Source organism: Phenylobacterium sp. P4_E10, assembly GCF_056401675.1.
This window is the reverse complement of record NZ_JBFUIW010000003.1, coordinates 224,432-278,098: the sequence shown is the minus strand read 5'-3', so window position 1 is coordinate 278,098 and position 53,667 is coordinate 224,432. Positions and strand designations below refer to the sequence as shown.

Sequence of the window (53,667 nt, the reverse complement as noted above, 5' to 3'; positions counted from 1 at the left end):
TGTCGCGGTCCTCCGTGGGCTTCGCCGCCGCAGCCCGGCTGCTTGAGCGCAGCGGCGCGGTGGTGGTGCGCAGCCGGGGCAAGCTGACGCCCGCCGCTGACGATGGCCTGTTGGTGCTGACGCCCTCGGCTATGGTCAGCGGCAAACGCGTCGGCGCGATCGCCCATTCCGGCCCGACCCTGCTGGTCCTTCCCAAGTGGCAGGCGGTTCCAGATCCGTTCCGGCGCGGCTGGGTGCGGACCAATGGCCAGCATAGCCCGGAGGCGGTTCTGCACGTCGTGCCGGCGGGGCTTCAGGGGGACATGCGTCTCGATCGGGACAAGGGGACGAGAGTGGCGGCGCTGTCGCGCCCGAATGGCTCGGTTCTCGGTTCGACGGCGCCGATCACTGATCTTCAGACAATCTCCGGCCGCGGATGGCGGCCGGTGCTGGTCGACCGGGCGGGCCGTATGGTGATGGCGCACAACGGCCGAGGCTTCTACGTGCTGGCCGACCCCGACCTGCTCAACACGCCGGGCCTAAGGCCGCTGGCCGGCGCGCGCACCGCCGTGGCGATGCTGGCGCTGATCCGCGCGCCCGATACGCCCATCGTCTTCGATCTCACCCTGCATGGCTTCGAGCGAACCCTGAATCCGCTGCGGCTGATGTTGGAGCCGCCCTTGCTGGGCGCCACCCTCTGCCTGGTGTTTGCGCTGGTGCTGGTCGGCTTGCAGGCCGCGGTGCGGTTTGGTCCAGCGGCCGCGTCCGGGCGGGCGCTGGCGCGGGGCAAACGCGCCCTGGCGGACAACTCGGCTGGGCTCGTCAGGCTGGCCCGGCGCGAGCATAGGATGGCGACGCCCTATGCCGAGCTGGTGCGCCACGAGGTGGTGCGCGCGGCCGGCATTTCCCGCGACCTCGACGATGCGGAGACGAACGCCGTGCTCGACCGGCTGGCCGCGTCGGTGGGCGCCCGCCACAGCTATTCCGAACTGGCCGAACGCGCCCGAGCGGCGCGAACCCCCGGCGACCTAATCGATGTCGCCCGCGAACTCTTCGAGTGGAGACTGGAGATGACACGTGGACATCGCTGAGGTGAACCAGGTCGCGCGGCGGATCCGCGCCGAGATCGCCAAGGCGGTAATCGGGCAGGACGAAGCCGTGGACCTGCTGCTGGTGGCGCTGCTGTCCGGCGGTCACGTGTTGCTGGAGGGGCCGCCAGGCACCGCCAAGACGCTGCTGGCGCAGTCGTTCGCGCGGACGCTCGATCTGGACTACGGGCGCATCCAGTTCACGCCCGACCTGATGCCCGGCGACATCATCGGCGCCAACCTGTTCAACTTCCAGACCAGCACCTTCAGCCTGACCCGCGGTCCGGTGTTCTGCGAACTGCTGCTGGCCGACGAGATCAACCGCACGCCGCCCAAGACCCAGGCCGCCCTGCTGGAAGCCATGCAGGAGCGGCGGATCACCATCGACGGCCAGTCGCACCCGCTCAGCGACCGCTTCACCGTCATCGCCACTCAGAACCCGATCGAACAGCAGGGCACCTATCCGCTGCCGGAGGCGCAGCTCGACCGGTTCCTCTTCAAGCACGTGATCGCCTATCCGGCTCGCGCGGACGAACTGGCGATTGTCGCCGGGCATGGCGCGCGCAGCGGCATGCCCGATCCCGGAGAGCTCGGTGTGGAGACGGTGACCTCGGGCGCAGCGCTGGGCGAAGCAGTGGTGGCGGTGGCGCGCACGCGGCTGACCGACGAGGTCGCCGGCTATATCGTCGACCTGGTGCGGGCGACGCGGGAGTCCGGCGACGTGGAGACCGGCGCCTCGCCGCGCGCCGGGGCCATGCTGGCCCTAGCCTCGCGGGCGCGAGCGACGCTGGAGGGGCGCGAATATGTGATCCCCGACGACGTGAAGGCGCTGGCGATTCCGGCCCTGCGCCATCGCCTGGTGCTGTCCCCCTCGGCCGAGATCGAGGGCCGCAAGGTCGATCAGGTGCTGGCCAATCTCATCGACCAGGTGGCGGCGCCCCGGTGATCTATCCGACGCGGCGTGCAGTGCTGATCGCTGCGGCGGGCGCGCCGGTGGCGTTGCTCGTCGGCGTGATGGCGCAGGCGCTGTGGCTGGTTGGCCTGGCCTGGGTGGGCGCGGTCGGACTGGCGCTGGTTATGGACGCGATGCTCGGCGGCGCGCGGGACGGGCTGACACTCGACCCCGCCGGGCCGACCACGGCTGCAGTGGCGCGGCCAGGAGAACTGGACTTCACCATTCGCTTCGCCGGGGCGGCCCCGCGGACGGTCGAGGCGGCGCTGGGAGCGGCTCAGCGTCTTGGCCTGGCGCGGGGACGTTCGGCGACGAGCGTCGACAGCGGAGCGGCGACGCTGCGCTTTCCCTTCACGCCTGAGCGGCGAGGACTGGCGCGGCTGGAGGCCTTGTGGGTGCGCTGGACCGGGCCGCTGGGCCTGGTGTGGAAGCAGACAGCCTTCGACCTCGACAGCGACGCGCTGGTGACCACCGACCTGCAGCGGGTCCAGGAGGAGGCCGTCCGGCTGTTCGCGCGCAATGCGATGTTCGGGACCAAGACCCAGATCGAGGTCGGCGAAGGCTCGGAATTCCATGCCCTGCGCGACTTCCAACCGGGCATGGATCGGCGGGCAGTCGACTGGAAGCAGTCGGCTCGGCACGCGGCGCTGCTGGCCAAGGAGTTCCGCACCGAGCGCAACCACCACGTCATCATGGCCCTCGACTGCGGACGGGCGATGAGCGAGCCGGTCGGGGACGCGCCGCGCATCGACCTGGCCATCAACGGGGCGCTGCTGCTGTCCTATGCCTGCCTGCGTTCGGGCGACCGGGCCGGGCTGTTCGCCTTCGATTCCCGGCCACGGCTGTCGACCGGGGCGGTGGGCGGACCGGACGCCTTCCGAGTGCTGCAACAGATGGCCGGGCGGATCGACTACTCGACCGAGGAGACCAACTACACGCTGGCCCTGACCGAGCTGTCCGGTGAGTTGCAGCGGCGCTCTCTGGTCGTGGTGTTCACGGACTTCACCGATGCGACCAGCGCCGAACTGATGATCGAGACGGTCGGGCGGTTGGTCCGCCGCCACCTGATCCTGTTCGTGGTCATGCGTGACGAGGAGCTGGATGAGATGATCGCCGCCGAGCCGCAATTGCCCGAGGACGTCTCGCGCGCCGTGGTCGCCGCCGGCCTGCGGCGTGAGAAGGACCTGGTGGTGACGCGCCTGCGCCGGCTCGGCGTGCAGATCGTCGAGGCGCCCGCCGACCGGTTAGGCCCGGCCGCGATCAACGCCTATCTGGACATGAAGCGGAGGGACCTGCTGTGAGCAGCGCGCCTGACCTACGCCTCAAGAGCCAGCGTTTCCGACAGGAGCGCGAGGCGGACTGGACGCGGCTTGAACGGCTGATGGACCGGGTCGAGAAGAGGGCGCTGTCCAGCCTCACGGACGAGGAACTCCTGGCGATCCCGACCCTCTACCGCTCGACCCTTTCGGCGCTGTCGGTGGCGCGCGAAACCTCCCTCGACCGCAGCCTGATCGACTATCTGGAGGTGCTGGCCGCACGCGCCTACTTCTTCGTCTACGGGTCGCGCTCGACGGTCCTGGAGCGGCTGCGGGGCTTCTTCCGGCACGACTGGCCGTCGGCGGTCAGAGACCTTTCGAAGGAACTGCTGGCGGCGGTGCTGCTCACCTTGGTGGGTGCGGCGGCCGCGGCGATCCTGATCGCTCGCGACCCGCAGTGGTTCAACGTCTTCGTGCCCCAGGACCTGGCCGGAATGCGCGATCCGGCGGCTCCGACTGCGGCCCTGCGCGACACGCTCTACCACGAGGGCGAGACGGACAGCCTGGGGGTGTTCGCGACCTTCCTGTTCACCCACAACGCCCAGGTCGCGGTGGCCGCCTTCGCTCTCGGCTTCGCGTTCTGTGCGCCGACAGTGCTGCTGCTGCTCTACAACGGCGCCACGCTGGGCGCGTTCGTCAGTCTGTTCGTCGGCCGCGGGCTAGGCTTCGAGCTCGGCGGATGGCTCCTGATCCACGGGGTCACGGAGTTGTTCGCCATCTTCCTGGCCGGGGCGGCGGGCCTGCGCATCGGGTGGGCCGCAGCGTTCCCTGGCGAGCTGTCGCGGCTGGCGGCGATTTCGAGGGCGGGACGCACCGCCGGGGTGGCGATGGGCGGGGTGGTGGTGATGCTGTTCCTGGCCGGCCTGCTGGAGGGCTTCGGGCGCCAGCTGATCACCAACGACTTCGCGCGCTATGCGGTCGCCGGCTCTACAGCCGTGATGTGGCTGGTCTACTTCTTCGCGCCGCGACGGGAGGGCGCAGCGTGAGCGACGAGCGCGCATTCGTCACCCCCGAGGGCGTGGACCTGCGGCTGCGCATCGCCGACGCCGGGCAGCGGGCGGCGGCCTTCTTCATCGACTCGGCGATCATCGTCGGCGTGCTGATCGGCATGACCGTCCTGGCCATCGCCGCGGGCCTGTTCTCAGGCGACCAGCGGGGCCTGGAGGTGGCGGCGATCATCTGGCTGCTGGGCGCGTTCCTGCTACGGAACTTCTACTTCACCGGTTTCGAGCTGACGGCCGCAGCGGCGACGCCGGGCAAGCGGATGCTGGGCCTGCGGGTCGCCTCTCGCGACGGCGGCCGGCTACGGGCGGAGTCGGTGCTGGTGCGCAACGCCCTGCGCGAGTTGGAGCTGTTCCTGCCCGCCGCGATCGTGCTGGCGCGGGCCCAGGAGGGCGGGGCGGCGGCCTGGATGTACCTGCTGGCCTTCTGCTGGGCGGTGATTTTCGGGCTGTTTCCGCTGTTCAACCGTGACCGGCTGCGTCTGGGCGATCTGGTCGGCGGCTCCTGGATCGTGCGCGCGCCGCGGCAGGCGCTGGCCCGCGACATGGCCGATGAGGGGACCGAGCGGCTGGCCCGCTACGCCTTCACCCCGCAACAGCTCGACGCCTATGGCGAGAAGGAGTTGCAGGTCCTGGAGGACGTCATCCGCCGCCGCGACCGAAAGACCGTGCGCGCAGTGGCCGAACGGATCACCGCCAAGACCGGCTGGCAGGCGGGACCAGAGCAGGACGACTACGACTTTCTCAGCGCCTACTACGCGGCGCTGCGCGGGCGGCTGGAGGGTCGGATGCTGATGGGCCGGCGGCGGCGCGACAAGCACGCCGCCTAGAGCGCTGTCAGTCGAACACCGCGGCCAGCTGGTCGGCGCCGACGCCTTCTTTAGCGGTGCGCAGCTCGTAGTAGATCGCCGCGATCCCGGCCAGGCCGAGCATGCTGCCAGCGATGCTGGTGACGACCGAGGCGACGACCGTGCCGACAACGACCGCGCCGCTGCCGCCGGCCAGCATGGCCGCGCCCGCAACGCCGCCGAGCGTCGTGCTCACGGCGAGGTAGGCGAGGAAGTAGACCGCGAAGAGCCCGAAGATCGGCCAGCGGAAGCCGCGCGTGAGGTTGCGGCTGCGCGAAAGGCTCGTGAATACGCCAGAGCGTTCGACGACGCAGACCGGCAGTGCGACGCTCCAGAGCACAGCCAGGATCAGGCCAGGCACAATCAGGAACACCATCGCGAACACCACCCCAAGCGTGGCCACGAAGCTCAGGCCGATCAAGGGCAGGATGCTGGCGGTCGACTTGCGCGCCTGTTCGAGCGGGGAGACGCGGTCGCCGTTCAGGTCGGCCACCGCCACCCGGGTCACGGTCGCCTGCAGCAGCGCCGACCCAATGACGGTCAGGATGTATCCGACGAGGCCGACCAGAAGCGCCGTGCCGACCGACGCCGTGCTGGGGGCGCCGCTCAGCGCGGTCATCCTGAACTGGACCCAGCCAAGCAGCGCCGCGGGAACGCCCACCAGCACGGTCGCGAGCACCAGGAATTCCCTGAGGTTCCGCCCGATGACGCCGAACGTGTTCTTCACCACTCGACCGAAGTCGAAAGTCCCAACTGTCGCCTGCGTCGCCACCATCGATCCCCCACCTCAGATGAGGTGAGTGAAACCGGTGGTCGCGCCGGGATCAAGCTGCAATCTCCGGGAGCTCAGCCGCAAAAGAAAAGCGGCGCGGCCCCAGGGGACCGCGCCGCTTCAAACGCTTGCAGAACGCGCGCGGCGATTAGTGTTCGCCGTAGTCGCCTTCGTGCTGGCCAGCGCCGCCTTCCAGCATGTCCTGGGCGGCTTGCTCGTCGGCGATACGATCTTCCTCGAATTGCGAGGCGATCACGTTTTCACCGCGGGCTTGGCGCTCGGCCTCGTCCTGGCTGCGGGCGATGTTGATGTTGACGGTGACCGTCACTTCCGCGTGCAGGCGAACCTTCACGGGATGGACGCCCAGGGTCTTGATCGGCTTGTCGAGAACGACCATCGAGCGGTCGATCTTGCCGCCTTCGGCGTTGACCATGTCGGCCACGTCGCGACCCGAGACCGAACCGTAGAGCTGGCCGGTTTCGCCAGCCTGACGGATCAGGATGTACGACGTGCCGTCCAGACCCTCGCCGGCCTTGCCGGCGGCGTCCTTGGCCTTCTGGTTGCGAACTTCGATCTCAGCGCGCTGAGCGTCGAAGACCTTCAGGTTGGCGGCGGTGGCGCGCAGGGCCTTCTGACGGGGCAGAAGGTAGTTGCGGGCGTAGCCATCCTTGACGGTGACCACATCGCCCAGGCCGCCACGGCCTTCGACGCGTTCGAGCAGAACAACTTTCATCTGTCGGTCCCCCTTACTTCACGACATAGGGCAGGAGGGCGAGGAAGCGGGCGCGCTTGATGGCCTTGGCCAGTTCGCGTTGCTTCTTGGCCGACACCGCGGTGATGCGCGAGGGCACGATCTTGCCGCGCTCGGAAACGTAGCGCTGCAGGAGCTTGACGTCCTTGTAGTCGATCTTCGGAGCGTTGGCGCCGGAGAACGGGCACACCTTGCGGCGGCGGAAGAACGGACGGCGGGCGCCGCCGGCGGCGGGGGCCGCGGGGGCCGAAGCGGTTTCGTCAGACATTAGAAGCCACCTTCCTTCGGAGCAAAGCCACCACCTTCTTTGGCGCCGAAGTCGTCGCGGCGCGGCTCGCGCTCACGATCGCGACGGGCCAGAACTGGCGAGAGTTCCAGGTCGAGTTCCTCGACGCGGACAGTCAGGGTGCGCAGAACGTCTTCGTTCAGGCCCAGCTGACGTTCCATTTCCTTCACGGCCGCCGGCGGAGCGTCGATCGCGAGCAGGGAGTAATGGCCCTTGCGGTTCTTCTTGATGCGGTAGGTGAGGTTGCGAAGACCCCAGTACTCGATCTTAGCGACGGAGCCGCCGCCTTCTTCGATCAGAGCCTTGATTTGGTCGTTGAGGGCTTCGGCCTGTTGCGGCGAAATATCTTGCCGCGAGATAACAACGTGCTCGTAGAGCGCCATGGTTCCTTTTCCCATTTGGAAGGCGGCGCTTTCGGCGTCGGGTAGAGCGCCGGAAACGATGGCTCTTGAGGCGCGGCGATCGGGAGTTTCCCGATCCTTTCGCGTTCCGGCCCAAGACCGCCTTCCGTGAAGAGGCGGGCTAGTACGGGAAAACCGGTTGCAGGGCAAGGCTTTTCAAGCGGCGCTAGTTGGCGCGAGCCGGTGCGTCGTCAGCCCTAAGAGGGCGCCGGGCGGCGCCCTCAGTGAGCCAAGCCTACTTCGGGTGGTTGGCGCGCCAGGCCTTCACCGCGGTGAGGGTCTCGTTGACGTGCTCGTTGGCCTTCATGTCGGAATAGGCGTGGATCACCTCGCCGGACGGCGAGATCACGTAGGAGGTGCGGCTCGACCAACCCGGCTTCACCGCCAGGGTCGCGTCGTAGGTGGCGGCGATCTTGGCGCCCGGATCGGCGGCCACCGGGAACTTGCCCGAGCACTTTTCGGTGTCGGCTGAGAACGAGGCCAGCTTGTCGAGATTGCCGCCGGTCACGCCGATCACCGTCGCGCCCTGCGCCTTGAACTGATCGATGGATTCCGCGAACAGGCGGGCTTCCAGGTTGCAGCCCGAGGTCTCGGCGGCGGGGAAGAAGTACAGCACGACCGGACCCTTCTTGCGGGCCTGCGCCATGGAGAAGGAGATCGGCTTGCCGGCCTGATAGCCATCGGCGTTGAAGTCCGGGGCCTTGGCGCCTTCCTTCAGGGCCGCAGAGGCGGGGCTGGCGATGAGGGCCGCGGCGGCGGCGGCGAGGGCGAAACGGCGCATCTGAGTCCTCCGGAATGCTTTGACTATAGAAGCCCTGCGGCGGTTTGTCTGCGTACTGCGCCATCGCTTGTCTCGCTTGAGAAAGCGGAGCGCGCTCAGCACTATGGTTGACGGCCTGTTGACCTCGTTTGTTGTGGTTATCGCAAGAGGGCGCCTGCTAACCCACTGATGTTGCATAGCATCCATGGGTGGGCGATGCGGGTTGGTACGATTGTGAGCTTGGGTGCCTCGGCTGCGTTGGGGCTGGGCGCCTTGTTCGTGGCCAAAGTCGCCCTTCCAGCTCGCAGCAACGTCGCCGCCGCCGCCGTCCCCGCGCCGGTCGTCAACGGCGTCTCGATGGTCGTCGCCTCGCAGGACATCAAGTACGGCGAGCGGCTGGACGCCAACCATCTGAAGGTCATCAAGGTCCCGCGTGAGGCTGCTCCGACCGGCGTGTTCGCCACCGTCGAGCAGGTGCTGGCCCAGGACAATGGCGGCGCGCCCGTGGCGCTGCTGCCGATCCTGGCGCGCGAGCCGCTGCTGCCGACCAAACTGAGCGGGCCGGGCGCCCGGCCGTCCGTCGCGGCCGAGATCGGCCACGGCATGCGGGCCTACACCATCGGCGTCTCCGACATCTCCGGCGTCGGCGGCCACGCCTTGCCGGGCGACCGGGTCGACGTGGTGCTGATGCGAAATCTGTCGAATGACGACGCCAACAAGGTCCTCCAGGCCGAGGTGGTGATCCAGAACGTCCGCCTGCTGGGCGTCGATCTCAACGCTGACCCGACCTCAAACAAGCCTGAAGCGCCGAGCACCGCGACCCTCGAGGTCAGCGTTCGCGACGCACAGAAGCTGGCGGTTGCGGCCAATCTCGGCTCCCTGTCGCTCGCCCTGCGGGCGCTGGGCCAGGCCGAGGTCGAGGCGGCCCCGCCGCTCGGCGTGCGCGACGTCGTCGGCGGCGCGGTCGCCCGGGCGCCGTCCACCGCTCCCCGTGCCCGCAATCCGGCCCCGGCGGCATCGCTACGACGGTCGATTATCACCGTGGTCGAAGGGGAGGGCGGAGCCAGGGCTCCGGGTGCATGAGTTGGTCGTGAGAACCGCAAACATGCTTCGAGTGATCGCCGTCCTGGCCGGCTGCCTCCTGAGCGCGGCGGTGTCGGTCGCGCCCGCCGCTGCCGAGAGCTTCGTGAGCGAGGCCGTGCGCAGCCGCACGATCAACGTTCCCAGGAACAAGTCACTGTCGTTCAGGCTGGACAGTCCGGCCTCAAAGATCGTGGTCGCCCAACCCGAAACCGCGCAGATCGTCGCCACGACGGACCGCAGCTTCTATGTGCGCGGCAAGGCGTTGGGCGCCACGAACCTCCTGATCTACGGGCATGGCGGCGCCCTGCAGGAAGTCGTGGACGTGCGGGTCGGCTATGACGCCGAAGCGCTCCAGTCGGACCTCGCCGCGGCCATTCCGGGTGAGGGAATCCGGGTTCGCAATCTCGGTGAAGGCCTGCTGCTGACCGGCGAGGTCTCAACCACCGCCGTCGCCTCGAAAGCCAAGACCCTGGCCGACAAGTTCGCTCCGGAGAGCGTGACCAGCGCCCTGACCGTGCGAGCCTCACAGCAGGTGATCTTGGAGGTGCGGGTGCTGGAGGCCAGCCGATCCGACCTCAAGGACATCGGCTTCAACATCAATGCGACCGACGGCGTGAATTTCGCCCTGGCCACCGGCTCGGGCCTGCTAGGTCCATCCACGCCGCAAGGCACGCTGGAGGTCCGGGGCACGATCGGCACCGTCGATATCGACGTGGTGCTGCGCGCGCTGGAGGAGAAGGGCGTGATCCGCACGCTGGCGCGGCCGAACCTGGTGGCCCTGTCGGGCCAGAAGGCCAGCTTCCTGGCCGGCGGTGAATTCCCGTATCCGATCCCGCAGGACCGGGACACGGTCGCCATCGAGTTCCGTCCGTTCGGCGTGAAGCTCGATTTCGAGCCGGCGGTGCAGGACAACGGCCTGATCCGCCTAATGGTCGCCCCGGAGGTCAGCCAGCTCGACCCACGAAACAGCCTGCGCCTGAACGGGATGGATATTCCCAGCCTGACCGTCCGCCGCACTTCGACCACCATCGAACTCAAGTCGGGCGAGAGCTTCGCTGTCGCCGGCCTGTTCCAGCAGGATTACTCGAATGCGGTGCGCCAGTTGCCCGGCATCGGCAACGTGCCGGTGATCGGGACGCTGTTCCGCTCCGCGCGCTGGCGGCGCCAGGAGAGCGAGCTGGTGATCATCGTCACTCCGCGCCTGGCGACGGCTGAGGACTTCACCGGCGAGAGCCGCGTCATGGCCGGCCGTGAACCCAGCCCCATCGACCTGATCCTCAGCGGCCTGGCGTTGGACAAGCCCATGTCCGCGCCGGTCGGGACGGGGCCTGCGGGCCAGTAACCGATGAGTACGAGGTCGCAGTCATGACCCACTGGAGCCTTCTGGGACGCCGCGTCCTGGCGGTTGGTCCAAGCCTGGCGCCGCTGGCGCGCGGGCCGCTGTTCGGCGCCGCCCTGGAAATGGCCGGCGTCGAACGTCTGGCCGAGGCCAAGGCCGCCAACCTGGATCTGGCGCTGGTCGACGTCGACAGCGTCGATCCGGTCGCGCTCGCCGCCGTACTAGAGAGTCTGGCGGCCGGTGGCTCGCCGCCGCCGATCCTGTTGGTCGGCGCGCGGTTGCCTGCCGCCCTGGTGCGGGCGTTGATGCGGCTGCCGGTTTCCGATGTTCTCGAGCCGCCCTACAGCGACGAGCAGGTGCAGGCGGCCGTCTACGGCCTGCTGGATGCCGCGGGCGCCCGAACTCCGGCCCCGCAGAGCAGCGACTCCCGCTGTTGGGCGGTCATAGGCGCCGTGGGTGGGGCGGGCGCCACCACCTTGGCCATCGAGTTTGCGACTGCCTTGGCCGCACGCGCCAACCGCGACCGGGCCGTCTGCCTGATCGACCTGCACCTCGCCGACGGCGCGGCCCCGGCCTATCTCGGCGCCACTGCGGCGATGGGCCTGGCCGAGTTCGGTCCGGCCGCAGAGCGCATGGATGCGGCCCTGCTCGCCGCCTTCACGACCCCGGTCTCCAAGGGGCTGGACCTGCTGGCCTGCCCGCGCGATCCGCTGGCGTTCGACCTGATCTCGAAGGACGCGGTGCTACGGATCCTGGAGATCGCCTGCGAGGCCTACGAGTTCGTAGTGATCGACATGCCTCGCCAGCGGCGCGCCTGGTCGATGGAGGTGCTGGCTGGCTCGGACGAGGTGTTCATCGTCTCCGAGCTGACCGTACCGGCGCTGCTGTCGGCGCGCGCCCTGGCCTCGGAAGTCGAGGCGGCCATGCCGATCGGCGTACGCTCGAAGATCATTCTCAATCGTCTGGCCAGCCGGATGTTCGGCCCGGCGCCTTCGGTGGCGGAGGCCGAGCGGGCGCTGGAACGTAAGGCCGAGGCCGCGATCAGCTCCGACTGGGAGGCCGCGGCCGCCTCGGTCAACCTAGGCGGCCCGATCAGCCAGCATCGGCCGAAGTCGAAGATCGTGCGCGACGTCGCCTACCTAGTGGACCGCCTGATCGGCGTGCAGACCCCGGTCGAGCGCCGCAGCATCTGGTCGAGAAAGGCCGCCTGATGGCTCGTTTCACCCTCGCTGCCAAGGCTGCGCCCGAGCTCGTTGTCGAGAACGCGCCACCGCCGGCGCCGGTCGCCCAGCCGCCAGCCCCGACCGATCAGTTGCTCGACATCAAGCTCAAGCTGCACGCCCAGCTGATCGAGGAACTCGACCTCTCGAAGCTGGAGTCCCTGGCCGAAGGGGAACTGCGCCGCCAGGTCATGTCGCTGGTCGGCGACTTCGCGCGCGCCGAGCGGTTAGTGCTCAACACCTCTGAATTGGAGGAGTTGGGCTCGTCGGTTCACGACGAGATGGTCGGGCTTGGCCCGATCGAGCCGCTGCTCAAGGACGACAGCGTTAACGACATCCTGATCAACGGCCCGTTCCAGGTCTATGTGGAGCGGCGAGGGGAACTGGAGCCCACGCCGGTCCGCTTCCGCGACAACGATCACCTGCTGCGGATCGTCAACCGCATCGTCGCCGGGGTCGGGCGGCGGATCGACGAGAGCCAGCCGATGGTCGACGCCCGTCTGCCGGACGGAAGCCGCGTGAACGCAGCCATCGCGCCCATCGCTATCGACGGCGCCTGCGTCTCGATCCGGAAGTTCTCCAAGAAGCCCTACACCCTGGAGAAGCTGGTCGAGGTCGGGGCCATGCCGGCCTGCGTCGCCGAGTTCCTACACGGCGCGGTAAAGGCGCGGGTCTCCACTGTGATTTCGGGCGGCACCGGTTCGGGCAAGACCACCCTGCTCAACGCGCTGTCCTCGGCGATCAGCATCAAGGAGCGTCTGATCACCATCGAGGACGCCGCCGAGCTGCAGCTGCAGCAGCCGCATGTCGTCCGCATGGAGACCCGGCCGCCGAACATCGAGGGCAAGGGCGAGATCCGCCAGCGCGAGTTGGTGAAGAACGCCCTGCGGATGCGTCCGGATCGTGTGATCCTGGGGGAAGTCCGGGGCGAGGAAGCCTTCGACATGCTCCAGGCCATGAACACCGGCCACGAGGGCTCGATGGCCACCATCCACGCCAACACCCCGCGCGACGCGATCACCCGCCTTGAGCAGATGGTGGCGATGTCCGGGATGAAGCTGTCGCCGGAAGCGGTGCGGGGTCAGATCGCTTCGGCCGTCGGCATGATCGTCCAGATCATGCGTATGTCTGACGGCAAGCGGAAGATGATGAGCGTCTGTGAGATCGTCGGCATGGAGGGCCAGGTGGTCCAGATGCAGGAGATCTTCGCCTATCATCGCACCCACACGACCGCGGACGGCGTGGTCCATGGGGAATTCCGGGCCAGCGGCCTGCGCCCGCGCTGCCTCGACGAGATGACCCGCCGGGGCATCCCCTACGACACCGCCAACTTTGACCCTAACCGCGTGCTGGGCTGATGCAGTTCGACGCCTCCACCGCCTATCTGATCCTGGTCTTCGCGGCCGTGTTCTCGGCGGTCCAGGCCGGCGTCGGCCTCTTCCGCACCGCTAAGGTCAAGCACAAGGTCAACCGCCGCCTGCTGCTGGCCGAACGGACCGGCGGCACGATCGCAGAACTGGTCGTCGAGCTGCGCAAGCAGCGCGGCCTGAATGCGGCGGGCTACGCCAAGGGCGGCTGGGCCTGGCTCAGCCAACTAATCGTGCGTTCGGGCGTGCCGTATGACGGCCGTCGCTGGCTGGGCGGGCTGATCGCGGCGGCTATCGTCGGAGCGGTGGCGGCCGCGGTGGTCACGCGCCAGCTGATCGCGGCGCCGGTCGGGGCGCTGTTGCTCGGCGCAGGCGGCCCGGTGTTCTTCCTAAACTTCATGGCCAATCGTCGCGCCATGGCCCTGGGCAAGCAGCTGCCGCAGGCCCTGGAGATCATTGTCCGCAGCCTGGAGGCAGGGCACCCGGTGCCGACCGCCGTGGCCCTGGTCGGTCGGGAGATGTCCGATCCGATCGGCTCGGAGTTCGGCATGGTCGCCGACGAGATCGCCTATGGGGCGACGCTCGAGCAGGCGGTCAACCGCATGTCGCTGCGCTGCCAACACCAGGACCTCGACCTGTTCGCCGCGACCGTCAGGTTGCAGGAGCGTTCGGGCGGAAATCTGACGGGGCTGCTGAAGCTGAACGCCTCCACCGTGCGCGACCGGCTGCGCATGCGGTTGAAGATCAAGGCCGCCACCTCCGAAGGGCGCGCCTCGGCGATGATCCTCAGCGCCGCGCCGTTCGTGGCCGCGGGCGCGATCCTTGTGATGTCGCCGAGCTTCTACATCGACGTGATCAACGAGCCGCTGATGCAGGTCGGGCTGGGTGTCATCGGGACCTGGATGCTCATCGGCAATCTGGTGATGCGCAAAATGATCGACATGCGGATCTAGGCCATGGATGCGATCCAGCTACAGAATCTGATCACGATGGCCGCCTTCGCACTGCTGGCGGTGGCGGGGCTCGGCGGCGCAGCGGTGCTGGCGGGCGAAATGCGGCTGCGTTCACAGCGCCGCGCGCGCTTCCAGTCGCCCGCCAACGCTGGGCCTCATGCGCCGTTTGGCGAAGTGCGGATCTTCGGCCAGGCGGTCGATGGCCTGCGCCGCCTGGGCCAGCAGGCAGCGGTTCGCGACCCCTCTAAGATCTCCGACCTGCGCATGCGCCTGATGCAGGCCGGCTTCTTCAATCGCGAGGCGCCGATCTACTATCTGGGCGCGCGGGCCGTGGCGCTCAGCATCGCGACCCTGGGCGTGGTGGTCGTGCTGCCGTTCGCCCTGAAGGGGGGCGGGTCGTCGGCGATCGCGGTGGCCGCCGTGTTTGCGATGGCCGCGCTGATGGGCCCCGACCAAGTGCTGAAGGCCCGCCAGAAGAGCCGCGAGCAGGAGTACAGCGACGGCTTTCCCGACCTGCTGGACCTGCTGGTCGCCTCGGTCGAGGCCGGGCTCAGCCTTGATGCAGCGGTATCGCGCGTCTCCGACGAGCTGGTTCGCCGCTATCCGCGTCTGACTGTCCACCTGCGCATCCTCACCCTGGAGCTTCGCGCCGGTAAATCGCGCAAGGACTCCTGGTTGACCTTCGCCGATCGGCTCGGGATCGAGGACGCCCGGGCGCTGGCCACCATGCTGCGCCAAGCCGAGGAAATGGGCACCAGCCTGGGGGAGACGCTGACTGTGTTTTCCACGGACATGCGCGCCAAGCGGATGCTGCGCGCCGAAGAGAAGGCCCTGGCCCTGCCGGTCAAGCTGACCGTGCCGCTGATCCTGTTCATCTTTCCCTGCCTCATCGGGGTGCTGATCCTGCCGGCGGTGGTGCGGGTGGTGCAGATGATGGGCGCGAACTGAGGCGTTCCGGGCTGGCCTGACGCGTGGAATAGGCTAGAGAGCCGGCATGGATAAGACGGCCCTGGCTCGCAACGCCCACCGCGTCCTGCGCGACGCGATCATCCCGGAACTGCCGAACCCTTACTACGGCAAGGTGCGGGACAACTACGATCTGCCCGACGGACGCCGGATCATCATCGCCAGCGACCGGATCAGCGCCTTCGACCGCATCCTCGCGGCCATTCCGTTCAAGGGCCAGGTGCTGACCCAGACCGCGCGGTTCTGGTTCCAACAGACCGCCGACATCTGCCCCAATCACGTCCTGGCCTATCCCGATCCGAACGTGGTGATCGGTCGCCGGCTCAACATCCTGCCGGTCGAGATCGTCGTGCGCGACTACCTAGCTGGCACCACCGGCACCTCGATTTTGACCCTTTATAAGAAGGGTCAGAGGACAATGTACGGCCACACGCTGCCCGATGGCCTGGCCGACAATCAGAAGCTTCCGCATCCGATCATCACCCCCACCTCCAAGGCGTTCGACGGCGGCCACGACGAGCCGCTGACGCCTGACGAGATCGTGGAGCAGGGGCTGCTGACGCAGGTGCAATGGGACACGCTCTCGGCCTATGCCCTGGCGCTGTTCGCCCGCGGGCAGGAGATCGCGGCGCAGCGAGGCCTGATCCTGGTCGACACCAAGTATGAGTTCGGGGTGGACGGCGAGGGGACCATCATCCTGGCTGACGAGATCCACACGCCGGATTCCAGCCGCTACTGGTTCGCGCAGAGCTATCCCGAGCGCTTCGCCGCCGGCCAGCGGCCCGAGAGCTTCGACAAGGATTTCGTGCGGTCGTGGGTGGCCGAGCGCTGCGATCCCTACAAGGATCCGATCCCTGAGATCCCGGCCCAGATGCTGGTCGAAACGGCGGCAGTCTACATTCAGGCCTTCGAGGCCATTACCGGCCAGACGTTCGAGATCCAGGATGACGGCGAACCCGTCCTGGAACGGGTCCGCCGCAACCTGGCGCAGTTCTTCTAGAACGACTTGCGGATAGTCAGGCCGATCGTTCGCGGCTGGTTGGTCTGATAGCCGTAGCGGGCGCGCAGGCCCCGCTCGCGGTCGACCGACAGCCAGGCTCGCTCGTCGGTCAGGTTCTGGACGAAGATGGCGGCCTCGAAGTCGCCATAGCGGATGCCGCCGCGCAGGTTGACGACTTGGTAGTCTGGCAGCTCCAGCGGGAACGACAGGCTCGAAACCGTCGGGTCGCCTATGTCAAAGAGGCTCACGCGGCGGGGATTGTCTTCCTGATCGGCGACCTGGGTGAAGCGGTCGCCGACATACTGCCAGGTGAGGTTGGCGAACGGCGTCCAGTTGCCCTCGATCTCGTGCACGTAGTTCAGGCTGAACGCGGCCTGGAACTCCGGCACCGTCGGCAGGCGGTTCCCATCGCGCAGGCCCTGGATGGGCGCGCCTAGCGAGTCGACGACGCTCGAGGTCAGCTCTGCGTTGTTGTACGAGGCCGAGGCGGCGATATCGAAGGCCTCGTTGAAGCGATACGAGAACTCGGCCTCGACGCCGGCCGACTGAGCGTCCGGCACGTTGACGATCACCCGCGACGAGCAGCTGCCGGCGTCGAGGGTAGCCTGCAGGTTCTCGATGTCGGCGTAGAACGCGGCCACGGTCAGGACGCCTGAGCCGCCGAACTCGGCCTTCACGCCCGCCTCGTAGTTCCAGACGGTTTCGTTGTCGAAGCTCGGCTTGGAGAGGGCGTTGAAGGTGGCGAAGTCGCCCGCGGTGCAGAGCGGGCGGTTCAGCGGGTCGTTGATCCCGCCCAGTCGGAAGCCCTTCGACGCCTGGGCGTTCAAGGTGACGTCGTCGTTGATCTTGTAGGCGACGATTACCCGCGGTGCGAAGTCATCGGCCTCGGTGCTGCCGGGCACGCCGATCGTCCGCTCGGCGAAGATGCCGTCGAAGGTCAGGGTGCGTTCCTCTTCGTAGCTCGCCCAACGCAGGCCGCCGGTGATGTCCAGTCGGTCGGTCACCGACCAGGTGCCTTCACCGAAGAAGGCGTACTGGGTCTGATCGTAGGGCACGGTCGAATAGTAGAGGGTGTCTCTCGGCGCGGCCGGGCCAGCGGTCGCAATGCCGGTCAGATCCTCGAACCCGATCACGGGCAGGGCCTGGGAATAGTCGCGCTGGACGTCGCTGTAGAAGGCGCCGATCACCCATGAGATCGGGCCCTCGCCGGTCGAGGCGAGGCGGATTTCCTGCGTGAACGACTTCACGTCGGTGATGTCGATCAGCGGAGCGTCGAGGGTATAGACATCTTCCGGCAAGCCGATGCTGCCCCCGGTGATCGAGCCGGTGAGGGCGGTGGCGTCACGCACGACCTTCACATCGCGATCCTGGAAGGTCGAGATCGAGGTCAGCGCCAGGTCGCCGAAGTCGTACTCGATCGTCAGGTCGCCGAGCAGGAAGTCGTCTTCGAACTTTTCCTGCAGCTGGGTGAACTGCTGCAGGTCGCCGAGCTGATAGGGCGGGCGGGTGGTCGTGTACTGGTTGCCGAGGATGTTGAAGATGTCGATGCGGTTGAAGCCGTCGACATCAATGGTCTGGTACAGGACCCGCGGCGTGATGCTGAGCTCCTCTGTCGCCTGGATCAGCATGGCGGCCCGGAAGCCAAGCCGCGAGCCGCTGTTGACGTCTTCCTTGACACTGCCGTCGGGCTGGACCGCGTCGATGTAGCCGGGGAAGCTGGTCGCATAGCCGACGAGACGCAGGGCGACTTGGTCGGTCACGGGAATGTTCACCGCGCCCTTCAGCTCGCCGCCTGTCTGGCCGCTGTCCACGGCGTTGACGGTGGCTTCGAAGGCCCCGTGATAGCCGTCCGTCGTGGGCTGGTTGGTGATGTAGCGGACCGTGCCCGACAGCGAGCCGGAGCCGAACAGCGTGCCTTGAGGTCCCCGCAGCACTTCCACGCGGTTGAGGTCGAAGAGTTCGATATCCGGCGTGAACAGCGACAGCGAGATCACCGACTCGTCGAGATAGACCCCGACCTGCTCCTTCACGCCCGGCTGGTCGCGGACGATCTGGCCTGCGGAGATCCCGCGGATCGCGACCTGGCTCTGGCCGGGGCCGAGGTTCTGGACGGTGAAGTTGGCGATGTTGCGGGACAGTTCCTCGATGTTGGTCGCGCCGCGCTCGCGCATCTTGGTTTCGCTGATGGCGTTGATCGAGAAGGGGACGTCGATCAGCGCTTCGTCGCGCTTTCGAGCGGTGACGATAAGCTCTTCGACTTCCGGTTGGGCCAATGCCTGGCCGGCGGGCAACGCCATCATAAGCGCAAGCAGACTCACCTGAGCCGCCGCGCGAGTGCGGTGGTACGCCATGGTTTCCTCCCTTTGTCCCCCGACGCTCGGCGATCTCAGGGGAGATGCACGGCATGGGTGTTGTGGGCGGGAGGAAATCCTGCGTCGGGCGAGCCTGTCCAGGGCCTTCCAGATCGCGAGAAATGCTAACTTAACAAGGCGGTAGGTTCATTTTTACGAGCCCGGATCGCGGCGACGCCTTACGCTATAAGCGTTGCTGCAATTATTTCTGATTACCGGCCTCCTCGCGGAGGGTGTGGCGCCGAACGCACAGGCGCCGACCGATCAGCCGGTGAAACCCAGCATGATCACCGTCAGCATGAAGACCAGCAGAGCGATCGAGCAGAACAGCAGCAGAAAGCCGGTTCGCCAGAGGGCTGAGAACGTCGACAGGCCGTAGGCGCCCTTCACCTGGGCGAACATATGCACCGGCACGATGGTCGTGAACGCGAGCGCCGTGGCCGTCGCCATCCCGCCTCCAAAGCGGAACAGGGCGGCGCTGACCATGATCAGCATGGCGATGAAGGTCAGCGAATAGAGAACAAAAACCCCGTGGTCATAGAGGGTGAAGCCCCGCCTCCAGAGGAACAGCAGCGCCACGAATGGGATCGAGATCGGGATCAGCAGGAAGGAGAATTTGTAGAAAGTTTGCTGGATCTTGTAGAGCGCCAGCTCCGGGTTCTGCAGCTTCTTGGTGAGCTTCTTGTCGAGCTCCTTGCTGCCGGTGTTGACCTTGAATTCACCCGACGCGGATTTCGCCTTGAGGGTCTCCGCCCAGCCCTGGCCAATCACCGCCACGTTGGGGACGGTGGGGTTCTCGTTCATCGCCACATCGGCGGCTTTCAGCTGCGCCTCGGCGGCGGCCACCCGCGCCTTCAGCTCCTCGCGCTTGGCGACCGAGGCCGAGTCGGAGCCTTTCGGCGCGTTTTCGAGGGCGACCTCGGCTTGCACCGCTTCGTTTGTAGCCATCATGAACTGCGTGCCGGTCGACTGTGGGCCGCTGGCGGCGGCTTTTACTCCATCGGCGGCGACGTCGACCGCCTGGCCGGTCACCGGCATGAAGCTCAGCAGCATGAACATCACGAAGACGGTGAACAGGTACATGGCCATCGGCGAGACGTAGCGTGTCCGCTTGCCCATCACCCACTCCCGGGTGAGCCGGCCGGGATTGAGGACCAGCAGCGGCAGGGTCCGCCAGATCCGGCTGTCGAAGTGCATGACCCCGTGCAGGATCTCTTCGCCCAGGTGGAAGAGGGTCCGGTGGACATGGGCCGGCTGGCCGCAGTTGGAGCAGAAGCGGCCGGTGACGTCGGACCCGCAGTCGGCGCAGACATCGTGATGCTCGCCCGCCTTGCCGGTCCGCTTCTCGATCGCCGAGGCAATCATCGTGCCCGTGACTGCTCCGCCTGCCGCATCCAGATCCATGAGCGCCCCTCAACGCAAAATCGGTCGCACTGTTACAGCCGTTCGCCGAACGGGCCAACGGAGCTTGAACCCGGCGGGCGAGGCGGACAGGTTGTGCGTCTAGCCGGGGCAGGAGCGACGTCGTCATGTACCATCAGGGTAACCGAGAGCTGCAAGACGCCTTCGGGAGTCGGGCCTTGGCTGATCGTCTAGCGGAAACGCTGCGCCACTCGGCCTTCACCGAGGCCGACGCCAAGTTCGTCGCCGAGCAGAGCTTCTTCTTTCTGGCCACCGCCGACGGCGAGGGGCGGCCCGATTGCTCGTTCAAGGGCGGCCCGCCTGGGTTCGCGCAGGTCACCGCTCCCGATGAGCTGATCTTCCCCGACTACGACGGCAACGGCATGTTCAAGAGCCTGGGCAACATCGCCGCCAATCCGCACGTCGGCCTGTTGTTCATCTCGATGGGAGATCAGCCGCGCCGCCTTCGGGTCAACGGCGACGCTGAGATTCTGCGGGACGACCCGCGGATGGCTGGCATGCCGGGCGCGCAGATGCTGGTTCGCGTGCGTCCCGCCGACATCTTCCCCAACTGCCCGCGCTATATCCCGAGCATGGGGAATGAGACGCCGTCGCCCTATGCCCCGAAGGCGGACGAGTCGCCGCTCGAGCCGACCTGGAAGAGCTTTGAGATCTTCAAGGATGTGGTGCCGGTCCGCAAAGCCTAGGCTCCAGCCAACTCCTCCTCGACCTGACCCAGGCGTTCCTTGCCGAAGAAGATCTCCTCGCCGACGAAGAAGGTCGGGATGCCGAAGGCGCCGCGGGCCGCGGCTTTCTCAGTGTTGGCGAGCAACTCGGCCTTTACCTCTGCGTCCTGCGTCGCCTCCAAGATGGCGCGGGCGTCGAGGCCGGCCTCCGTCAGCACCTGGGCGACCACCTCAGGGTCATCCATCTTCAGGCCGCGCTCCCACATCCCGGCGAATACCGCGCGGGTATAGGCGTTCTCGACCCCCATCCGCCGGGCCGCGATCAGGCCGCGCATGATAAGCAGGGTGTTGATCGGGAAGTGCGGATTGAACTGATACTGGCTCAGGCCGTGCTTGGCGATGAAGCGCTTGGTCTCCAGGGCCTCGTAGGCCAGCTTGCCCTGGATGCCGCCGAAGGCGGTCATCGGGGCTTGATTGCCGGTCAGCTTGAAAATGCCGCCCAGCAGGCAGGGGCTGATGACGATCTGCGCTCCGGTCCGCTCGGCGATGCCTGGCAGGACGCAATGGGCCAGATAGGCGTTGGGGCTGGCGAAATCGAAAATGAACTCAACGGACTTTCCCATGGGCGATCCTCCTCACCAGGCCTCGGTCCAGGGACGCAGGTCGATTTCGTGCGTCCACGCCGAGCGTTGTTGTTTGTGCAGCCAGACATAGTTGGAGGCGATCTCCTCGGGCTTGAGGATGCTGTCGCCGCCCAGCCTGGCCTCGATGTCCGGAATGTTGGTGCGCGAGAACACGCCATCGATCGATCCGTCGACGACGACGTGGGCCACATGAATGCCTTGCGGGCCCAGCTCGCGGGCCGCCGATTGCGCCAGGGCGCGAAGACCATGCTTGGCCGAGGCGAAGGCCGAGAACCCCTGGCGCCCGCGAACCGAGGCTGAGGCGCCGGTGAAGAGGATGGTGCCGCGGCCGCGCGGGATCATCACGCGAGCCGCCTCGCGGCCGGTCAGGAAGCCGGCGAAACAGGCCATCTCCCAAACCTTGTGGAACACCCGCGAGGTGGTGTCGGTCAGGCTGAAGCGGACGTTCGCCCCGATGTTGAAGACCACGACCTCAAGCGGCCCCACCTCGGCTTCGATCTGATCGAACAGGGCGACCATTTCCTCCTCGGACCGAGCGTCGACGCCGTAGGCGCGGGACTTGCCGCCGGCATCGCGGATCGACTGGGCGAGCCCCTCCAGCTGTTCGAGATTGCGGGCCCTGCGGGTGATGCAGACCTCGTAGCCTTCGGCCGCGAAGGCCTTGGCGATTGCTCCGCCCACACCGTCGCCGGCGCCCACCACCAGACATGCGGCCATGGCTCGTCTCCAGTCAGTTTATTTTCTGGACGGACCATGGTATCGATTTCGGACTTGGTCAATGGCGGATGGGTCCGGCGATGAAATGGGATGATCTGGCGAAGGAGCCGTGCTCGGTCGCCCGCTCCGTGGCGGTGATCGGCGATCGCTGGACGCTGCTGATCCTGCGCGACTGTTTCCTGGGGGTGCGTCGGTTCGATGCCTTCCAGACGCGTCTGGGGATCTCACGCACCATCATCGCCGAGCGGCTGAAACTGCTGACCGACGAAGGGGTGCTGGCGCGGGTCGCCTACCAGGAGAACCCGGCCCGTTTCGAATACCGGCTGACCGAGAAGGGGTTGGCCCTCTATCCGGTGGTCATGGCCATCGTGCATTGGGGCGACCGCCATTATGCCGACGACCGCGGCCCACCGATCCTGCACCGGCACAAGGGCTGTGGCTGCGACTTTCAGCCGGTGATGACTTGCTCCGAATGCGGGGAGGAGGTCGAGGCCCGGGCGGTCGAGGCCCGCCCGGGCCCGGCCTTCAGTCCATCAACTGCTGACTAAGATAGGTGTATTCGAGCGCCTGGCGCTTGGCGGTCTCGTTGAGGTTGGCGGCGGCGGCGTGACCACCGTCGATGTTCTCGTAATAGAGGTAGTCGTAGCCCAGTTCCTTGAGGCGCGCGGCGGCCTTGCGGGCGTGGGCCGGATGCACTCGGTCGTCCTTGGTCGAGGTTTCCAGGAACACCCGGGGATAGGGCTGGCCCTTGGCCAGCTTCTGGTAGGGCGAATAGGTGTCGATCACCTTGCGCTCTTCCGGGTTGGCCGGATCGCCGTACTCGCCGACCCAGGACGCGCCGGCCCCGATGTGGGTGTAGCCGATCATGTCGAACAGCGGCACCTGGATCACCACGGCCTTGTAAAGCTCCGGACGCTGGGTCAGGGCCACGCCCATCAGTAGGCCGCCATTGGAGCCGCCCATGATGCCGAGCTTGCCCGGATTGGTGACCTTGCGGGTGATCAGGTCCTCGGACACCGCGAAGAAGTCGTCATGGACCCGCTGACGGTTCAGCTTCAGCCCGGCTTCATGCCAGCGCGGTCCGAACTCGCCGCCGCCGCGGATGTTGGCGATGGCGTAGGCGCCGCCGCGTTCCAGCCACAGCTTGCCGACGGTCGCGGCGTAGGCCGGGGCCTGGGAGACCTGGAAGCCGCCGTAGGCGTAGAGCAGGGTCGGGGTCGCGCCGTCGAACTTCATTTCCTTCGGGCGCACTAGGAAGTACGGCACCTTGGTCCCGTCCTTGGATAGGGCCCAGTGCTGCTCAACCGCCAGCTTGGAGGCGTCGAAACGGGCGGGCAGGGTGCGCAGGGTTTCGCGCGAGCCGCTGGCGGCGTCGGCCAGCAGCTGGGTCGAGGGTGTCAGGAAGCCGGCCACCTGCAGGATCAGCTGGTCGTCGCTGTCCGAAGCCGAGGCGATACCGACCGAGATGTCGGCCGGCAGCTCGAGCTTGGTCGAGGCCCAGCCCTTGGCGTCGTGGCGGAAGCTGAGCACCCCGCCTTTGACGTTGTCGTACAGCGCCACGACCAGCCGGTTGCGGGTGGTCGCCACCTGCTCGACGGACTGGCTGTCGGTCGGACGCAGGACCAGGGTGGCCCTGACCTTGGAGGCGTCCGTCTTCAGGGCGCCGAGGTCCATCGCCAGCAGATCGCCGGACTGGCCCGACTGGGCCGTCCAATCCTCTTCCAAGGTTAGCAGCACCTGGCCGTCGAGCAGGCCCTGGATCGACGAGCGCTTCGGCAGCGGCAGCAGGGTCGCGCCGGCCTCACCGATCAGGTGATGCTCCGCGTTGAAGGTGTCGAGCGGCCGATGGGCGATCAGCGCCTGGAGTTTGCCGTCGGCGTCGCGCAGTGCGATGGGGCTGACGCCATAGCCGCCGTCGTCGGCCTTTCCGCGAAACACTTCGCGGGCCTGGGCCAACGGCTGGCCGCGCTTGAGGATCTTGATCACGTAGGGATAGCCGGAGGTCGTGAGCTCGCCCTTGGTCCATTCAGTGGCGACGGCCAGGGTGTCGGCGTCGAGCCAAGCGTAGCGGTGCTTGCCGGCCGGCAGGAAGAAGCCGTCCTTCACGAACTGGCCGGTCTTGATGTCGAACTCGCGGACCTCGACGGCGTCCTTACCGCCGTCGGAGAGGTCGAGCAGGCAGAGCCTGTCGTCGGGCGCCAGGCAGTGCGCGCCCTTGTAGACCCAGTTCTTGCCTTCGGCTTTGGCCAGAGCGTCGATGTCCAGGATCGTCCGCCACTCCGGCTTGCCGGTGCGATAGCTGCCGAGGGTAGTGGAACGCAGCAGTCCGCGCACGTGCTCGGCGTCCTGCCAGAAGTTGCGCAGCGTCCCGTCGCCGGCGAAGCCGACCGGGGTGATACGGTCCTTGGCTGTCGCGATCGCAAGCGCCTGGTCATAGAGCTTGGCGTAGCGAGGATCGTTCTGGAGTTGCGGGAGCGAGCGCTCGTTCTCGGCCTTGGCGAAGGCCATGGCCCGAGGCCCCTCGATCTCCTCCATGTAGACGTACGGATCGCTGGGATCGGGCAGGGCGGCGGCAGGTAATGCGGTCATGCCGCTCAAGATGGCGCCGACCGCCATTTTTCCAAGTAACGGGAAACGCATCGACGAACTGCCTCACGGTGTGAACTTGCCAAGGTCGAGCTTAGGCTGGGCAAATCGGGCCGGGCAAACGTCGTGCGACGAAACAAACGGCGGTGTAAACGGTCCCTGCGCGCAATGACTGGTCAAGCGCGCGTGCAACCTAGGCTGCGCCTGGGGAATCCGTCATGGTCCCGCGCCATGTCAAACGAACCCTTTTTCAAACGGGACGGTCAATATTTCGTCCCAACCCCCGCCTGCCGCGGCCCCTGGAACCCCAAGTCGCTCCACGGACGAGTCATTGTCGGTCTTCTCGGCTCGGTGCTCGAACAGAAGCACGGCGATTCGGAATTCATCCCGGCCCGCCTGACGGTCGACATGTACCGGCTACCGGGCTTCGACCCGATCGAGATCACGACCACGGTCGTGCGCGAAGGCGGCCGCATTCGCGTGGTCGACGCCGAGTTCATATCCGGCGGCGTCAGCATGGCGCGCGCCTCCTGCCAGTTCCTCAAGCGCACCGAGAATTCGGAAGGCAATGTCTGGAAGCCGGGGACATGGGACGTGCCATCGCCGGCCGACATCCCGCCGCCTCCAGCGCGAGAAGGTATGGGCGGCATGTGGGCGTCGCGGCCCATCAGCGGCGCCTTCGCTTCAGCCGAGCAGCGGCGGACCTGGATGAGCGAGGTCCGTGAGGTCGTCGAGGGTGAGCCCCTGACGCCGTTCCAGCGGGTGGCCGTGGCCGCCGACTTCGTGAGCCCGCTGACCCATGTGGGCGACCAGGGCCTGGGCTACATCAATTCCGACGTCACCCTTTACCTGCACAAACTGCCGGAGACGGAGTGGGTCGGGTTCGAGAGCACCTATCATGGCGCCGACGACGGCGTGGCGGTGGGCGACGCCCGCATCTACGACGAGACCGGGCCGATCGGGCTGGCTGCCTGCACGGCGCTCGCCCAGCGTCGCCTGCCGCCGCCTCCGGCCGCGAAGTAGGCGCGTCGATGCGTGGGGGGGTGATGGCGGCCGCGCTGCTGGCTGGACTTCTCGGCGGGGCGGCGCAAGCCGCAGAGCCGTGGCCGGCCACAACGTTGAAGGACCTTGAGGCCGCCAAGGCCTTGATTGTCCAGAACCACCCCGCTGCGACGCCGGAGATGGAGGACGCGCTGTTCTGGCGTCGGCTGGACGACGGCTATGCCGTCGCCTGGTCCGCCGCCGCCGCGACCACCGATTTTCCCGCCTATGTGAAGGTCATGCGGGGCTTTGCCCTGAGCTTTCAGGACCCGCATATCGCCTGGCGGCCGTCGCCGGAGATGGCCGACAAGACCCCGCCGATGCCGCCGCTGGCCGTCGGCAAGGCGGGCTTTGGCGTGCGCGCCGTCCCGGGCGGGATGTGGATCTCGATGGAGCGGCTGACCGACGACGTGCTGCCCGTGGTCAAGGAAGCGCAGGAGCGGCGGTCCGAGATCCAGGCCGCCAAGCGGGTGATCATCGACCTGCGTGGCAACACCGGCGGCAACTCAGAGTTCGGCGATCAGGTCGCCGAGGTCATCGTCGGCAAGGCGGCGATGCGCGCCTCCGACCGCATTCCGAGGGGCGGCTGCGGCGTCGTCTGGCGGGCCACGCCCGGCAATATGGAGACCCTGCGCAGCTATGAGACCCGCTTTGCAGTCAGCGCGCCGCAACTGGCCAGGGAGGTCGGGGAGGCTGCCGGCCAAATGCAGCACGCCATGGCCCAGAGGCGCAACTTCACCGCCGACATCCCCAGGGCCTGCCTGGAAGTGGGGGATGACAGGCCGCCGTCGCCCGCTGTTGCTCCTGGCCACCTGATCGTGCTGACCGACGAGGCCTGCTTCAGCTCGTGTTTGATCTTTGTCGACCGGTTGCTGCGGCTGGGCGCGGTGCAGGCCGGCCAGCCGACTCGCGAGGGCAATTGGTACATGGAGGTGCGCGCCGCGCCGCTGCCGTCCGGCCTGGGAATCTTCAGGACGATGCAGAAGGTCTCGCTGGAGTTCCCGCGGAAGATGGGCCCGTACACGCCCTCGCGGCCCTATCCGGGCGACATCGCCGACACCGCCGCGCTGGAGCGCTGGCTGACCGCGCCCTAGAGGCTCGACAGCGCCCGGGGGCTTGCCGCTACTAGGGCCATGACGACGCCGATCCTTGCTCTCCAGTCGCTCACCAAGTCCGTGCCTGGCGGCCGGGTGCTGTTCGAGGGCCTGGACCTGCGCCTAGCTCCCGGGGAGTTCGTGACGATCATGGGCGAGTCCGGGGTCGGCAAGTCGACCTTGCTGAACCTGATCGCCGGCCTTGATCTGGTCGACTCCGGGGGCGTCGCCATCGACGGGGTCGACCTGGGGGGCCTGGATGACGACGCCCGCACCCTGCTGCGGCGCGACCGCATCGGCTTCGTATTCCAGGCCTTCCACATTCTGCCGCACCTGACCTTGGGCCAGAACGTCGCCTTGCCGCTGGCTTTGCAGGGCCACCCGGAGGCGCCCGCCCTCGCGCGGGCGGGCGAAATGCTGGCGAGCGTCGGGCTAGGCGAGCGCGCCCACGACTATCCGCGCCAGCTTTCGGGCGGCGAGCTGCAGCGGGTGGCGATCGCTCGGGCGCTGGTGCACCAGCCTGGCCTGGTGCTCGCTGACGAGCCGACCGGGAACCTGGATCCGGAGACCGCGGCCAAGGTGCTGGAGGTGCTGGCCGGCGCGGTGCGCCACTCTGGAGCTGCGGCTGTTCTGGTCACCCATTCCGAGGTGGCCGCCCGCGCCGCCGACCGGGTTCTGGTGCTGGGTCGTGACGGGCTGGTCGAGCGTCATGTCGTTTAGATCGACCACGCTCGCGGCGCGCTGGATGATCTTCGGCGAGTGGCGGGCGCACCCCGTTCGGGCGGCGACGGCCGCGGCGGCGATCGCCATCGGCGTGGCGCTCGGTCTGGCCGTGCATCTGGTCAACGCCTCGGCGCTCAGCGAATTCTCGCAGGCGGTCAGCGCGGTCAATGGCGACGCCCAACTGCAAATCCGCGCCACCACCCAGTTCGGCTTCGACGAGGCGCTCTATCCGAAGATCGCGCGCGCCAAGGGCGTGGCCGCCGTCAGTCCGGTGGTCGAGCTGGAGGCCGCCAGCGAGCGGCCAGGCGAGACGATCACGGTCCTTGGCCTCGACGCCCTGCGCGCGGCCTCGGTGACCCCCGGCCTGATGGCTCGCCCGCTGGCGGGCGAGGGGGCGCACGGCCCAACGCCCGATGCGATCTTCGCCGAGGACGCCGTCTTCCTTTCGGACGCGGCATTGGCCGAGCGATCCGTCGGCCAAACCATTCAATTGGCCGCCGACGGCCGCCGGGCGAGCTTCCGGATCGCCGGCGTGCTGCCGGGCGTCGGGGAGGGGCGGCGCGTGGCCGTGACTGACATCGCCGTGGCGCAATGGCGCCTGGGCCGGTTGGGCCGCCTCCAGCGGCTCGATCTGCGGCTGGCCCCCGGCGTCGACGAAGCTCAGGTCCGCGCGGCCCTCGGCGCGATGCTGTCTGCCGACGCCCAACTGGTGACCCGCGACAGCGAGGCACGGCGCAGCGACGCCCTGAGCCGCGCCTATCGCGTCAACCTCGACATGCTGGCGTTGATGGCGCTGCTGACGGGCGGGTTCCTCGTCTATTCCGCACAGTCGCTGTCGGTGGCGCGACGTCGGCCGCAATTCGCTCTGCTGCGAGTGCTGGGGGTGCGACGGCGGAGCCTGCTGGCCCAGGTTCTGGCCGAGGGATTGTGCGTCGGGTTGGCCGGCGGACTGCTGGGAATCGCGCTCGGGTTTGGTCTTGCTGACGGCGCCCTGCGTCTCCTCGGCGGCGATCTCGGCGGCGGCTATTTCGGCGACGCCAAGCCGACCCTGGTCCTGGCGCCTGGGGCGGCGCTGGTGTTCTTGGTTCTTGGCCTGGCGACGGCGATGGTCGGCAGCCTTGCGCCGGCACGAGAGGCGGCGCGCGCCCAGCCGGCCGTGGCCCTGAAGAACGCCGGGGACGCCATCGATCCATCGGTGCGTCCAGGCATCTGGCCGGCCGTGGCCTTGCTGGGACTCGGCGCCGCTGCCGCATTCGGGCCGGCGCTCTGGGGCGTTCCCTTGCTCGGCTATGCCTCCATGGCCCTGCTGCTGGCCGGAGGCGTCGCGGCCATGCCCTGGGTTGCGCGGATGCTGCTGACGGCAGGCCGCCGCTCGACGGGTCGCGTGCCGCTAGACCTGGCGATCAAGCGGCTCTGGGGCGCGCCGTCCCAGGCCGCCGTCGCGCTCTGCGGGGTGGTGGCCAGCACCAGCCTGATGGTCGCGATGGCGGTGATGGTCTCCAGCTTCCGCGGCTCGGTCGATGACTGGCTGGGCCAGGTGCTGCCGGCCGACCTCTATCTGCGCGTCGAGGCCGCTGGGACTGGCGGCGGCTTCGGGCCAGACGACCAGGCGCGGCTGGCGGCGGTCTCTGGAGTCGAGCACATCGTCTTCCTCCGAACCACCTCAGTTCGGACCAGCCCCGACACGCCCGCCCTGGCGCTGATCGCACGTCCTGACGGCGGCCTGGGGGTCGGTGCGCCGCCGATGGTCGGCAGAACTCTTGATCCGCCGCTCGGCGCCATGGAAGCCTTCGTCTCCGAACCGGCCGCCTGGCTCTATGGGTGGAAGGTTGGCCAGTTCATCGACCTGCCCGTCGGCGCGGCCGGGACCGCCCGGTTCTTCGTCAGCGGGATCTGGCGCGACTATGCCCGCCAGCACGGAGCGGTGACGATTGACGGGCGCGACTACACACGGCTGACCGGCGACGCCGCCCGCGGCGAAGCCTCGGTGACACTGAGACCTGGCGTTTCGGCCGCGCAGGCCGAGCGCGCTTTGCGAGCCGCCCTGCGCCCCGAACTGGCGGCGCGGCTGACGGTGGCTGAGCCCAGGACGCTGCGGGTGACGGCGTTGCGCATCTTCGACCGCAGCTTTGCGGTCACCTACGGCCTTGAGGGTATCGCCATCGTCGTCGGGCTGGCCGGGGTGGCGGCGACGATCTCGGCCCAGACCCTGGCCCGCACCAAAGAGTTCGGGATGTTGCGGCACCTGGGCGTGACCCGACGCCAGATCATGAGCATGCTGGCGGCCGAGGGCGCGCTGCTCGGTGTTGTCGGGGGCGTTTGCGGTGTCGGTCTCGGGCTGGTGATGAGCCAGGTGCTGATCCACGTGGTCAATCCGCAGTCGTTCCACTGGACCATGGAGACCCGCCTGCCCTGGACGCTGCTGGCCAGCGTGGTGGTCGCCCTGATCGCGTCCGCCGCCGGGACGGCGCTGTTGGCAGGGCGGCGCGCGCTCTCGATCGACGCCGTTCGCGCCGTGCGGGAGGACTGGTGATGCTGCGCCGCTTGATGCTGCTCCTCATCGTGCTGGGCGCTCTTGTCGCGCCGGCCGCCGCCCAGGCGCCGATCTATCCCGCTGTGCGGCCAGGCGTGGCCCTGCGCTTTCCAGCCGACCACGGCGCTCACCCGGCGTTTCGGACCGAGTGGTGGTACGTCACTGGCTGGCTGGAGACGCCCGAAGGCGAGCAACTGGGCTTCCAGGTGACCTTCTTCCGTTCACGCCCTCCGATCGGCCAGGACAATCCCAGCGCCTTTGCGCCCAAGCAGATCCTGTTCGCCCACGCAGCCCTGTCCGATCCGAGGGTGGGTAAGCTGCTGCACGGTCAGCGCATCGCTCGGACGGGTTTCGGGCTGGCAGGGGCCTCGACCACGGACGCTGACGTGGTGATCGACGACTGGAGCTTGCGGCGTCGGCCCGACGGCCGCTTCGCCGCCAAGGCTGCGGGCGAGGGGTTCGACCTCGACTTGGCCTTCCAGCCGACCCAGCCGGTCCTGCTGCAGGGCGAGGCGGGCTTCAGTCGGAAGGGACCATCGCCCACCCAGGCGAGCCACTATTACAGCCTGCCGCAATTGAAGGTCTCAGGCGTGGTGACGCGCCATGGCAAGCCGGTCCGCGTAACCGGCGGCGCCTGGCTGGACCGCGAGTGGTCCTCGACCCTGCTGGATCCCAAGGCGGTCGGCTGGGACTGGGTTGGCCTCAACCTCGACGATGGCGGTGCGCTGATGGCCTTCCAGGTGCGCGACGCCGAGGGCCGCGCGCTCTGGGCCGGCGGCTCGCTGCGAACCCGTGATGGCGGAGTGACGAGGTTCGGCCCGCAGGATGTCACGTTCTCCGCCGGCCGCCACTGGCGCTCGCCACGGACTGGCGCGTCCTATCCGGTCGAGCGATCGGTCTCCGTGAAGACCGGCGCCGGCGTGCGCAGTTGGAGCCTCAAGCCGCTGTTCGACGACCAGGAACTGGACAGCCGCAAGTCCGGCGGTCCGATCTACTGGGAAGGGGCGGTGCGAACTCAGGGTGGGCGCGGCTACCTGGAGCTGACAGGCTACGCCGCGCCGATGAAGCTTTAGGGGCGCACCAGGATCTTCACGTGGGCCTCAGGGTCGCCGAGATCCCTGAAGGCCTGCGCCACCCCGTCGAGGCCGACCGTGCCGGTGACCACGTTGCTCACGTCGATGCGGCCTTCGGCGATGTCATGCAGGGTCGCGGCGAACTCTTCGGGGCTGTAGCCGAAGACGAAGGTCAGCTCGATTTCCTTGGTGATGGCGATCGCCGGCTCGATGCGGTCGGTCTCCATGCATACGCCGGCTACGACGATCTGCGCCCCGGCTGGAGAGGCCTCGATCAGGCTCTGGACCACGCCGGGCGAGCCGACGCACTCGAAGACCACGGGCCGTCCGAAGCTGCCGCCCATCATGCGGATCATGTTCTGGGCCGCACGGGCGGTTGGCACGCCGAAGCCTTCCCAGCGCGTGTGCGGGCTCTCTACGGCGGGATCGATCACAACGTCGGCGCCGAGCATCCCAGCGGCAGCGCGGCGGCGGGGTGAGAAGTCGGCGGCGATGACCGGGCCGTGGCCCTTGGCCTTCAGACCGGCGATGACCGCCAGGCCGACCGGGCCGCAGCCGACCACCAGGGTGACGCTGTTCGGATCGAGCCGGGCCTTGGCGACCGCGTGCGCGCCGACCGCGAAGGGCTCGGTCAGCGCGGCCTTCTCGGTCGGCAGCCCGTTGGGGACCTCCAGCAGCAGGGCCTCGGAAAGGATCATCCGTTCTGAGAAGCCGCCGGGCAGGGCATTGGAGAACCCCAGCATCTCGACCCCGCCGACCGGGGTCAGCGTGGCGGGGATGGAGACTACCCGCGTGCCGGGCTTGAGCGCCCCGATCGTGCCGGGGCCGTGCTCGAGGATCTCAGCGCAGAACTCGTGCCCGAAGACGGTGTCGGCGGTCGGATCGAAGCCGGTCGCCCCACCGCCGGCGCGGCGGGTGAGGTCGATCATGTGCTCCATGTGGTGCAGGGCGTGGAGGTCCGAGCCGCAGATTCCGCAGGCCAGGGTCCGAACCAGGACCTGACCCTGATCGGGCGCCAGATCGGCGATCTCGTCGCAAACCAACTGCTTGTTCCGCCGGATGACCGCGCGCATCGCATTCTCCCGTCCCTTGATCGCCGCCTTGCCGGGGCTTGGCATATCCCCTAACCCTCCCGGCTCTGAATCGTAAGTGCGCGGGAGACGTGCAATGAGCCTCGCCTTCATTTTCCCTGGCCAGGGCAGCCAGGCGGTCGGCATGGGAGCCGACCTCGCAGAAGCTTTCGCGAGCGCGCGTGAGGTGTTCCAGGAGGTCGACGACGCCCTGGGCCAGAAGCTGTTCGCTCTGATGCGCGAAGGGCCGGAAGGCGACCTGACGCTGACCGAAAACGCCCAGCCGGCGCTGATGGCGGTTTCGTTGGCCGTGACCAGGACCCTTGAGAAGGAGTTCGGCGTCGGGATCGAGAAGGCCGCCTTCGTGGCCGGCCACTCGCTTGGCGAATACTCGGCCCTGGCCGCGGCCGGCGCGATCAGCCTGGCCGACACCGCTCGGCTGTTGAAGCTGCGCGGCCAGGCCATGCAGCGCGCGGTGCCGGTGGGAGCCGGCGCCATGGCCTCGCTGATCGGTCCGAAATCGGACGTCGCCCTGGCCGAAGCCGCCGCCGAGGCGGGCTCCGCGGCCGGCGTCTGCGTCGTGGCCAACGACAACAACAACGGCAACGTCGTGATCTCCGGCGACAAGGCCGCGGTCGACTTGGCCATCGAGAAGGCCAAGGAACTGGGCGCGCGGGCCATCCCGCTGAACGTCTCTGCGCCGTTCCACTGTCCGCTGATGCAGCCGGCCGCCGACGAGATGGCCCAGGCCCTGGCTAGCGCGACAATCCTGGCGCCGCGCGCGCCGCTGGTGGCCAACGTCACCGCCCGCCCGACCCTCGACCCGGAGGAGATCCGCCGACTGCTGGTGGAGCAAGTCACCGGCCGCGTGCGTTGGCGCGAGAGCATGATGTGGCTGGCGGGCGAGGGCGGGGTCACTCGCTTCGCCGAGGCCGGGGCCGGCAAGGTGCTCTCGGGCATGGCCAAGCGCATCGCCCCGGACGCCGAGGCGACCCCGCTCAACGCCCCCGCCGACCTCGAAGCCTTCGCGAAGGGACTCTGACATGTTCGACCTGACCGGAAAGACGGCGCTGGTCACCGGCGCGACCGGCGGCATCGGCGGCGAGATCGCAAAAGCCCTCCACGCGGCCGGCGCCCACGTGGTGCTGTCGGGCACGCGGGAAGCGGTGCTGCAGGATCTGGCCCAACAACTGGGCGAGCGGACCTCGGCCGTGCCGGCCAATCTCTCCGACGCGGAATCGGTCGACAGCCTGATCGGCCGCGCCGAGGAAGTCGCCGGCGCGGGCCTCGACATCGTGGTCGCCAATGCGGGAATCACCCGCGACGGCCTGTTGATGCGGATGAAGGACGAGGACTGGGAAGCGGTCCTGAAGGTCAATCTGGAGAGCTATTTCCGCCTCAGCCGCGCGGCCATGCGCGGCATGATGAAGCGCCGCTGGGGACGAATCATCGGCATCACCTCAGTCGTCGGCGTGATGGGAAACCCGGGTCAGGCCAACTATGCGGCCTCGAAGGCGGGCATGATCGGCTTCTCCAAGGCCTTGGCCCAGGAGGTCGCTTCGCGCGGCATCACGGTCAATTGTGTGGCCCCCGGCTTCATCGAGAGCCCGATGACTGACGCCCTGAACGACCAGCAGAAGGCCCAGATCATGGGCACGATCCCTGCTGGGCGCCTGGGTTCGGGCGCTGAAGTCGCCGCCGCCTGCGTCTATCTGGCGAGTCAGGAAGCCGCTTACATGACCGGCCAAACCCTCCATGTGAATGGCGGCATGGCCATGATCTGAGCCCGCTGGCGTGGCCGTGGCGAACATGCTACGTCGCCGCCCGAACCGGCGAGGCGAAGGTCTCTACCCGTATATCCGCAGCGGTTGACATCCAGTCGGCCGTCGCGGATGGATTTAGCGAAACACAAGGGACTTAAGCGAATGTCCGACATCCTCGAGCGCGTGCGTAAGATCGTCATCGAACACCTCGACGCCGATCCGGAGAAGGTCACCGAGAAGGCCAGCTTCATCGACGACCTGGGCGCCGACAGCCTCGATAACGTCGAACTGGTCATGGCCTTCGAAGAAGAGTTCGACATCGAAATCCCGGACGACGCGGCTGAGCACATCCAGACCGTCGGCGATGCGGTGAAGTTCATCGGTGAGCGCCTGGGCGCCTAAGGCGTAACCCACGGAATTCATTGACTATTTGACCGCCGCGAAGCTCTTCGGAGTTCGCGGCGGTCTGCGTTTGGAGGCCGCATATGCGTCGTGTCGTCGTCACCGGCATCGGTTTGCTGACCCCTCTCGGGCAAGGCGCTGAGCTGACCTGGAAGGCCATCCTGGAAGGCAAGTCCGGGGCGGGGCGGATCACTACGTTCGATCCCACCGAGTATGCCTGTCAGGTGGCGTGCGAGGTGCCGCGCGTCGATGGCCGTGGCGGCGGCGGCCCCGACGTCCCAGGTTCATTCAATCCCGACGACACCCTGGCGCCGAAGGATCAGCGCCGGGTCGACGATTTCATCCTCTATGCGATCGCCGCGGCCGACGAGGCTGTGAAGGATTCGGGCTGGGTCCCGGAGAGCGACGAGGACAAGGAACGCACCGGGGTCATCATCGGCTCGGGCATCGGCGGCCTCGCCACCATCGAGAAGACCAGCATCGAGCTGTTCGAGAAGGGGCCGCGCCGCGTCAGCCCGTTCTTCATCCCCTCGGCCCTGATCAACCTCGCTTCGGGCCAGGTTTCGATCCGCCACGGCTTCAAGGGCCCGAACCACTCGGTCGTCACCGCTTGCGCCACCGGCGCCCACGCCATCGGCGACGCGGCGCGTCTCATCAAGTACGGCGACGCCGACGTGATGGTGGCCGGCGGGGCCGAGGCGGCCATCTGCCCGGTGGGCGTCGCCGGCTTCATCGCCTGCCGCGCCATGTCGACCGGCTTCAACGATGATCCAACCAAGGCCAGCCGCCCCTACGACAAGGATCGCGACGGCTTCGTCATGGGCGAAGGCGCCGGCGTGCTGGTGCTGGAAGAATACGAACACGCCAAGGCCCGGGGCGCGAAGATCTACGCCGAAGTGGCCGGCTACGGTCTGGCGGGCGACGCCTATCACATCACCGCTCCGGCCGAGGACGGCGACGGCGGCTTCCGCGCCATGAAGGCTGCGATCAAGGACGCCGGCATCGACCCGGCCGACATCGACTACGTCAACGCCCACGGCACCTCCACGCCGCTTGGCGACGAGATCGAACTGGGCGCCGTCACCCGGCTGCTCGGCAACGCCGCCAAGGGCATGACCATGTCCTCCACCAAGTCGGCCACCGGCCACCTGCTGGGCGCGGCCGGCGCCATCGAGTCGGCCTTCACGGTGCTGGCGATCCGCGACCAGATCGCGCCGCCGACCATCAACCTGGACAACCCGTCCATCGAAACCGAGATCGACCTGGTCCCGAACAAGGCCAAGCCGATGAAGATCGACATCGCGCTGTCCAACAGCTTCGGATTTGGCGGCACCAACGCCTCCGTGGTCTTCAAGAAGGTCTCGTGAGCCGACGGCCCAGAAAGTCCGGCAAGGGTCAGCGCGGCGGCAATGGCGGCCTGACGCCGCTGCGGCGTCTGACCATCATGCTCGGCAGCGCCGCGGCGACCTTGGCCGTCGTGCTGGCGCTGGCCTTCGCCTGGGCGCTGTGGTCCTACCAAGGGCCTGGACCGTCGACGGACGGCGGCGAGGCGCGGGTGGTGATGCTGCGCAAAGGCGCCGGCTTGACCGAGATCGCCGCCACGCTGGAGCGTGAAGGCGCGATCCGCTCAAAATCGATGTTCGCCGCCGCCGCCCAGTTCACCGGCGCGGCCAAGGCGCTGAAGGCGGGCGAGTACGAGTTCAAGAGCCGGGCCTCAATGGCCTCGATCCTGCGCGACATCCGCGAGGGCAAGATCGTCATCCACCAGGTGACGATCCCGGAAGGCATGACCTCGGAAGCCGCCGTGGCGGCGCTGATGGCGCAACGCGACCTGACCGGCGTCGCGGCGGCCCCGCCCGAGGGCTCGATCCTGCCGGAGACCTACCAGTACGAGCGCGGCGAAGACCGCTCGGCCGTGCTCAAGCGCATGATGGAGGCCCAGGATGAGTTGCTGGCCCTGCTCTGGGAGAAGCGCCAGCCGGGACTGCCGCTGAAGACGCCGCAGGAAGCCGTGACGCTGGCCTCGATCGTCGAGAAGGAGACCGGCCTGGCCGAAGAGCGGCCGCAGGTGGCCTCGGTGTTCGTCAATCGGCTGCGCAAGGGCATGCGGCTGGAGAGCGATCCGACCATCATCTACGGGCTGAACGGCGGCAAGCCGCTGGGCCGCGGGCTGCGAGCTTCCGAACTGGCCCGTCCGAACGCCTACAACACCTATCAGATCGATGGTCTGCCGCCGACGCCGATCGCCAATCCGGGCCGTGCCGCCCTGGCCGCCGTGCTCGATCCGCCGCAGAGCGAAAACCTGTTCTTCGTCGCCGATGGCAGCGGCGGCCACGTGTTCGCGACCACCTATGACGAGCACCTGAAGAACGTCGCCAAGTGGCGCCATGTCGAGCGTCAGCGTGCGGCCGAAGCGCTGCAAGAAGAGGCCGCGGCCCTTAAGTCCCGTTAGTTCGTCAATTCTGGAGGACCCTGATTAGGGCCTCCGGTAAATCCCTCCGGCAAATCAGCAAATCGCCCCAGCGCCGCCCCGAGCCCCCCGCCGTATGAAGGGTTGGGGCCGTCGAGTTTGGACGCCGCCAGTGCTCTCCGACTCGATGAGCCATTTTCAATGGGTCGGAGGAAAGCCATGGCGGAAGATTGGTCCATCGACGTCCGGAAGTATGCGCCAAGCGCCTCCTCCAACGTCGTCGACGCGATCGTGCGATATTGCGGGATCGCGCTACAGAACCGAGATTCATCACTAGTTTCATTCAACGACGAAGCCGAAGTCGGCCGCGTCCGTGAGAACTATCTGAAGAAGAAACTCGGGCTCGCCAGTCCCGACACCGAGCTCAATGCGGCGATCGCCGCGGTGGGCGAGCGGATGAAGGGCGACCGGACCAAGAACCGGGTGACGGTCTACTACCTGCTGGCCGAGCATTTCCGGAAGCTGTCGATCTTCGGCGGCGAGGACAAGATACGCGCGGCGCCGAGGGCGTTCGCCGCTGAGGAGGCGGGCGTCGCCGCCGCCGCGACCGCCGGAGTGGTCGGGCTCGGCGATCGGATCGCCGAGCGAGAACGTCCGGCGACGCCACCGCCGGCCTATGCGGCGCGATCAAGCGCAGCGGCCGCGCCGGCCAGGTCGGGCGGCCTGATGCGCTGGCTGCCTTGGCTCGCGCTGGCCGCGCTTCTGCTGCTGGGCTGGTTCCTTCTGCAGCAACGGCAAGCGTCCCGGGTGGCGAGCACCAGAACGGTCGCCCCGGCGGTCGCACCCGCGCCCGCCGTCGCGGCGCCAGCGCCGGTCGTGCCCGCGCCCGCGCCCGTGGCGATCGCGGCCCTGCCGAACGCCCATTTCGCCCTCGGCTCGGCGGCGCTCAGCGCGTCCGACCGCTCGGCGATCAACGGGGCGGCGGAAGCGATCCGAAGCGATGGCGCGAGGGTGGCGGTCACCGGGTTCACCGATCGCACGGGCAACCTGCCGGCCAATGAGGCGCTGGCCCAACGTCGCGCCGAATCCGTTCGCGACGCGCTGGTCTCGGCGGGCGTCCCCGCGGCGAATATCGAGATGCGCCCGCCCGCAGCCGTCGAGAACGGCGCCGTCGGCGCGCCTGACGCCGAGGCCCGCCGGGTGGAGATCGCCCGGCTGTAATCGCGGGTCCCAGAACGGACTCATCGACCCCGGCGTCGCTCGGCGCCGGGGTCGTTTTCTGCTTGCCCAAGTCGGTTGAGTTGCGGGCGATCCGGCCGAATACTCGGCTTGGCGCGGTGAGACGGTCGTGGCTCTGCCGCGGGAGACACCTCGCCGCTGGAGGACTGGCCCGCGGGGCGCCCGTCACTGCGAAGCTTGGCAAGTCCGCCATGGGTGTGCGACCCCTCGTTGGCCCTGCGTTGCGGGGGGAGGAGCGACGGATGCCACTATCGGGAATGACGGGGTTTGGCCGGGCCGAGGGATCGGCGGGCGACTGGAGCTGGGCCGTCGAGGCGCGGTCGGTGAACGGTCGAAACCTGGAGATCCGTTTTCGTGGGCCGCCGGGCTTCGACGGCCTGGACCGCATCGCCCGCGAGGGCGCGCAGAGCCGTTTCGCGCGCGGGCAGCTGAATATCGGCGTGCAGGCCAAGCGCTCGGACAGCGGCGCTGAGGTGCGGATCAACGAGGAGGTCCTGGCGCGCTACCTGGCGCTCGGCGCGCCGTTGGTCGCCGCCGGCAAGGCGGGCCCGCCGAGCCTGGACGGGCTGCTCGCCCTGCGCGGCGTGATCGAGGCGGCGGAGGCGGATGACGATCCGCAGGCGCAGGCGACGCTGGAGGCGGCCGTCGCGCTGGCGATCGGGGCGGCGCTGGAGGCGCTGGCGACCTCGCGCCGGGAGGAGGGCCTGGCCCTGACCGCGGTGCTGATCGGACTGGTGGACAAGATCGAGAGGCTGGTGGGCGAGGCCCAGGGCCTGGCCGATGGTCAGCCGCTGGCGATCAAGGAGCGCTTCGAGCGCCGGATGACCGAACTGGCCGGAGAGGCCGTCAGCGCCGACAAGATCGTCACCGAGGCCGCCGCCATGGCCGTCAAGGCCGACGTCCGCGAAGAGCTGGATCGCCTTCGCGCTCATGTGGACGCCGCCCGAAGCCACATCGCCGCCGACGGTCCGCAAGGGCGGCGGCTGGACTTCCTGACCCAGGAGTTCATGCGCGAAGCCAACACGCTGTGTTCGAAATCTGCACTGGGGGCTTTGACCACGGTGGGCCTGGAGCTTAAGGCCACCATCGAGCAGTTCCGCGAACAGGTTCAGAACGTGGAATGAGTGCTTCCTCCCTTCCGCGGGGAGGGAAGAGGAAAGACGAATGACTGACGGCCAAGACCATCCGAGACCCTGGGAAACCATCCGCCGGGGACTGCTGCTGCTGGTGTCCAGCCCGGCGGGCGCGGGCAAGACCTCGCTGTCGCGGCGGTTGGTGGCCGACCATGCCGACCTGACCCTGTCGATCTCCTGGACGACCCGCGCCGCGCGGCCGGGCGAGGAGGAGGGGCGCGAGTACTTCTTCGTCGATCGGCCCGCCTTCGAGGCGATGATCGCCAAGGGCGGCTTCCTGGAATGGGCCGAGGTCAACGGCAACCTCTACGGGACCCCGGCCGAGGCGGTGGAAGCGGCTCTGTCGGCCGGCAAGGACGTGCTGTTCGACATCGACTGGCAGGGCGCCAAGCAGATCACCGAGAAGACGCCGGACGACAGCGTCGGGGTGTTCATCCTGCCGCCGTCCTGGGAGGACCTGGCGCGCCGGCTGCACGCCCGCGCCCAGGACAGCGAAGAGGTGATCAACCAGCGCCTGGCCCTGGGCAAGGAAGAGATCGCCCACTGGGGGCTCTACGACTACGTCATCGTGAACAAGAATTTCGACCGCGCCTATGCGGACCTCGGCCACATCTATCGGGCCGAGCGGATGAAGCCGGGCCGCAACACCTGGCTCCCGGAATTCGTCGACGGGCTGTTGGCGGAGTAGCCGGCCTGTCCGCGCGCCAGGGCGGACGGATCGCTCACAGAAAAACGCCGCAGGACGCACGCGCCCAGTTGGGAGAAGCGGCGACTCTTTCAATGCTGGGGACAACTCGCCGCCACAACCCAGACGGAGTCGCGTATGCCCAGAAGTTCTGCTTTTGTTCCGTTCCTGGAGGTGGTCATGGGCGAAGCTGGGACTGGACAGAAGCCGCTGCTGGCGTGCGTCGGCTTGGACAAGCATCTGGTGGCGCGATGCGCCTCGCCGGGCTGCGAACGCGCTGCGCCGTGCGATCCGACGCACTGGGTGGCGCAGGGCCTTGGGGGCCTGCCGCTACGAGCGTTCTCCGAGCGGATGCGATGCGTCTGCGGCGGGCGGCGTGCGGAGCTGACCATCGCGTCGGGGCCGCTTCCCGAACGGGCGGGCGGCGACGTGTACGTCTTCAGATAAGGGCGGGGCGGTGACCCGCCTGGTCCTGGTTCCCAGCCCCTTCGTTGGGGCGGTGTCTTGGCGCGGCGTGGCGCAGGCGCTGCCAGACGCCGTGGCGGTCGATTATGGCGTGGTGGCCGGGCCTGACTGGTATGGCGCGGTCGCTGAAATCACCGCTCGCCAGGCGGGGCCGGGGCCATGGATCGCCGTCATGCACAGCGGCGCGGGAGGCTTCGCGCCGGCGATCGCGGCGGCGGGCGAGGGGCAGGTCGGCCTGATCTATGTGGATGCGATCCTGCCTCATCCGGGGCGCAGTTGCCTCTCGACCGCGCCTGATGACCTGGTCAGCCATTTGCGCAGCCTGACCACCGACGGCCTGTTGGCCCCGTGGAACCAGTGGTTCGGCCCAGACCCCACGCAGCGGATGATCCCAGATGAGGCGGTGCGGGCCGCGTTTGTCGATGGCCTGCCGCGGACGCCGTTCGCCTTCCTGGAGGCGGTGGCGCCCGATCAGGGCGAATGGGAGCAGGTCCCCAGCGCCTATCTGCAGATCAGCAAGAACTACGAAGAGACCGCCACCAAAGCCGAACAACGCGGCTGGCTCGTGCGTCGGGCGCGGATGCACCATCTGGCGATAGCGAGCGAGCCGGGCGCCGTGGCGGCGTTGCTGTCCGGGCTGGCGGCGGAGATCGCCGGTTAGGCAGGAGTTCTCTAAATGTTCTGGATTTTGGCGGCGTTTCTGCTAAGCTCCATGGTCTGCTGAGGCCTTGGCGGCCTCGCCGAGGATTCCCGACATGAATGAGACTGAAGCGCCCGGTGGGCGTGGGCGGCCGCGCGTCTACTCGATCGCGCGCCGAGCGGAGATCACTGCCCATGTGGCGGCGCGGGTGGCGCGGGGCGAGCGGTTGCGCAGCGTGCTGACCGGGCGGGACGGAATGCCCGGCCCTACCCAATTCCTAGCCTGGATGAAGGCCGATCCGGAACTGGGTCAGGCCTATCGCGCCGCTCGCCGGCGTGGCGGTCGCGAGCGCTGGGCCGCGTTGGGCCGGCCGGTCGGCTATACGCCGCTGATCGGCGAGGCGATCTGCCAAAGGATCTGCGAAGGGGGCGGACTGGAGAGGATCTGTGCGGAGCCGGGCATGCCCAGCCAGGCGACCGTGTACCGCTGGCTGACGCAGCACGACGACTTCGCCAGCGCCTTCGGCCAGGCGCGCCAGATGCAGGCCGACCGGCTGTTCGATCAGGCGCGCGCGATCGCCGAGAGCGCGAGCGAGAAGACTTGGCGGCGGGACAAGCTGCGGATCGACACCATCCGCTGGCAGGTCGGCAAACTGGCGCCGCTGAAATACGGGCCGCGGCCGAATCCCGAGCGGGCCGAGGGCCTGACCGTCATCCTGCGCAACTTCAGCATGACCACCGGGGAGGGGGACCCGCGCTCGGACCGGCTGATCTGCCGCGACGGGGTCTATCTGGAGCAGCCGATCCCGCTTGGGGAATAGGGCAAAGAAAACGCGCCCGGCCTGGAGCCCGGGCGCGTCGGCAGTTCGAGACGTGCTCTCTTATTTCTTGAGCATCGCCTTCAGTTCGGACTGGGTGGCGTTGATCGTCGCCGAACCGTCGGCGATGGCCAGCTTGTCGGTTTCGACCGCGAAGCTGTCGGCGCCCATCTTGATGGTGGCGACCTGCTTGCCGCTGGCGTCCGGCTTCACTTCAGTGACGGCGCCGATGGTGGCGCCGGTCTTGTCCTTCACGGATGCGCCCACGGCCAGGGTGGCGGCGGTGGCGCTTGCATCAGAGCCCTTGGCGCTGGTGGCCGGGGGCGGAGCGGCGGCTTCGGTGTCCTGAGCGAAGGCCGGCGCGGCGAGGGAAAGAGCCAGGGCCGCAGCCCCGAAAGTAAGGATGGAACGCATGAAGTCTCCCGTACAGCTGTGAGGCCTCCCCCGAGGCCATGCCACGGTGGCGGGGGTTTCTGTCCGTGGCGGGACCGTGATGGGGCGAAAATCGGGCATTGTGGTGCGTGGTATGCGTGAAAGCCCTGATATAGCACAAAATTATATGCACAGGTATGCACCTGCGCTGGCGCTTGCCACCATCAGCTTAGGGGGTGTTGCTTCGAACGCGGCGACTGCAGCCTGGGGAGCGTTCGGATCCGGAATCACCCGGAGGCGTGGAGTGAAGCGCCCGGAGTTCGGTTTGGTTGCCGCCGTCGGGTGGGGCGGAATGGCGCAGGCGAGCTCGCTGACGAGCTCTCGCTAGACGCTGACCGGCGCAGCGCCGCCTCGCGGCTAGCGAGAAGGTCGCGTCGTGCGCCGGACAACTTGGCCGACTGAGTGCGTCGTTAAGAAGTATTAAGAGCATTATGAAAAATGAAGGGAGTTTCCGTAAGCTATACAATAAGTATCTATGTGGGCGAGATTTAGGATAAATAGCAACGTGCGGGCGAATATTCCCATCATAGTGAAGCTCTACTATTCGCAACGTCTCATATTTGCGCTTTTGTGAATGCTCTTAGAGTTAATTAACTTGCGACAATATGTCTCGCAGTGTTGAACATCCTTAATCGGGAGGCCGAGGCCGCCCAACGCAGAGCCCAGGGCTGGGGCTTGCGACCCAGCCAGAAACCATGGGGTTGAGGGATGAGGAAGCTACTAGCGTCTGCGGTCATCGCGACCGCCTGCCTGACCGGCTTGCCGGCGATGGCGACTACTTGGACTAGCGCACAGACTGGCGCCGCCTTTCTGCAGAGCGTGAGTTTCAACGGCATAATCGACGGCACCGAACAGGACGGTCTGACCGCGACGATCGACTACACGCTCAATTCAGTGGTCGGGAACGTCTGGACCTTCGCCTACACACTGACCAACACTTCCAGCGCGCCCGTTACGGCCTCTCGGATTTCGCTCTTCGGCTTCGACGTCGACCCCGACGCTTTGAGCTCAGCGGCGCTTTCGGGGATCTTCGACGTGGTCGGCAGCGGACAGGTTCCGCAGCCAAATCTGCACCCCGACGGCGCTCTTGAGTTCTGCTACCTGACCGATGGCCAAGGCAACAATTGCACGGGCGGCGGCGGCGGCGGCGTGCTCATCGGCAACAACACCAGCGGAACCTTCAGCCTGTTGTTCGGCGGACCGCCATCGAGTGTTACGTTCTCGAACCACTTGGTTCGCTATCAGTCGATCAACGCGCCAGGCGTGGAAGGCGGCTCGGCCATCGGCCTGCCGACGACGCCTCCGGTGCCCGAACCGGCTACCTGGGCGATGATGATCACTGGCTTCAGCCTAGCTGGGGTCATGATCCGCCGGGCTCGTCGGCACGGCGCGCTGTTGGCCTGACGTACGGCGCCTATCGAAATGAAAGCGCCGCCGGCGACCCCGGCGGCGTTTTCGCGTCGCCATCAGAACGGCGGGGCGGTGAAGGAGGCGAAGAGCCAGGCCAGGGCCGCCGCCAACAGCAATCCGAGCATCACCACAAGCCCTATGTGGGCGCGGACGCCGCCTGGCCTGGTGAGCCTGGCCCGATGCATTCAGGTTTCCTCCCGCGTGAGGCTGAACAGACGTCCAGTCTCACCGCCCACACTATAGCCCCCTGGGAATGCGTCCGTCGGCTGGTCGACGCTCATCACGCAACTGTTTGCGTGGTCACGCTGCAACGTCCGCGGCCGGAGGTCGTTCTGGACCCGGCTAGGCGAAGGCGGGACCGTGATGGCGAAGTATGGCGTGTTCTCGCTCGGGCAGCTTTGGTCGCTGCATTCGAGCGCCGGGTGGGTTCGCGGATATTCCAGTCGGCTGGGTGCGCTGCAGGCGGCGTGGGAAGCCCTGGCCGTGGACGAGGACCTCGACACCGAACTCCTGCTGCAGGACGAGACCGGCTTTGTCGCCATGGCGCCGATCACGACGTTTCGCGGCGAGGGCGGTTAGCGCGCCGCGATCGCCCGTCGCGAGAAGCGCTGCGGTTTCAACGTGTTTGAGTTCACGTTCGTCGCCATCGTGTTGCGACGGTCAAACCGGCGTCCAGACCGGAGGGGAGGGAGCGCGTCAGGCGCTCCGCCCAACAGTCTGGAGCTCACATGAAAACGCTTTTTGTCGCGGCGGCGCTGGCAGCTGCGGCCTTCGTCTCTAACTCGGCCCAGGCGGCTACGGTCGTCAATTTCAACGAGCTGACGCACAATAGCGCGGCCAAGATCCACGGGACGACGCTGGCGTCCGGCGGACTTTCATTCAGCAGCAACGACAGCCAAGGGCTTGCGTCCTGGGGGCGGAGCGTCACCACCAACGCCAATGTGGGCGGCGCCACCCTGATGAACTGGGGCGGCCTGTCGACCATCACGGTCAGCAGGGCCGGCGGCGGTCGGTTCAACCTCGGCTCCATCGATCTTGCCGACCTCAGCAACAACGGCGCGCTGTCGTCGCTCGAATTCACGTTCTTTGACAGCGGGCGAAGCGTCTCGGAACTGTTCAGTCTGGACCGGTTCCGGGGCCTGCAGACGGTCAAGTTCAATCGCGACGTCGAGTGGTTCAGCATTCGGTACCTCAGCCCTACCGGCGCGCAGATCGACAACATCGCCTGGAGCGACGCGGTCACCAGCGCAGTGCCTGAGCCGGCGACCTGGGCGATGATGATCACTGGTTTCGCGGGGGTGGGCGGGATGGTCCGTCGCTCGCGCCGTCAGAGGCACGCGGCCTTCGCCTGACGCGGGAATTCTGGGCCGTTCAACGCCCGGCCATCGCCCTTTGTCGCAGGGCGATGGCGACCCGCGGGGACGCAGCTCAACTGCCATCGAACCAGCGGTGTCGTGAGCCGCTCCACGAACCCCTCTCGAGGAGAGCCCGCCATGCGCATGCTTGGTATCTGGGCGGCCGGTTGTGCGGCCGCCGTTCTATCCGCTTCGACGGCGCAGGCCGCCGTCACCACCTTCAGTGAGCGGAGCGCGTTCAACGCGGCCAGCTCGATCCGCGTCAGTGACGGCTTCGAGCACACCGCGACTGGCAAGATCACGGACTACAGCCGGGGCTATCGCGGCGACGGTTTCACGGCGAAAGGCAGCGGGCTCTATCTGAACGGCGTCGATCCTGACAACTACCCCGCGTACTACAACTGGGGGTCGGGCGACGTGATGCTGTACAGGTCCGGCGGGACCACCACCTTCACCTTCGACGCCCCGGTGCATTCGGTGGGCCTCGACCTCATGACTGTCGTCGGGTTCGGCCGCGATGTGGAGGTGGAGATCGGCGGCTTCAAACAGGTGGTCTCCACGGCGAACTTCGGGACTCGGACGTTCTTTGGCCTGACCTCGGACGCCGGCTTCAGCACGTTCAAGATCACTTCGCGCAGCGCGCTCGGCCTGTTCGACAATCTCAGCTTCGGCGGCCTGAGCTCGGCGGTTCCCGAACCCTCGACCTGGGCCATGCTGATCACCGGCTTTGGCGGCGTCGGCGCGATGATGCGCCGTTCGCGTCGCCGGCTGGCGGTCGCCTAGCAGACCAGCCCGCCGACCCGGCGCGTCGGCGGGGCTCTCCAGCAGGACGTCGCCACGTGCGGCTTCGGGCTTGATGATCTCCCTGCGACCTAGGCTATGGTCGGGGGCATGCATCAAATCCGCACCGAAGCCGTCATTCCCGCAAGCCCTGACCGGGTCTGGGCGGTGCTGGCCGACTTCTCCCGATACGGCGAATGGAACCCGCTGAACCTGGAGGCCAGGGGAGCGGCGCGGGTGGGCGCGAGGGTGCCCATGGTGTTCCGAAACCTGGCCGCGGGCGGCGACTCCGTGGTGCGCCAGACCGTGCGGATCGTGGCCGCCGAGCCGGGCCGTGAACTGGCCTGGTCCGGCCACGTGCCGCTGATCTTCGCCGGCCGCCACGGCTTCCTGCTGACCCCGCAGGCGAGCGGCACCCACGTACTGCACACCGAATTGCTGGGCGGGTTGTTGCCGGCCACCTGGAGCAAGGCGAAGATCGCCCGCGATTTCACCCCCGCCTACGAGGCGGTGAACGCGGCGCTGGCCGCGCGCGTAGCTTCGCTCGCTTAGATGCCCACTATCGCCGCGCGGCGATATGAGAGAGACTCTCAACTGGCATGACGCGCGTTGTTTTTCTGCTTTTGGGTCTCGGGTTCACCGCGCTGGGCGTCGCGGGCGCGTTTCTGCCACTGCTGCCGACCACCGTCTTCCTGATCCTGGCGGCGGCGTGCTTCGCCAAGTCCTCGCCGCGGATGGAAGCCTGGATCCTCGATCACAAGCGTTTCGGGCCCCTGGTGCGGGCCTGGCGGGAGAACGGGGCGATCCCGCGCAAGGCCAAGATCCTGGCCTGCTTCGGCATGGCGTTCGGGTTCGCGGTGTTCTTTCTCTCGGTGCATCCGGGCCTGTGGCTGGCCCTGGTGGTGGCGGGCGCCCTGGCTGCCTGCGCGGTGTTCGTGGTCTCGCGCCCGGGTGCGCCGCAATAGCAGGCGCTGGCGGCTGAATCGGCGTAGGCCTGCAGGCGCAAGCTTGGTAGGTCAGGCGGCGAATTGGAGCAGGCCATGGCCGAACCGAAGGGCAAGCGCGACTTTCGCGACAATCCGCGACTGGACATCCGTGAGCGCCACGAGGTGGCGTTCTGGGCCAAGCGCTGGGGCGTGAGCGCCGACCAGATCATCGCCGCGCACCGCAAGGTCGGGCACAACGTCAAGGACATCGCGGCCGAACTCGGCAAGCGGAAGTGATCGCGCGCTGCTGACCGACCCCTTCTTCTACGCGGTCGCGATCCCGGCGGTGATCCTGCTTGGCCTGGCCAAGGGCGGGTTCTCGGGCCTGGGCGTGATCGCCGTGCCGCTGATGGCGCTGGCCGTCTCGCCGGTCCTGGCCGCCTCGATCACCCTGCCGATCCTGATCGTGCAGGACGTGGTCAGCGTCTGGGCGTTCCGGAAGACATGGGACAAGGCCGTTCTGGCGGTGATGCTGCCCAGCGCGGCGTGCGGCATCGGCCTGGGCTATTCGCTGGCGGCTTTCGTCAAGCCGGGCGCCGTCGAACTGGCGGTCGGGGCGATCTCCGTGGTCTTCGCATTGATGCGGCTGTGGGCCGAGCGGGGCGCCGCCGTCCCGCGGCAGGCCCGCCCTGAGAAGCTGCCCTGGCGCGGCGTGCTGGCGGGCGTTGCGGCCGGCTTCACCAGCCAGATCGCCCATGCCGGCGGCCCGCCGTTCCAGATCTATGTGATGCCCAAGAACCTGCCGCGCGACGTGTTCATCGGCACCAGCGCGATCTTCTTCGCCGTCGTGAACTGGATGAAGGTCCCCGCCTACTGGGCGCTTGGCCAATTCACCCGCGAAGCGGTGGCCACCGCCGCGGCTCTGCTGCCGCTGGCGGTCGCCTCGACCTATGCCGGGGTCTGGCTGGTGCGGCGGGTGCCGGCGGCGAACTTCTACCGGCTGGTCTATGCCCTGCTCATCGTGGTCGGCGGCAAGCTGGCCTGGGACGGCGCGGCCGCGCTGATCGGCTGACGCCTTACAGGCGCCCCTTTCAATCGCTAAGGTCGCGGCTTCTGTGGAGTAGAGCTCATGCGTATCCTGGCCTTCCTGGCGATGACCATCCTGCTGGCGGCCGGCGCGGCCCAGGCCCAGGAAGCGATGAGCACCGCCGGGGCTTCCGGGGCGCCGCCCGCCAACGAAACCTCCCGCCAGATCAGCGACTGGATCGCCGCGTCGCCGACCGCGCGTGAGCAGGAACAGGGCGTGCTCAGCGGGCTGACCGGCCCCGATCGCCAGATCCACGGCGAGATCGGCCTGGCCGTGGGCACCAACGGCTACCGCAGCGGCTATGTCACCAGCGTCATGCCGCTGGGCGACAGCGGGTCGCTGATGCTCAGCCTGGGGCAGGAAAAGAACGGCTACTACCGCTACGGCTACGATGGCTTGGTCCAGGGCGAGCCGATGCTGAGCCCGCCGCCGCCCGTCTGGTGAGGCGGGACTAGAGCCCGCGCCGCCAGGCGTCGGCCAAGCTAAGGAAACCTTCGACGTCGATGGTCTCGGCTCGAGCCTGGGGATCGAGGCCGGCCGCCTCGCACAGCGCCTCGCCCCCGAGCGCCTTGAGGCTGGAGCGCAGCATCTTGCGGCGCTGTCCGAACGCGGCGCCGGTCACCGTCTGCAGGGCGTCCAGCCTGGCCTGCTCTGGCCGGTCGGTGCGAGGCGTCAGCCTTACGACGGCCGAGGCCACCTTGGGCGGCGGCGTGAAGGCGCGCGCGGGGACATCCATCACCACCGCCGCGTGGCTGGTCGCCTGGGAGATGACGGAGAGCCGGCCATAGGCGTCGGAGCCCGGCGCTGCGGCGACCCGGTCGGCGACTTCCTTCTGGAACATCAAGGTCATGGAGGCAGGAATGAATGTTCCGGTCATCCACTTGATCAGGAGCGGGGTGCCGACGTTGTAGGGCAGGTTGGAGACCATGTGCGCCGGAACGCCGGCCGCCACCTCGGCCTCGTTGGTGGTCAGAGCGTCTTCCAGCCGCAAGGTCAGGGCGCCGCCCGACGCGGCGGCCAGCTCCTCCAGCAGCGGCGCGAAGCGTGGATCGGCCTCGACGGCCGTCACCCGCGCGCCGGTTTCGAGCAGGGCGCGCGTCAGCCCGCCAGGCCCTGGGCCGACCTCGATCACATGGTCGCCTTCGCCGACCTGGGCCAGCCGGGCGATCTTACGAGTGATGTTGAGGTCGAGCAGGAAGTGCTGGCCGAAGCTCTTCTTGGCGAGCAGGCCATGCTCGGCGAGGGTGTCGCGCAGGGGCGGGAGCTGATCGAGGGTCATTCTGGGCGGGAATAGCGCGCCAGAGGCCCTTAAGTCTCGCTTCATTCCCACCCGGTAAGATGTCGGCAACTTTTGGCAGGTGGGCGCCCGTGTCGATCACGCCGATCCAAGGTCCGCTGACGCCCCAGGTGGCGATACCGGTCACGCCGGTGCGGCCGGTGATTCCGGTGACGCCGCCGGCTGCGCCCTCCATCGACATCGACCCCGGCCAGGTGCAGGCGCAATTGCTGGCCCAGACTGTCCAGGAGGCCGCCGGTCGTCAGGGCGGGCTGGCCCCGCTGATGGCGGACCTTGCGCAGGCCGCGCGCAATCCGGCGCTCCCCGGCCAGGTGCGTTCGGCCGCCGCGCAGCTGCTGTCGCAGTCGACTCCGGCTGACGCCCGCTTGACCGGGGCGAACATGGCCAAGGCGCTGGTGAGCTCGGGCCTGTTCCTGGAGGCCAGGCTCGCCGCCGCGCCCGATGTCTCGCCGATGGGGCAGGATATGAAGGCGGGCCTGCTGGTCTTGCGTCAGGCGCTGGCCGCCTGGCTGGCCGGCGCGCCGCGGGCCCGGGATGCGCGCAATCCGGCCCGGACCCCGCCGCCGCCCTATCGCGGGGGCGGCGCGCGGGCCCAGCCCTCGGCAACGCCCAGCCTGCCGGCCGACGCTGCGCCCAGCGCCGTGGGCCAGCGGCTGCTCGCCGAAGCCGAACAGGCCCTGGCTCGCCAGGAACTGCTGCAGATCGCCTCCCTGCCGGCCGGCGCGGACGATCCAGCCGAAGCGCAGGTGTCTCGCTGGATGTTCGAGATGCCGTTCACCACCCCGCAGGGCGCGGCGGTGGCGCAGTTCGAGATCAGCCGCGATGGCCGCGGACGTGGCGGGGAGGCCCAGCCGGTCTGGCGCGCGGCCTTCTCGCTCGACATCGAACCGTTGGGCCCGATCCACGCCAGGGTCTCGCTGGTCGGACAGCAGGCGAGCGTCGGCCTTTGGGCCGAGCGCGAGGCGGGCCTGGCGCGCCTGCAGGAAGACTCCGAGCTTCTCGGCGCGGCGCTGGCGCGGGCCAGCTTGAAGGCGGAAATCGCCGTGTATCCTGGGGCGCCGCAAGTGGCCCGCCCCGAGGCCGGGCAGCTGGTGGACCAGATGTCGTGATGCAGGATCGGCGCAAGAACCTGGCCGTGGCGCTAACCTACGACGCGCCCAACGCGCCGCGCGTGGTGGCCAGCGGCAGCGGGCTGGTCGGTGAGAAGATCATCGCAGCGGCGCGCGCCCACGGCGTTCCGATCCAGGAAAACGCGCCGCTGGCCGAGGCGCTGTCGAAGATCGAGCTGGAGGCGGAGATCCCCGAGCGGCTGTACACCGCCGTGGCCGAGATCCTGGCCTTCGTGCTGCGCGCGGCCGAGGACGGGCGGCGCGGCTGACGCCGTGCTATGCGCGAGACATGTTCGCGATCCTCTGCGCTACCCCCGATGAGATCAGCGCCTTGCGGGGCGTCCTGCATTCCGATCCCGAGCCTGAGATCCACGGGCCGACCAGGGTCTGGCGCGGCAGCTTCGGCGGCGAGCCCATCGTCGTGGCCCAGGCGGGCATCGGCAAGGTCAACGCCGCGGCGGCTGCGACCTTGCTGCTGTCGGCGTTCGGCGCGCGGGGGCTGATCTTTTCCGGCGTGGCCGGCGGGCTGAACCCCGCCTTCGAAGTCGGATCGGTGCTGCTGGGCGCACGGCTGGCGATCCACGACTACGGTCTGGTCTCGGGGCAGCAGTTCACACCCACCGCCTATGGCGTGATCCCGGTGGGCGCGCCCGAGCTCGCAGCGTTGACCCCGGTCGAGCCCTCGGTCCGGGCGGTGCTGGAGCAGCTGGCGCAGGCGATGGCGCCGATGCTGCCCGCCACGCCGCACCTGGGCGGGGTGATCACCGCCGACTACTTCCTGAATTGCGCTTCGACTCGCGATGAGCTGCACGCCAGGCTGGGGGCCGACGCCATCGACATGGAATCCGGAGCGGTGGCGGTTGTGGCGAGCGCCTGGAACGTGCCGCTCTACGTGATCCGCACGCTCTCGGACCTGGCTGGGGAAGACAGTCATCTCACCTACGGGGAGATGGTGGCGATGGCGGCGGCCAATTCGGCGCTCTGCGTCGAGGCGCTGTTGGGCATCCTGGCCGAGCGCTAGGCGATCTCGACGACCTCGACCTCGGCGCCGTTGACGCTGGTCAGGTCGCCGACGCTCTTGCCGAGCAGGGCGCGGGCCAGCGGCGAGATGTAGGACACCGAGCCCTTGGCCGGGTCGGCCTCGTCCTCGCCGACGATGGCGAAGGTCTGGCGGCGGCCGTCCTCGCGCTCGAAGGTCACCTTGCGGCCGAACTGCACGGTCTCAAGAGACGGATCGGCCTCGACCAGCTGAGCGTTGGCCCGGCGAGCGGAGTAGTAGCGCAGGTCGCGAGTGGCCCGGGCCATGGCGGTGCGGTCGGCGCTGACGTCGCCGCTGGCCTGGGCCGCCGCATAGGCTGCGCGGGCCTTGGCCAGTTCATCCTCGATAGCGGCCAGGCCCTTGGCGGTGACCAGGTTCGGGTGCGGGGAGATCGGACGATCAGGCAGGTCGGCAGCAGCCGACTCGCTGTCCTCCTCCTTGGTGAAGGCGACGCTCATGAGCCGATTATCTCAGCTCGAAAGCGTCATGAATACGTCGTAGCGCAGGGTCTTGCCGACGATCTGGTGCGAGGGGGCCTTCAGGCCCGGCATCGGCGGCGCCTTGCGCGGCCACTTCAGCACCACGCGCTTGCGGGCGCAGGCCAGCGCCGCCTGCATCAGTTCGAGTTGGTCGGGGTCGGTCCCGACCAGATCGCGCAGCAGCCGCATGTCCTTTTTCACCAGGGCGGTGGAGGTGCGCTCCGGGTGCATCGGATCGACGATCACCACGTCGGGCGACAGCCCCTTCAGCAGCGCGCGCGCATCGCCCTGCAGCAGGGTCATGCGGGCGACCACCTCAGCGGCCTCCGGGTCGGCGGCGGCGGCCTCAAGCCCGGCCGCGAGCCGGGAATGGACGTGGGGCGAGCGTTCGATCAGCGTCACCTCCGCGCCGAGCGACGCCAGCAGGAAGGCGTCGCGGCCGAGTCCGGCGGTGGCGTCGACGACGGTCGGCGTGAAGCCTTTGGCGAAGCCCGCCGCACGCGGCAGGTCCTGGCCGCGGCCGCCGCCGAACCGGAAGCGATGGCCGACCGCGCCGCCGACGAAGTCGATGGTCAGTTCGCTGGCGAGATCGGCGAGGGGCTGGGTCAGGCGCGGGCTCCGGGCGGGAAGCCCTATCTCGCCGATACGCCCGGGGCCGGCAAGGCTATCCGGGCAGCGATTCCACCCACCGCGCGACGTTCATCCAGGCCGATGTCGAGCTGATCGGGACGAGCAGCAGCTGGTAGGCGAGGAGGATGGCCAGGCCGATCAGGTAGACCGGATGCGGCCGGCCACGCGTGCGCCAGTCATAGACGAAGGCCGGGATCAGCAGCAGGTCGGCGACGATGCCAGGCGGCACGGCCATCAACACCGGCGGCGGGCCGACGGCGCCGGGCGGGGCGAACAAGGTCATGAAGATCCGCGCAATGGCCGGGTGCATGAACGCGACCATCGTCAGGATCATCAGCCGCTTGTGCAGCTCGGTGTTACGGCTCTGGGCGATCGCGGTGGCGAAGAAGCCGGTCCAGATCAGCAGCGACAGCAGCGAGACCGCCATGAAGCGGCGCGCCTGGTCGGCCATGCCGATCGCCTCGGCCGCCCTGACCGAGTTGATCGCCGCCAGCACGACGGTGAAGGCCATGGCGGTGGCCAGCGAGATCCCGGCCATGCCCCAGGCGCGATGGTCCATGACCCGGCCGCTGGCGACCAGAGTGGTCTGGAACAGGAAGAACAGGGTCCAGCTGAAGAACAGCGCGCCGTGCAGGTGCAGGATCGGCGGGCCGGAGAAGGTTCCAGTCGCCACCTTGGCCCAGTAGGTCGGAACGAAGCCGCCAAAGGCGATGGCCGCAAAGATCGCCGCCATGCCGACATAGAACCATCGCGTCTGGGCGCGAACCGCTTCAGCGCTTGCCGCAACCATTTGATTCCCCTCCGAAAGCTCAGGAGGAAGAGTGTCACAGGGCGCGGCCCATGAGAACGGCGTTATTTTTGGGTGAGAATCCACTCGTCGACGACGCGCTCGAGCACCGCCAGCGGTAGCGAGCCGCCGAGCAGAACCGCGTCGTGGAAGCCCTTGATGTCGAATTTCGACCCCAGCGCGGCCTGGGCCTTGCTGCGTAAGCGGTGGATCTCGGTGTGCCCGATCTTGTAGCCACAGGCCTGGCCCGGCCAGACCACATAGCGGTCGATCTCGTTCTCGGCCGCGCCCCGGGGCAGACCGACCGTGCCGATCATGTAGGCGATGGCCTGTTCGCGGCTCCAGCCTTTGCCGTGGATGCCGGTGTCCAGGACGATGCGGGCCGCGCGATAGAGGAAGGACTGCAGCCAGCCGATGCGGCCGGCCGGATAGGCGTCGTACATGCCGAGCTCGTCGCCGAGCTGTTCGGCATAGAGCCCCCAGCCTTCGCCGAAGGCCGTGAAGCCGATGTTCTTGAACAGCATCGGCGAGGCGCCGGCTTCCTGGACGAGCGCGCCGTGGAACAGGTGGCCGGGGACGGCCTCATGGTAGGTGAGCGTCGGCAGCGCCCACTTGGCCCATTCCGTCGTGTCGCGCAGGTTGATGTAGTAGGTCCCCGGCCGCGTCCCATCCAGCGAGCCGCTCTCCGCATAGCCGCGCGGGGCGCCGATCTCGATGGCCGGCGGCACCCGCCGGATCTCCATGCCGCCCTTGGGGATGGTGTTGAACACCCTGGGCGTGG

Annotated in this window: 60 protein-coding genes (2 of these 60 only partly in view); 42 read left to right on the top strand and 18 right to left on the bottom strand. The window is 68.0% G+C overall.

The annotated features are described in order from the left end of the window. The 5 genes in view from AC1DQJ_RS05250 to AC1DQJ_RS05230 are tightly spaced (each overlapping or abutting the next) and all read left to right on the top strand, a layout consistent with a single transcriptional unit that may run on beyond the window. Positions 1 to 1,070, top strand: partial view of a DUF4350 domain-containing protein gene (locus AC1DQJ_RS05250; protein WP_477600952.1) — the 3' portion only. Its footprint begins 148 nt before the window's first position; only the last 1,070 of its 1,218 coding nucleotides appear in the window; its start codon lies beyond the left edge, outside the window; it ends in the stop codon at positions 1,068 to 1,070. Continuing rightward, complete coding sequence (locus AC1DQJ_RS05245) at positions 1,057 to 2,013, top strand: AAA family ATPase (RefSeq protein WP_477600950.1); 957 nt, start codon at positions 1,057 to 1,059, stop codon at positions 2,011 to 2,013. Before AC1DQJ_RS05250 ends, AC1DQJ_RS05245 begins: the two co-directional genes overlap by 14 nt. Continuing rightward, entirely contained in the window at positions 2,010 to 3,320 is a 1,311-nt protein-coding gene (locus AC1DQJ_RS05240; protein ID WP_477600948.1) for a DUF58 domain-containing protein, read from the top strand. Before AC1DQJ_RS05245 ends, AC1DQJ_RS05240 begins: the two co-directional genes overlap by 4 nt. Then, positions 3,317 to 4,321: a stage II sporulation protein M gene (locus AC1DQJ_RS05235; protein ID WP_477600946.1), complete on the top strand. Its 1,005-nt coding sequence runs from the start codon at positions 3,317 to 3,319 to the stop codon at positions 4,319 to 4,321. The genes AC1DQJ_RS05240 and AC1DQJ_RS05235 overlap by 4 nt, the downstream gene beginning before the upstream one ends. Continuing rightward, positions 4,318 to 5,166, top strand: coding sequence for an RDD family protein (locus tag AC1DQJ_RS05230; protein WP_477600944.1), 849 nt, complete (start codon positions 4,318 to 4,320; stop codon positions 5,164 to 5,166). The genes AC1DQJ_RS05235 and AC1DQJ_RS05230 overlap by 4 nt, the downstream gene beginning before the upstream one ends. A gap of 7 nt (positions 5,167 to 5,173) precedes the next feature. Here AC1DQJ_RS05230 and AC1DQJ_RS05225 read toward each other — a convergent pair whose 3' ends face one another. The 5 genes from AC1DQJ_RS05225 to AC1DQJ_RS05205 all read right to left on the bottom strand — a co-directional run bounded on the left by AC1DQJ_RS05225 (position 5,174) and on the right by AC1DQJ_RS05205 (position 8,175). Next, positions 5,174 to 5,911: a hypothetical protein gene (locus tag AC1DQJ_RS05225; protein ID WP_477600942.1), complete on the bottom strand. Its 738-nt coding sequence runs from the start codon at positions 5,909 to 5,911 to the stop codon at positions 5,174 to 5,176. 193 nt (positions 5,912 to 6,104) lie between these two features. Further along, complete coding sequence (rplI, locus tag AC1DQJ_RS05220; protein WP_477600940.1) at positions 6,105 to 6,689, bottom strand: 50S ribosomal protein L9; 585 nt, start codon at positions 6,687 to 6,689, stop codon at positions 6,105 to 6,107. Positions 6,690 to 6,702: 13 nt separating this feature from the next. After that, entirely contained in the window at positions 6,703 to 6,975 is a 273-nt protein-coding gene (gene rpsR, locus AC1DQJ_RS05215; protein ID WP_477600938.1) for a 30S ribosomal protein S18, read from the bottom strand. Then, positions 6,975 to 7,376 carry a 30S ribosomal protein S6 gene (gene rpsF / locus AC1DQJ_RS05210; protein ID WP_477600936.1) on the bottom strand — a complete coding sequence of 134 codons (402 nt, stop codon included), beginning with the start codon at positions 7,374 to 7,376 and terminating at the stop codon, positions 6,975 to 6,977. The genes rpsR and rpsF overlap by 1 nt, the downstream gene beginning before the upstream one ends. Before the next feature lie 253 nt (positions 7,377 to 7,629). Further along, positions 7,630 to 8,175 (bottom strand): peroxiredoxin, encoded by a 546-nt coding sequence (locus AC1DQJ_RS05205; protein WP_477600934.1) that lies wholly within the window; start codon positions 8,173 to 8,175, stop codon positions 7,630 to 7,632. Between the two features lie 168 nt (positions 8,176 to 8,343). Here AC1DQJ_RS05205 and cpaB point away from each other — a divergent pair, with 168 nt between their 5' ends. From cpaB to AC1DQJ_RS05170, 7 genes are read left to right on the top strand one after another with little or no spacing between them, the layout of a single operon-like run. Then, on the top strand, positions 8,344 to 9,237 hold the full coding sequence (cpaB, locus tag AC1DQJ_RS05200; RefSeq protein ID WP_477600932.1) for a Flp pilus assembly protein CpaB: 894 nt from the start codon (positions 8,344 to 8,346) through the stop codon (positions 9,235 to 9,237). Between the two features lie 22 nt (positions 9,238 to 9,259). Further along, positions 9,260 to 10,579, top strand: coding sequence for a type II and III secretion system protein family protein (locus AC1DQJ_RS05195; protein WP_477600930.1), 1,320 nt, complete (start codon positions 9,260 to 9,262; stop codon positions 10,577 to 10,579). Positions 10,580 to 10,602: 23 nt separating this feature from the next. Further along, positions 10,603 to 11,787 carry a CpaE/TadZ family protein gene (locus AC1DQJ_RS05190; protein WP_477600928.1) on the top strand — a complete coding sequence of 395 codons (1,185 nt, stop codon included), beginning with the start codon at positions 10,603 to 10,605 and terminating at the stop codon, positions 11,785 to 11,787. After that, positions 11,787 to 13,154 (top strand): CpaF family protein, encoded by a 1,368-nt coding sequence (locus AC1DQJ_RS05185; RefSeq protein ID WP_477600926.1) that lies wholly within the window; start codon positions 11,787 to 11,789, stop codon positions 13,152 to 13,154. The genes AC1DQJ_RS05190 and AC1DQJ_RS05185 overlap by 1 nt, the downstream gene beginning before the upstream one ends. Beyond that, on the top strand, positions 13,154 to 14,116 hold the full coding sequence (locus tag AC1DQJ_RS05180) for a type II secretion system F family protein (protein ID WP_477600924.1): 963 nt from the start codon (positions 13,154 to 13,156) through the stop codon (positions 14,114 to 14,116). The genes AC1DQJ_RS05185 and AC1DQJ_RS05180 overlap by 1 nt, the downstream gene beginning before the upstream one ends. Before the next feature lie 3 nt (positions 14,117 to 14,119). Continuing rightward, positions 14,120 to 15,064 (top strand): type II secretion system F family protein, encoded by a 945-nt coding sequence (locus tag AC1DQJ_RS05175; RefSeq protein WP_477600922.1) that lies wholly within the window; start codon positions 14,120 to 14,122, stop codon positions 15,062 to 15,064. A gap of 46 nt (positions 15,065 to 15,110) precedes the next feature. After that, the gene (locus AC1DQJ_RS05170) at positions 15,111 to 16,082 is read left to right on the top strand and encodes a phosphoribosylaminoimidazolesuccinocarboxamide synthase (RefSeq protein ID WP_477600920.1); all 972 of its coding nucleotides are present in this window, start codon (positions 15,111 to 15,113) and stop codon (positions 16,080 to 16,082) included. Here the strand turns inward: AC1DQJ_RS05170 and AC1DQJ_RS05165 are convergent. Together AC1DQJ_RS05165 and AC1DQJ_RS05160 are read right to left on the bottom strand one after the other, a co-directional pair. Continuing rightward, positions 16,079 to 18,433, bottom strand: a complete 2,355-nt coding sequence (locus tag AC1DQJ_RS05165) for a TonB-dependent receptor (protein ID WP_477600918.1) — start codon at positions 18,431 to 18,433, stop codon at positions 16,079 to 16,081. The two genes, AC1DQJ_RS05170 and AC1DQJ_RS05165, sit on opposite strands and share 4 nt — an antisense overlap. Before the next feature lie 264 nt (positions 18,434 to 18,697). Next, positions 18,698 to 19,837, bottom strand: a complete 1,140-nt coding sequence (locus AC1DQJ_RS05160; RefSeq protein ID WP_477600916.1) for a DUF3667 domain-containing protein — start codon at positions 19,835 to 19,837, stop codon at positions 18,698 to 18,700. Between the two features lie 176 nt (positions 19,838 to 20,013). Here AC1DQJ_RS05160 and AC1DQJ_RS05155 point away from each other — a divergent pair, with 176 nt between their 5' ends. Beyond that, complete coding sequence (locus AC1DQJ_RS05155; protein WP_477600914.1) at positions 20,014 to 20,541, top strand: pyridoxamine 5'-phosphate oxidase family protein; 528 nt, start codon at positions 20,014 to 20,016, stop codon at positions 20,539 to 20,541. On the opposite strand, the gene AC1DQJ_RS05150 is transcribed toward AC1DQJ_RS05155, so the two are convergent. Then, entirely contained in the window at positions 20,538 to 21,143 is a 606-nt protein-coding gene (locus tag AC1DQJ_RS05150) for a DsbA family protein (protein ID WP_477600913.1), read from the bottom strand. The two genes, AC1DQJ_RS05155 and AC1DQJ_RS05150, sit on opposite strands and share 4 nt — an antisense overlap. Before the next feature lie 12 nt (positions 21,144 to 21,155). Continuing rightward, a complete protein-coding gene (locus AC1DQJ_RS05145; RefSeq protein WP_477600911.1) occupies positions 21,156 to 21,881 on the bottom strand; it encodes an SDR family NAD(P)-dependent oxidoreductase in 726 nt (241 codons plus the stop codon). Here AC1DQJ_RS05145 and AC1DQJ_RS05140 point away from each other — a divergent pair. Further along, on the top strand, positions 21,872 to 22,429 hold the full coding sequence (locus AC1DQJ_RS05140) for a winged helix-turn-helix transcriptional regulator (RefSeq protein WP_477600909.1): 558 nt from the start codon (positions 21,872 to 21,874) through the stop codon (positions 22,427 to 22,429). The genes AC1DQJ_RS05145 and AC1DQJ_RS05140 overlap by 10 nt on opposite strands. Here AC1DQJ_RS05140 and AC1DQJ_RS05135 read toward each other — a convergent pair. Then, positions 22,407 to 24,497: a prolyl oligopeptidase family serine peptidase gene (locus AC1DQJ_RS05135; RefSeq protein WP_477600907.1), complete on the bottom strand. Its 2,091-nt coding sequence runs from the start codon at positions 24,495 to 24,497 to the stop codon at positions 22,407 to 22,409. The genes AC1DQJ_RS05140 and AC1DQJ_RS05135 overlap by 23 nt on opposite strands. Positions 24,498 to 24,635: 138 nt before the next feature. Here AC1DQJ_RS05135 and AC1DQJ_RS05130 point away from each other — a divergent pair, with 138 nt between their 5' ends. The 5 genes from AC1DQJ_RS05130 to AC1DQJ_RS05110 are packed head-to-tail and all read left to right on the top strand — an operon-like array spanning position 24,636 to position 30,931. Further along, the gene (locus AC1DQJ_RS05130) at positions 24,636 to 25,490 is read left to right on the top strand and encodes an acyl-CoA thioesterase domain-containing protein (protein ID WP_477600906.1); all 855 of its coding nucleotides are present in this window, start codon (positions 24,636 to 24,638) and stop codon (positions 25,488 to 25,490) included. Positions 25,491 to 25,513: 23 nt separating this feature from the next. Further along, positions 25,514 to 26,602 (top strand): S41 family peptidase, encoded by a 1,089-nt coding sequence (locus AC1DQJ_RS05125; protein ID WP_477600904.1) that lies wholly within the window; start codon positions 25,514 to 25,516, stop codon positions 26,600 to 26,602. A 39-nt stretch (positions 26,603 to 26,641) separates the two neighbouring features. Continuing rightward, positions 26,642 to 27,322 carry an ABC transporter ATP-binding protein gene (locus tag AC1DQJ_RS05120; protein ID WP_477600902.1) on the top strand — a complete coding sequence of 227 codons (681 nt, stop codon included), beginning with the start codon at positions 26,642 to 26,644 and terminating at the stop codon, positions 27,320 to 27,322. Then, positions 27,312 to 29,858 carry an FtsX-like permease family protein gene (locus AC1DQJ_RS05115; RefSeq protein WP_477600900.1) on the top strand — a complete coding sequence of 849 codons (2,547 nt, stop codon included), beginning with the start codon at positions 27,312 to 27,314 and terminating at the stop codon, positions 29,856 to 29,858. The genes AC1DQJ_RS05120 and AC1DQJ_RS05115 overlap by 11 nt, the downstream gene beginning before the upstream one ends. Further along, on the top strand, positions 29,858 to 30,931 hold the full coding sequence (locus AC1DQJ_RS05110; protein WP_477600898.1) for a lipocalin-like domain-containing protein: 1,074 nt from the start codon (positions 29,858 to 29,860) through the stop codon (positions 30,929 to 30,931). The genes AC1DQJ_RS05115 and AC1DQJ_RS05110 overlap by 1 nt, the downstream gene beginning before the upstream one ends. On the opposite strand, the gene AC1DQJ_RS05105 is transcribed toward AC1DQJ_RS05110, so the two are convergent. Continuing rightward, complete coding sequence (locus tag AC1DQJ_RS05105) at positions 30,928 to 32,004, bottom strand: zinc-binding dehydrogenase (RefSeq protein ID WP_477600896.1); 1,077 nt, start codon at positions 32,002 to 32,004, stop codon at positions 30,928 to 30,930. The genes AC1DQJ_RS05110 and AC1DQJ_RS05105 overlap by 4 nt on opposite strands. A 94-nt stretch (positions 32,005 to 32,098) precedes the next feature. On the opposite strand from AC1DQJ_RS05105, the gene fabD reads away from it, so the two are divergent. The 11 genes from fabD (at position 32,099) to AC1DQJ_RS05050 (ending at position 41,558) form a co-directional block, all read left to right on the top strand. Continuing rightward, entirely contained in the window at positions 32,099 to 33,043 is a 945-nt protein-coding gene (gene fabD, locus AC1DQJ_RS05100; protein ID WP_477600894.1) for an ACP S-malonyltransferase, read from the top strand. A 1-nt stretch (position 33,044) separates the two neighbouring features. After that, positions 33,045 to 33,785 carry a 3-oxoacyl-[acyl-carrier-protein] reductase gene (gene fabG / locus AC1DQJ_RS05095; protein WP_477600892.1) on the top strand — a complete coding sequence of 247 codons (741 nt, stop codon included), beginning with the start codon at positions 33,045 to 33,047 and terminating at the stop codon, positions 33,783 to 33,785. A 141-nt stretch (positions 33,786 to 33,926) separates the two neighbouring features. Further along, entirely contained in the window at positions 33,927 to 34,166 is a 240-nt protein-coding gene (locus AC1DQJ_RS05090) for an acyl carrier protein (protein ID WP_056019455.1), read from the top strand. Positions 34,167 to 34,249: 83 nt separating this feature from the next. Beyond that, positions 34,250 to 35,533, top strand: a complete 1,284-nt coding sequence (gene fabF, locus AC1DQJ_RS05085) for a beta-ketoacyl-ACP synthase II (RefSeq protein WP_477600889.1) — start codon at positions 34,250 to 34,252, stop codon at positions 35,531 to 35,533. Further along, positions 35,530 to 36,618, top strand: coding sequence for an endolytic transglycosylase MltG (mltG, locus tag AC1DQJ_RS05080; RefSeq protein ID WP_477600887.1), 1,089 nt, complete (start codon positions 35,530 to 35,532; stop codon positions 36,616 to 36,618). Before fabF ends, mltG begins: the two co-directional genes overlap by 4 nt. Before the next feature lie 177 nt (positions 36,619 to 36,795). Continuing rightward, positions 36,796 to 37,797, top strand: a complete 1,002-nt coding sequence (locus AC1DQJ_RS05075; protein ID WP_477600886.1) for a DUF2853 family protein — start codon at positions 36,796 to 36,798, stop codon at positions 37,795 to 37,797. A 260-nt stretch (positions 37,798 to 38,057) separates the two neighbouring features. After that, positions 38,058 to 38,939 (top strand): YicC/YloC family endoribonuclease, encoded by an 882-nt coding sequence (locus AC1DQJ_RS05070; RefSeq protein WP_477600884.1) that lies wholly within the window; start codon positions 38,058 to 38,060, stop codon positions 38,937 to 38,939. A gap of 40 nt (positions 38,940 to 38,979) precedes the next feature. Continuing rightward, on the top strand, positions 38,980 to 39,636 hold the full coding sequence (gene gmk, locus AC1DQJ_RS05065) for a guanylate kinase (protein ID WP_477600882.1): 657 nt from the start codon (positions 38,980 to 38,982) through the stop codon (positions 39,634 to 39,636). A 135-nt stretch (positions 39,637 to 39,771) separates the two neighbouring features. Further along, a complete protein-coding gene (locus AC1DQJ_RS05060) occupies positions 39,772 to 40,080 on the top strand; it encodes a hypothetical protein (RefSeq protein ID WP_477600880.1) in 309 nt (102 codons plus the stop codon). A 10-nt stretch (positions 40,081 to 40,090) separates the two neighbouring features. Beyond that, positions 40,091 to 40,759 carry a hypothetical protein gene (locus tag AC1DQJ_RS05055; RefSeq protein ID WP_477600878.1) on the top strand — a complete coding sequence of 223 codons (669 nt, stop codon included), beginning with the start codon at positions 40,091 to 40,093 and terminating at the stop codon, positions 40,757 to 40,759. 94 nt (positions 40,760 to 40,853) lie between these two features. Continuing rightward, positions 40,854 to 41,558 carry a terminase small subunit-like protein gene (locus AC1DQJ_RS05050; RefSeq protein ID WP_477600877.1) on the top strand — a complete coding sequence of 235 codons (705 nt, stop codon included), beginning with the start codon at positions 40,854 to 40,856 and terminating at the stop codon, positions 41,556 to 41,558. A 60-nt stretch (positions 41,559 to 41,618) separates the two neighbouring features. Here the strand turns inward: AC1DQJ_RS05050 and AC1DQJ_RS05045 are convergent, their stop codons facing one another. Further along, a complete protein-coding gene (locus AC1DQJ_RS05045) occupies positions 41,619 to 41,969 on the bottom strand; it encodes a hypothetical protein (RefSeq protein ID WP_477600875.1) in 351 nt (116 codons plus the stop codon). A gap of 726 nt (positions 41,970 to 42,695) precedes the next feature. Here AC1DQJ_RS05045 and AC1DQJ_RS05040 point away from each other — a divergent pair. Beyond that, positions 42,696 to 43,391 carry a cistern family PEP-CTERM protein gene (locus tag AC1DQJ_RS05040; RefSeq protein ID WP_477600873.1) on the top strand — a complete coding sequence of 232 codons (696 nt, stop codon included), beginning with the start codon at positions 42,696 to 42,698 and terminating at the stop codon, positions 43,389 to 43,391. A 62-nt stretch (positions 43,392 to 43,453) separates the two neighbouring features. Here the strand turns inward: AC1DQJ_RS05040 and AC1DQJ_RS05035 are convergent, their stop codons facing one another. Further along, positions 43,454 to 43,582, bottom strand: coding sequence for a hypothetical protein (locus AC1DQJ_RS05035; protein ID WP_477600871.1), 129 nt, complete (start codon positions 43,580 to 43,582; stop codon positions 43,454 to 43,456). Positions 43,583 to 43,760: 178 nt separating this feature from the next. On the opposite strand from AC1DQJ_RS05035, the gene AC1DQJ_RS05030 reads away from it, so the two are divergent. The 8 genes from AC1DQJ_RS05030 to AC1DQJ_RS04995 all read left to right on the top strand — a co-directional run bounded on the left by AC1DQJ_RS05030 (position 43,761) and on the right by AC1DQJ_RS04995 (position 47,989). After that, complete coding sequence (locus AC1DQJ_RS05030; protein ID WP_477600869.1) at positions 43,761 to 43,976, top strand: hypothetical protein; 216 nt, start codon at positions 43,761 to 43,763, stop codon at positions 43,974 to 43,976. A gap of 149 nt (positions 43,977 to 44,125) precedes the next feature. After that, complete coding sequence (locus AC1DQJ_RS05025) at positions 44,126 to 44,749, top strand: PEPxxWA-CTERM sorting domain-containing protein (RefSeq protein ID WP_477600867.1); 624 nt, start codon at positions 44,126 to 44,128, stop codon at positions 44,747 to 44,749. Positions 44,750 to 44,890: 141 nt separating this feature from the next. Then, positions 44,891 to 45,535 carry a PEPxxWA-CTERM sorting domain-containing protein gene (locus tag AC1DQJ_RS05020; protein WP_477600865.1) on the top strand — a complete coding sequence of 215 codons (645 nt, stop codon included), beginning with the start codon at positions 44,891 to 44,893 and terminating at the stop codon, positions 45,533 to 45,535. Between the two features lie 108 nt (positions 45,536 to 45,643). After that, positions 45,644 to 46,084, top strand: a complete 441-nt coding sequence (locus tag AC1DQJ_RS05015; protein ID WP_477600863.1) for an SRPBCC family protein — start codon at positions 45,644 to 45,646, stop codon at positions 46,082 to 46,084. A gap of 47 nt (positions 46,085 to 46,131) precedes the next feature. After that, positions 46,132 to 46,497 (top strand): YbaN family protein, encoded by a 366-nt coding sequence (locus AC1DQJ_RS05010; RefSeq protein WP_477600861.1) that lies wholly within the window; start codon positions 46,132 to 46,134, stop codon positions 46,495 to 46,497. 75 nt (positions 46,498 to 46,572) lie between these two features. Beyond that, entirely contained in the window at positions 46,573 to 46,755 is a 183-nt protein-coding gene (locus AC1DQJ_RS05005) for a DUF3606 domain-containing protein (protein ID WP_477600860.1), read from the top strand. A 7-nt stretch (positions 46,756 to 46,762) separates the two neighbouring features. Continuing rightward, positions 46,763 to 47,530: a sulfite exporter TauE/SafE family protein gene (locus AC1DQJ_RS05000; RefSeq protein ID WP_477601112.1), complete on the top strand. Its 768-nt coding sequence runs from the start codon at positions 46,763 to 46,765 to the stop codon at positions 47,528 to 47,530. Between the two features lie 57 nt (positions 47,531 to 47,587). Continuing rightward, positions 47,588 to 47,989: a hypothetical protein gene (locus AC1DQJ_RS04995; protein WP_477600858.1), complete on the top strand. Its 402-nt coding sequence runs from the start codon at positions 47,588 to 47,590 to the stop codon at positions 47,987 to 47,989. A gap of 7 nt (positions 47,990 to 47,996) precedes the next feature. On the opposite strand, the gene rsmA is transcribed toward AC1DQJ_RS04995, so the two are convergent. After that, the gene (gene rsmA, locus AC1DQJ_RS04990) at positions 47,997 to 48,824 is read right to left on the bottom strand and encodes a 16S rRNA (adenine(1518)-N(6)/adenine(1519)-N(6))-dimethyltransferase RsmA (protein WP_477600857.1); all 828 of its coding nucleotides are present in this window, start codon (positions 48,822 to 48,824) and stop codon (positions 47,997 to 47,999) included. Positions 48,825 to 48,913: 89 nt separating this feature from the next. Here rsmA and fliK point away from each other — a divergent pair, with 89 nt between their 5' ends. From fliK to mtnN, 3 genes are read left to right on the top strand one after another with little or no spacing between them, the layout of a single operon-like run. After that, on the top strand, positions 48,914 to 49,951 hold the full coding sequence (gene fliK, locus AC1DQJ_RS04985) for a flagellar hook-length control protein FliK (RefSeq protein ID WP_477600855.1): 1,038 nt from the start codon (positions 48,914 to 48,916) through the stop codon (positions 49,949 to 49,951). Beyond that, a complete protein-coding gene (locus AC1DQJ_RS04980) occupies positions 49,951 to 50,220 on the top strand; it encodes an EscU/YscU/HrcU family type III secretion system export apparatus switch protein (RefSeq protein WP_477600854.1) in 270 nt (89 codons plus the stop codon). Before fliK ends, AC1DQJ_RS04980 begins: the two co-directional genes overlap by 1 nt. A 20-nt stretch (positions 50,221 to 50,240) precedes the next feature. Beyond that, positions 50,241 to 50,972 carry a 5'-methylthioadenosine/S-adenosylhomocysteine nucleosidase gene (gene mtnN, locus AC1DQJ_RS04975; RefSeq protein WP_477600852.1) on the top strand — a complete coding sequence of 244 codons (732 nt, stop codon included), beginning with the start codon at positions 50,241 to 50,243 and terminating at the stop codon, positions 50,970 to 50,972. Here the strand turns inward: mtnN and greA are convergent. From greA to AC1DQJ_RS04955, 4 genes are all read right to left on the bottom strand, one after another. Beyond that, on the bottom strand, positions 50,969 to 51,448 hold the full coding sequence (gene greA / locus AC1DQJ_RS04970; protein ID WP_477600850.1) for a transcription elongation factor GreA: 480 nt from the start codon (positions 51,446 to 51,448) through the stop codon (positions 50,969 to 50,971). The two genes, mtnN and greA, sit on opposite strands and share 4 nt — an antisense overlap. Before the next feature lie 12 nt (positions 51,449 to 51,460). Next, positions 51,461 to 52,039, bottom strand: coding sequence for a class I SAM-dependent methyltransferase (locus AC1DQJ_RS04965; RefSeq protein ID WP_477601110.1), 579 nt, complete (start codon positions 52,037 to 52,039; stop codon positions 51,461 to 51,463). Between the two features lie 94 nt (positions 52,040 to 52,133). After that, entirely contained in the window at positions 52,134 to 52,889 is a 756-nt protein-coding gene (locus AC1DQJ_RS04960; protein ID WP_477600848.1) for a hypothetical protein, read from the bottom strand. A gap of 62 nt (positions 52,890 to 52,951) precedes the next feature. Beyond that, positions 52,952 to 53,667 carry the end of a DUF885 domain-containing protein gene (locus AC1DQJ_RS04955; protein ID WP_477600846.1) on the bottom strand. The gene runs 1,099 nt beyond the window's last position, so 716 of the gene's 1,815 nt are visible here — the last part of the coding sequence; its start codon lies off the right edge, out of view; the stop codon is at positions 52,952 to 52,954.

Coding starts and splice junctions, on each gene's coding strand:
- AC1DQJ_RS05010 (WP_477600861.1), top strand. CDS start 46,132: ATGACGCGCGTTGTTTTTCTGCTTTTGGGTCTCGGGTTCACCGCGCTG.
- AC1DQJ_RS05160 (WP_477600916.1), bottom strand. CDS start 19,837: ATGGATCTGGATGCGGCAGGCGGAGCAGTCACGGGCACGATGATTGCC.
- AC1DQJ_RS05145 (WP_477600911.1), bottom strand. CDS start 21,881: ATGGCCGCATGTCTGGTGGTGGGCGCCGGCGACGGTGTGGGCGGAGCA.
- AC1DQJ_RS04980 (WP_477600854.1), top strand. CDS start 49,951: ATGCAGGATCGGCGCAAGAACCTGGCCGTGGCGCTAACCTACGACGCG.
- rpsF (WP_477600936.1), bottom strand. CDS start 7,376: ATGGCGCTCTACGAGCACGTTGTTATCTCGCGGCAAGATATTTCGCCG.
- mtnN (WP_477600852.1), top strand. CDS start 50,241: ATGTTCGCGATCCTCTGCGCTACCCCCGATGAGATCAGCGCCTTGCGG.
- gmk (WP_477600882.1), top strand. CDS start 38,980: ATGACTGACGGCCAAGACCATCCGAGACCCTGGGAAACCATCCGCCGG.
- AC1DQJ_RS05130 (WP_477600906.1), top strand. CDS start 24,636: ATGACTGGTCAAGCGCGCGTGCAACCTAGGCTGCGCCTGGGGAATCCG.
- AC1DQJ_RS05005 (WP_477600860.1), top strand. CDS start 46,573: ATGGCCGAACCGAAGGGCAAGCGCGACTTTCGCGACAATCCGCGACTG.
- AC1DQJ_RS05075 (WP_477600886.1), top strand. CDS start 36,796: ATGGCGGAAGATTGGTCCATCGACGTCCGGAAGTATGCGCCAAGCGCC.
- rsmA (WP_477600857.1), bottom strand. CDS start 48,824: ATGACCCTCGATCAGCTCCCGCCCCTGCGCGACACCCTCGCCGAGCAT.
- fabD (WP_477600894.1), top strand. CDS start 32,099: ATGAGCCTCGCCTTCATTTTCCCTGGCCAGGGCAGCCAGGCGGTCGGC.
- AC1DQJ_RS05030 (WP_477600869.1), top strand. CDS start 43,761: ATGGCGAAGTATGGCGTGTTCTCGCTCGGGCAGCTTTGGTCGCTGCAT.
- AC1DQJ_RS05150 (WP_477600913.1), bottom strand. CDS start 21,143: ATGGGAAAGTCCGTTGAGTTCATTTTCGATTTCGCCAGCCCCAACGCC.
- fabF (WP_477600889.1), top strand. CDS start 34,250: ATGCGTCGTGTCGTCGTCACCGGCATCGGTTTGCTGACCCCTCTCGGG.
- AC1DQJ_RS05060 (WP_477600880.1), top strand. CDS start 39,772: ATGCCCAGAAGTTCTGCTTTTGTTCCGTTCCTGGAGGTGGTCATGGGC.
- AC1DQJ_RS04960 (WP_477600848.1), bottom strand. CDS start 52,889: ATGGTTGCGGCAAGCGCTGAAGCGGTTCGCGCCCAGACGCGATGGTTC.
- AC1DQJ_RS05125 (WP_477600904.1), top strand. CDS start 25,514: ATGGCGGCCGCGCTGCTGGCTGGACTTCTCGGCGGGGCGGCGCAAGCC.
- AC1DQJ_RS05025 (WP_477600867.1), top strand. CDS start 44,126: ATGAAAACGCTTTTTGTCGCGGCGGCGCTGGCAGCTGCGGCCTTCGTC.
- AC1DQJ_RS05115 (WP_477600900.1), top strand. CDS start 27,312: ATGTCGTTTAGATCGACCACGCTCGCGGCGCGCTGGATGATCTTCGGC.
- rpsR (WP_477600938.1), bottom strand. CDS start 6,975: ATGTCTGACGAAACCGCTTCGGCCCCCGCGGCCCCCGCCGCCGGCGGC.
- AC1DQJ_RS05170 (WP_477600920.1), top strand. CDS start 15,111: ATGGATAAGACGGCCCTGGCTCGCAACGCCCACCGCGTCCTGCGCGAC.
- AC1DQJ_RS05040 (WP_477600873.1), top strand. CDS start 42,696: ATGAGGAAGCTACTAGCGTCTGCGGTCATCGCGACCGCCTGCCTGACC.
- AC1DQJ_RS05195 (WP_477600930.1), top strand. CDS start 9,260: ATGCTTCGAGTGATCGCCGTCCTGGCCGGCTGCCTCCTGAGCGCGGCG.
- cpaB (WP_477600932.1), top strand. CDS start 8,344: ATGTTGCATAGCATCCATGGGTGGGCGATGCGGGTTGGTACGATTGTG.
- fabG (WP_477600892.1), top strand. CDS start 33,045: ATGTTCGACCTGACCGGAAAGACGGCGCTGGTCACCGGCGCGACCGGC.
- AC1DQJ_RS05205 (WP_477600934.1), bottom strand. CDS start 8,175: ATGCGCCGTTTCGCCCTCGCCGCCGCCGCCGCGGCCCTCATCGCCAGC.
- AC1DQJ_RS05020 (WP_477600865.1), top strand. CDS start 44,891: ATGCGCATGCTTGGTATCTGGGCGGCCGGTTGTGCGGCCGCCGTTCTA.
- rplI (WP_477600940.1), bottom strand. CDS start 6,689: ATGAAAGTTGTTCTGCTCGAACGCGTCGAAGGCCGTGGCGGCCTGGGC.
- AC1DQJ_RS05190 (WP_477600928.1), top strand. CDS start 10,603: ATGACCCACTGGAGCCTTCTGGGACGCCGCGTCCTGGCGGTTGGTCCA.
- AC1DQJ_RS05120 (WP_477600902.1), top strand. CDS start 26,642: ATGACGACGCCGATCCTTGCTCTCCAGTCGCTCACCAAGTCCGTGCCT.
- AC1DQJ_RS05105 (WP_477600896.1), bottom strand. CDS start 32,004: ATGCGCGCGGTCATCCGGCGGAACAAGCAGTTGGTTTGCGACGAGATC.
- AC1DQJ_RS05175 (WP_477600922.1), top strand. CDS start 14,120: ATGGATGCGATCCAGCTACAGAATCTGATCACGATGGCCGCCTTCGCA.
- AC1DQJ_RS05110 (WP_477600898.1), top strand. CDS start 29,858: ATGCTGCGCCGCTTGATGCTGCTCCTCATCGTGCTGGGCGCTCTTGTC.
- greA (WP_477600850.1), bottom strand. CDS start 51,448: ATGAGCGTCGCCTTCACCAAGGAGGAGGACAGCGAGTCGGCTGCTGCC.
- AC1DQJ_RS05050 (WP_477600877.1), top strand. CDS start 40,854: ATGAATGAGACTGAAGCGCCCGGTGGGCGTGGGCGGCCGCGCGTCTAC.
- AC1DQJ_RS05180 (WP_477600924.1), top strand. CDS start 13,154: ATGCAGTTCGACGCCTCCACCGCCTATCTGATCCTGGTCTTCGCGGCC.
- AC1DQJ_RS05035 (WP_477600871.1), bottom strand. CDS start 43,582: ATGCATCGGGCCAGGCTCACCAGGCCAGGCGGCGTCCGCGCCCACATA.
- AC1DQJ_RS05015 (WP_477600863.1), top strand. CDS start 45,644: ATGCATCAAATCCGCACCGAAGCCGTCATTCCCGCAAGCCCTGACCGG.
- AC1DQJ_RS05140 (WP_477600909.1), top strand. CDS start 21,872: ATGCGGCCATGGCTCGTCTCCAGTCAGTTTATTTTCTGGACGGACCAT.
- AC1DQJ_RS05045 (WP_477600875.1), bottom strand. CDS start 41,969: ATGCGTTCCATCCTTACTTTCGGGGCTGCGGCCCTGGCTCTTTCCCTC.
- AC1DQJ_RS05185 (WP_477600926.1), top strand. CDS start 11,787: ATGGCTCGTTTCACCCTCGCTGCCAAGGCTGCGCCCGAGCTCGTTGTC.
- AC1DQJ_RS05070 (WP_477600884.1), top strand. CDS start 38,058: ATGCCACTATCGGGAATGACGGGGTTTGGCCGGGCCGAGGGATCGGCG.
- AC1DQJ_RS05165 (WP_477600918.1), bottom strand. CDS start 18,433: ATGGCGTACCACCGCACTCGCGCGGCGGCTCAGGTGAGTCTGCTTGCG.
- AC1DQJ_RS05090 (WP_056019455.1), top strand. CDS start 33,927: ATGTCCGACATCCTCGAGCGCGTGCGTAAGATCGTCATCGAACACCTC.
- AC1DQJ_RS05135 (WP_477600907.1), bottom strand. CDS start 24,497: ATGGCGGTCGGCGCCATCTTGAGCGGCATGACCGCATTACCTGCCGCC.
- AC1DQJ_RS04995 (WP_477600858.1), top strand. CDS start 47,588: ATGCGTATCCTGGCCTTCCTGGCGATGACCATCCTGCTGGCGGCCGGC.